Below are 56,531 nucleotides of genomic sequence, written 5' to 3'. Positions count from 1 at the left end.
AAGTCCGCCGTGCGCCGTTGCCACGTTGTGGATCAGCTCCATGATAAGGACTGTTTTTCCAACGCCGGCACCGCCGAACAGACCGATTTTTCCGCCCTTGGCATACGGGCAGATCAGGTCAACGACCTTGATTCCGGTTTCGAGGATCTCCGTTGCCGGAACCTGTTCCTCATAGGACGGCGGATCGCGGTGGATCGGCCATTTTTCTGCTGTTTCCGGTGCCGGCTTATTGTCTACGGTCTCACCGAGCAGGTTGAACACGCGGCCTAAGCACTCCTCTCCGACCGGAACGGCGATCGGGCCGCCCGTGTCAACTGCTTTTGTTCCGCGGACAAGTCCGTCTGTGGACTTCATGGCAATGCAGCGGACCATGTTGTCGCCCGTCTGCTGCGCCACTTCCACAACCAGCTTCTCGCCGTGGTTGTCTATCTCGATGGCATTCAGAAGTGCCGGCAGCTCTCCTTCCGGAAAACGGATGTCCAGAACAGGACCCGTTACCTGCACAACCTCGCCAATGTGTTTTTCACTCATTTAACGACTTCTCCTCACTTTTCTTGTTTCCACTCTTACACGCCTTCCGCACCGCCGACAATCTCCGTGATCTCCTGCGTAATGCTTGCCTGACGGGCACGGTTGTAATACAGATTGAGCTGTTCAATCATCTCCTCTGCATTTCCCGTTGCCGCCTCCATTGCGGTACGGCGTGCCGCAAGCTCACTTGCCACACTCTCACAGATACCGCCGTAGATCAGGCCGCCTAAGTATTCCGGCACAATCGCTTCGAATACCTCGACACCGTTTGGCTCATACAGGATCAGATTCCGGATTTTTTTCGCTTCCGGATCCTCTCCGTCCTCTTTTGCAATGTCAATCAGAGGCAGGATCGGCACGGAAACCGGCATCTGCGACAGCATCGACACGAATTTTGTGTAACAAAGCTCCACATGTCCGAAGGTCCCTTTCCGGAACTCACGGCACAGTGCGCGCGCGATCTCAAAGCTGTCTGCCACAGAAAGATTTGCGATCTCGGCAAAGCTGTCCGTCAGAATGTCCAGCTTCCGGGATTTTGCATACTCCACTGCCTTTTTGCCGACCGGAACCACACAGATCTCTTTTCCTTTGGCATCTGCCTCAAAGCATCGGAACAGATTCGCGTTGTATCCGCCCGCAAGGCCGCGGTCTCCGGCAACCAGCACGTAGCAGCATTTCTCGTTTTTTGCCTCTTTTGCATAAATGGAATAAAATTCCGTGTTTCCTTTTGCAATATCCTGCAAAGTGCGGTACAGCTCCTGAAAATACGGACGGCAGGTATCAGCCCGCTCCTTCGCTTTTCGCAGCTTGGAGGACGCTACAAGTTCCATCGCCTTGGTAATCTGCATCGTGCTTTCGACACTTTTGATCCGCAGCTTTACGGCTTTCATGTTTGCAGCCATAGGCTCCTCCTTCTTTCCTTATTTTGCAGGTCTTGTATTGATAAAGTTTTCGGTGTACGATTCGAGCGCACTTTTCAGCTTCTCTTCGGTATCTGCCTCGAGTTTTCCGGTTGCGGAAATCTCCTGCATCACGGCAGCACCCTCTGCATCGGTATCAAGCCAGGTATACAGTCCGTCCTCATAGGCGCGGACATCCTCAGCTGCAACCTTTGACAGAATTCCTTTCGTTACCGCATAAAGAATGGCCACCTGTTTTTCTACCGGAACCGGTGCATTCTGGTTCTGTTTTAATACTTCCACGATACGCACACCCTGCTCCAGACGCGCCTTTGTATCGGCATCCAGATCGGATCCGAACTGTGCAAAACTTGCCAGCTCGCGGTACTGGGAATAGATCAGTTTCAGAGTTCCGGCTACCTTCTTCATCGCCTTAATCTGCGCATTTCCACCGACACGGGATACGGATACGCCAGGGTTTACCGCCGGCATAACGCCCGAGTGGAACAGCTCTGTCTCAAGGAAAATCTGTCCGTCTGTGATGGAGATGACATTCGTCGGAATATAGGCGGAAATATCGCCTGCCTGGGTCTCAATGATCGGCAGGGCCGTCATGGATCCGCCGCCGTGTTCATCGTCCAGCTTTGCGGCACGCTCCAGAAGTCTGGAATGGAGATAGAAAACATCTCCCGGATAAGCCTCACGTCCCGGCGGACGGCGGATCAGCAGGGAGAGTGCACGGTATGCAACCGCGTGCTTACTTAAGTCATCATAAATGATCAGCACATCTTTTCCCTGATACATAAAGTACTCGCCCATGGCACAGCCGGAATACGGTACGATATACTGCAGCGGGCTCGCTTCGGATGCCGTCGCTGCCACGACGATGGTGTACGCCATTGCGCCGTTCTTCTCAAGATTTTCTACTAAGGACGCTACTGTCGAACGTTTCTGTCCGATGGCAACGTAGATACAGATCACATCCTTGCCTTTCTGGTTCAGAATGGTATCGGTTGCAATCGTTGTCTTTCCGGTCTGACGGTCTCCGATGATCAGCTCTCGCTGACCTCTTCCGATCGGAACCATGGAATCGATCGCTTTAATACCGGTCTGCAGCGGCTGATTAACACCTTTTCTCTCACAGATGCCCGGTGCCGGGCTTTCAATCGGACGGTACTCTGCTGCCGTAATCGGGCCTGCGCCGTCGATTGGCTGGCCGAGCGCGTTGACAACGCGTCCGATCATGCCTTCTCCGACCGGAACCGAAACGACCTTTCCCGTTCTTTTTACAAGCTGTCCCTCGCTGATGTTCTCGCCGGAACCGAATAAAACGACAGATACGCTGTTTTCCTCGAGGTTCTGTGCCATTCCATAGCTTCCATCCTCAAATTCCAGCAGCTCGCCTGCCATGCAGTTCGAAAGACCGCTGGCTCTTGCGATTCCGTCTCCGACCATCAGAACGGTGCCTGTCTCATCCTGCCGGATCGCATTTTCATAATATTTGATCTGGCTGCGGATGACCTTGGATATTTCTTCTGGTTTCAGTTGCATGTTTTCCTCCTACACCACTGTATTGCTGATTCTTCTGGAAAGCTCGGCCAAACGTCCCTTTACGGTTCCGTCAAACAGCTTTCCGTCGAGTTCTACGCGGACACCCGCCAGAACGGACGGATCGGTTTTCAGTTCCATCACGACCGTTTTTCCACTCATCGTTTCCAGTTTTTTCTTCAGAAGCTCTTCCTGTTCCTTCGACAGGGATGCTGCGCTCGTCACAACTGCCTCGGCAATGTTGTGGGCTGCGTAGTATCTGCGCTGAAATGCTTCCTGGCATCCGCCGAATTCACGGAGAAGATTTTTTTCACACAGCAGTTTGATAAAATTGACCAAATACGGTTCCGCCTGGCTGCCAAATGCCGCGTCGATCAGCCCGATCCGCTCTTTTCGCGGAATCGAAGGCTCCGATAAAAGGCGCGGATACTCCGGGTTTTCCCGGAACAGAGCTCGGATCTCCTTCATCTCAGAAAGGATTTCCTCTTCGAGATGCTCCTCTGCGGCCAGCTCATACAGGCTCCCACCGTATACTCTGGCAGTTTCTGTCATGATGCTTCACCTACATTCGATATAAATTCATCTATCAGCTTCTCATGGTCTTTTTCATTAATCTCACGTTCAATGACCTTTCCGGCAATATCCATGGCAATGCCGCCGATCTCGCCTTTGACTTCATTGACCGCTTTCTTTTTCTCCTGGGCAATCTCTTTTTCTGCCTTGTTTTTCAGGGCAGCTGCCTGTTCGGAAGCCTCTTTTACGATTTTCTCGCTCTGCAGCGTCGCTGTCTTTCTGGCGCTTTCGAGAATCTCGTTGGCCTTTGCCTTGGCCTCCTGCATATTCTGCTCATATTCCTCTTTGATGGCGTTGGCTTCTTTTTTTGCCGCCTCTGCGTCTGTGATCTCCGCATCGGCTGCCGCACGCCGTTTTTCCAGCATCTCATTGATCGGTTTGAAAAGGAACCGTTTGATCAGATACATCTGGATGAAGAGGTTGCAGATCTGTGCGATAAAAGTCCAGGGGACAATTCCTACCAGTTCCTGAACCTGCATAGTTTCTTTCCTCCTAGCAATCATTTACTCCTTGCAACTATTTCAGGAAGTTCATGAACATTCCCGGTGCTACGAAGATCAGAAGCAGGCCGGTTACGAAACCGTAAATACCTGTGGTCTCTGCGATCGCACAGCCAAGAAGCATCGTACTTGTTACATCACCTTTGCATTCCGGCTGACGTCCGATTGCCTCAAGTGCCTTTGCTACGGCGTTACCTTCACCGATACCAGGTCCGATACCTGCGATCAGGGAGCATCCTGCGCCGATTGCGCATCCTGCGAGAGCGATACCTTTTGCTAAAATCTGAAAATCCATCTTGTTTTCCTCCTGTATTTTCTTTTTGTAAACCTCATTTTTTAATCTCTTTAGCCTTCCTCTGCTGCATTCGCAATGTACATGACAGTCAGCATACAGAAAATAAAGGCCTGCATCACGCCGGAGAACCAGTCAAAGTAAACCGACAGAACCGCCGGAACACCGACGTCCAGAATCGGGATCTGTGAAAGGGTTCTTCCGAGCACGCCGGGAAGCAGTCCCAGCAGCTTTCCGCTTGCCAGTGCCAGCGATCCGTAGATCAGGGCATTGATGACAACGCCGGAAAGGATGTTTCCAAAGTGACGGCACGCCATACTGATCGGCGTTGCGAGCTCCGACAAAACATTAAACGGTGTCATAACCGCAATCGGAGTCGTAAAGCCTTTCAGATATCCGCCAAAACCATTCGTTTTGATCTTCTGTGTTGTGATCATGATAAAGACCACAACAGCCCAGGCCGCCTCTGTGGAAAGATCCGCTGTCGGACTTCGAAGTCCGATCAGGCTGATCAGGTTTGAGACAACGCTGGTCGCGAAAAGCGCCGACACAAAAGGAATCAGATAGCGGAATTTTTCTCCCATGTTGCCGATGACAAATTTGTTTGCGGTTTCCACAATCATTTCTGCCACCGCCTGGCGTTTGGAGATGTTCCGCACCTTCAAATCTCTTGTGAGCCAGATGCAAAGTCCGGTAATGAGTGCCATTACAATCCAGCTTACCACCAGCGTTTCGCTGATCTGAATTTTCCCGAACAGCGGGAAATCGATAGGGATCGTAAAAAAGACTTTTGCACCGGAGATATCAACCTCCATTCTCTTTTCTCACCTCCTCTGTATGAGATAAAATAAAAAATTTGAACCTTTTGTCAAAGCGGATCTTCACAATCCGCTTCGCTGCTTGCTCATAACCGAATCGCTGCTTCGCTGTTTCGGTTTCAAAACGCCGTCCCGTCTTTGCGGCTTTCGCCAAAGATCAGGTTCAGCGCTTTATGCTGTTTTTTATGCCCTTCAGCTTGATGGCCGTTCCCGGAATTAAAAGCGGCAGGATTCCTGCGGCAAACTGAAAGCATGGAAGCACAATCGCCAGAATTGCCCAGAGCATCTGCATCAGGTTTCTCTGCGAATAGCTTGCCTGCATCCGCCGTTTTGCTCCCGCCTCGTCTGTCTCGGACACTGCTTTTTGTACTGCCATGCCCATCAGGAAAAAGTTCAGCACCGCAACGGCACCGCCTCCGATTCCCCCGAGGATCACCCGATAGTCAAATGGGATTTTTTCCGGCCAGATCAGGTGCAGGATCAGAAACCCGACCCACATCACAACCACGCCGACAACAGTATAGATGGCAACATTTTTCGTCTCCTTTTTTACGGCCGGCTGGACCTTGTCTCCGAAATTGCTCATATCGCCTTGTTTCCTTTCTAAGGGATTTTCCCCTTAAAATCAGTCTGAAATCTTTTCTCTGCCACTTGATCTTCGTCAACTGTGAAAACTTTTTCAGACACGTTCTAAATATGTCGGTTGAAAGACACCCGCTTTTTCTTCTTTTTTCCGTCCGGCTCCGTCTCGATACGTTTCTGATGCCGCAGAACGCTCTGCCCGAATTTCCAGGCTGTCACGGCACCGCCTCCGATCCCAAAGAAAAAGCCGAGCAGATAAATCCATGTTCCAACCGAAAAGCGGTCGCAAAGCCACCAGCAAAGTGCCAGACAAAGAAAAAGAGGCGTCACAAGGGACAGTCCGAATTGTGTCAACATTGTGAGATTGGTAATCATCCCCGTCCACTTCTTCATATCCTGTCCCTTTCTGCCGCCTCTTTTTTGTCAGACTTTCGGGTCTGTGTTCTGTCTTCCATTTTTGTAACCGCTTAGTCAGATTGTACCATAAACGTTTTCATAAGACAAATGAATTTGTATATTTTCCAAATTATTTGTTTTTATTTACATTCTTTTCATAATAATTGGAACAATTTTCTCATTTTGTCCCATTGCAAAATTGCAGCGTTCACCTCGCTTCTTATTTTTTGAAAAAAACTGCGGTTTTATTCCACACATACTGCTGTTTTTTCTTTCCAACCGGAAAGCTGATAGCTTACCTCATAGTGTCCCGGCTCCAGCAGGTATCTGCCGTTTTCTTCTGATCCGAGCACTTCTGCAACCGCTTCTTTTTCACTTTTGGCAACCATTGGAAGTATGGCCTCTGCGGTACAGTCGAACGGAACATCCATGGTGATGGTCACGTGCTCTTTGTCGGAAAGCTCCCAGCGAATGCCGTACGTTCCCGATGCAGAATCATATTTTGCCTCTGCATACCGCAGATGCCAGTTCAGCGTCGGTGCAAACTGTACAGTTTTGACACCCGGATGGGAATCCATCGTGTTAATGCCGGCGACGTGGCGGAACATCCATTCCTGGATGGAGCCGTAAGCATAATGGTTCATACTGTTCATGCTGATGCCGGAAATCGTGCCGTCTGCAAGAAGGGAATTCCATCGCTCCCAGACAGTAGTTGCACCAAGCTTAACCTCATAAAGCCATCCCGGAAATTCCTCGTTCAGCAGCAGTTCGTAGGCAAGATCATTCATGCCGTTGTCGGTGAGCACATTGTTCAGCAATGGTGTTCCGACAAATCCCGTCTTCAGTTTGTGGTTACTCTGCTCAAACAGCTTCAGAAGCTGCCGTTTTGTCAGCTCTTCGTTCTTTGACAGATGGTATTTCAGCGTCAGCAGCAGCGCCGTCTGTGTTTTGATGCAGCAGCGGCCTGTTGCGCTGTAATATTCTTCCTGTACCACGGCAAACTGCTCCTCGGACAGCTTCTGATACTTCTCCTGCTCCTCGCGGTATCCCAGCACACCGGCCGCTTTTGCCACGATTCCTGCGCTGATCGCATAATACAGGTTTGCAATAAACTCCTCGTCCGTTGCACCCATGACCTGCTCCGCTCCCTGTACCGGATTGTCCAGTGCCAGCCAGTCGCCGAAGTGGAAAATATACCGCCAGCCGTGGTTATCCCCATCCACTTTCGTGATGTAATCCACCCACGATTTCATGCTCACAAACTGATCTTCCAGAATGCTCTTATCCCCGTAAAACAGATACAGATTCCACGGAATGATGCACGCCGCATCGCCCCAGACACATGCCGCGTCTTCCACGCCGCACGACGGCACCACATGCGGAACCTTTCCACCAAGCACGCTCTGCTCTTTTGCCATGTCGTACAGGTATTTTGCATAGAATGCATACGTATCTTCGAGATACATTGCCGTCGGCGAGAACACCTGTGCATCACCCGTCCATCCCATGCGCTCATCACGCTGCGGGCAGTCGGTCGGAACATCCACAAAATTGCACTTTAAGCCCCAGCGCACATTGCTGATGAGCTGATTGACCAAATCACTTCCTGTTTTCATCCAGCCTGTCGCTGTGATGTTGCTGTAATAAGAAAGACCCGTGAAATCCTCTTTTTTCAGATCCGGAATGCCTTCGATCTTCACGTAACGGTAGCCGTAGAACGTAAAATGCGGCACAAGATCCATTTCGGTTCCATCGGAAATATAGATGTATTCGGATTTTGCACTCCGCAGATTGTCATTGTAGAAATTGCCGCGCTGCAAAATCTCACCTGTCTGAACATGAACTTTGGTTCCTGCCGGCACGTTGACATGCAGCTTGAAAATTCCCGTAAACTCCTGCCCCATATCGAAGACCAGCTCGCCGGCCGGAGTATGAAGCAGTTCTTTAGGTTCAAACGTCTCATGAATCATCACCGGAAGGCTCATGCGTTCCGTCAGTTCTCCTTTTGGTGCCTCACAAAAAACCGCCTTCTCCAATGGCAGTTCCGACAGCGTGTCGTCCCGGTGCTCACCGTCGTAAAGATTCGAGAATGCAATTTTACTGCGCCGCACCTGCCACGATTCATCCGTGTCAATCACCTCTTCCGAACCGTCCGCATACGTCAGATGCAGCTCCGCAATCAGCTTCCACTCATTGCCGTAAAATCCCTTGTCCTCAAACGCACTGAATCCAAACCGCGCCTTGTACCAGCCGTTTCCAAGCAGCACACGGAGCATTCCCTGTTTTGAAACCTCCTCTGTCACATCATACGTCTGATACTGTACCCATTCATTGTAATCATTGCTGTACGGCGTCAGGTACTCATCCCCGACACGCTTCTCATCCACATACACCTCATACAGTCCAAGTCCGCAGACATACAGCCTGGCCTTCGCTACCTCTTTTGCCGGAACAATTTCTTTTTCAAAATATGGATGACGGTTCTCCTTACTGTCACAGGAAATCCATTTTCCTGTCCATGCTTCATTCCGTTTTCCGGTCTCAAAAAACTGTACCTCACTCACCGCCGTCTCCCCGGCATCACTGCCCGCTTCCACGTTCCAGTAATACCGCGTTCTCGGCTCCAGATCCAGCTTCACCGGATAGAAAAGACTGCTCGCCTTATCATCCTCTCCGGAATCAAACAGCAGATTCTCCATCGCTGCATCCGATGCTACACGGATTCTCGCATAGCTCTGTTTTTTTCCTTCCGCGTCTTTCACTTTCCAGGAAAAGACCGTTCTCTCCATTCGGAACCCCATTGGATTTTCCAGATGATTCACCTGTGCGTGATAAATTTTCATTTCAATATCCTCCTCCATCTTATTTTTGAAAATTCCCCCATTTTTTCTCATTTTATCATGATCCCTTTCGAGAAAAAAGGTTCTGTTTTGCAGGAAAAAACATCTTTATTTGCACCATTTCCTGCCCACCAGACATCTCCCCGGATTGCCAGAAAGTATGGGACATTTTCTCTTTTTCGGGCCACACCGAAACTAATAAGAGCCTGTGCTTTCCTTTCCCCTCAGCCGCAGTGCGATCCTGCCCGGAGGGCTTTTTACTTTACAGGAAAATTCAACGAAGTTTCCTGTAAAGTAAAAAAATGCCGGATTCTTTGAACCGCCCCAAGAAATCAGATTTTTTAGATCTAACTTTTTAGGACGGTTCATCCGACATTTTTCCGGAATTTTCCGGCTCTATCTTCAGTTTCTATCTTCAGTTCAGCAATTCATCCGCCAGCGTTCTCTTCGGCACATAGTGCACATCATTTTCATCCCGGTAATAATTCGTATTCCCATCCTCCGGCACATCTACCAGATGAATCTCCTCCGCCGGTTTTCCAAACGCCACAATCAAAAGCGGCCGGATCTCCTCTGGCAGTCCAAGCACTTCCATCACCTCGCCCGCCTGAAAATTCCCGATCATGCAGCCGCCAAGCCCCTGCTCCACAGCCGCAAGCAGCATCGTCTGCGCCACAATCCCGACATCCTTCTGATACCGGTTCAGATTCTCATCAATCCTCTTATCCTGGCAGATCACAACAAAACCCGTCGGCCGTTTTCCCGGATGCGGCAGTACCATATCCGGCAGCGCCCGCGCCCACTTCGTCAGACCCTGCACCTTCTCCACTTCGTCCGGCTCCCACGCCAGAAAATACTTCAACGGCTGCTTATTCACACTCGAAGGACAAAGCCGCGCGCAATCCACAAACCCTTCCAACGTCTCCCGCGAAATCCTCACCGACTCATCAAAACCACGATAACTCCTGTTTTTTAATACCAGATCCTTTAACATCATTCTTCATCCTCCTGTCTTAACTTTTCTTTCTATCTCCCACTCTACCACACCTCCCACCCCCTATCAATCACCTTTTTCTCATTTTCCCTCTTGACATACTTTGATATTCAAAGTATTATATATCTAGTTTTCAAAACTATATAGTAAGGTTTTTAACATTACATTTTTACCAATACCAGATCCCGTGCCCGCCGCCGTGTCGGGGATGTTCCTCCAGGATGGCGCATTTGCAGGAGGCCTGCAAACTCTTAGGCTATGGAATTTTGCGTTGCTTGAAAAAACGGCACTGTCTGAGCGCAGCGAGTTCGCCGTTTTTTCAAGCGCCCTTAGCAAAATCCCAAAGCCTTAGAGTTTCCTGGCCTCCGAAACCGCGCCATCCTGGAGGAACATCCCCGGCGCGGCGGCGGGCACGGGATCGTCCATTTATCAAAAAGGAGAATTCATATGTTACCAAATTTAAAAATAGGAAATCTCACCGCCAAATACCCCATCATCCAAGGCGGAATGGGCGTCGGCATCAGCCTCTCATCCCTCGCCGGTGCCGTTGCCAAAGCCGGCGGAATCGGCATCATCTCCGCCGCCCAGCCCGGCTGGCGCGATCCGGAATTCGCGCGTGATCCCTTAAGTGCCAATCTCCGCGCACTCGCCTTCCACATCCGCCGCGCCAAAGAAATTTCAAACGGCGGCATCATCGGCGTCAATATCATGTGCGCCCTGACCCACTACGAGGAATACGTCCGCTGCTGCATCGAAAACGGAGCCGATCTCATCATCTCCGGGGCCGGTCTCCCGACTGATCTGCCAAAATACACAGCGGGAAGCTCCATCAAGCTCGCGCCTATCGTTTCCCCGCCCCGGACCGCCAAGGTTCTTCTGAAGCTTTGGGACAATCACTATCACCGCGTCCCTGATCTCGTTGTCATCGAAGGTCCTGCAGCCGGAGGCCATCTCGGCTACTCCGCCGAAACCGTGGAAGAAACAGCACGGCGCGGCTACGATGACGAAATCCGGGAAATTCTGCAGATTGTACATGGCTACGAAGAAAAATATGCCTGTACCATCCCCGTCGTCTTTGCCGGAGGCGTCTACACCCATGAGGATATCCTTCACTATCTGTCGCTTGGCTGCGCAGGCGTCCAGATGGCTACCCGTTTCGTTGTCACGGAAGAATGCGATGCCGATCCCCGCTACAAACAGGCATACCTGAATGCAAAAAAAGAAGATATCACGATCATGCACAGTCCGGTCGGCATGCCGGGCCGCGCAATCCGCAATCCGTTTCTGACGGAACGCGAACAGGAACGGGAAAAAATCTCACACTGCTACCAGTGCCTCAAAAAATGCGACAAAGCCTCCATTCCCTACTGTATTACCACTGCCCTGACCCGCGCTGCCGATGGCGATACCGACAACGCTCTCCTTTTCTGCGGGGAAAACGCATGGCGTCTCGATCACATGACCACTGTGCCGGAGCTGATGGCGGAACTGGCCGGGGAATCCCTGCCGGACAGCAAAAAATAAAAAATTTAGTAGTGACTTTCCTTCCCAATAATGTTACAATCTTCTTTATGGTGTCAGCATAAAAAATCTTCAAGAACTGACCATAAACCCAAAATTTTTGTAACACACAAAAGGAAGGAACTCTATGAACAAACACAACAAATCCCGCAGCTCGTTTTCCGGCAAAATCGGTTACGTGCTGGCTGCAGCAGGCGCTTCCGTCGGACTTGGAAATATCTGGCGTTTTCCCTACCTCGCAGCAAAATACGGCGGAGGAATTTTCCTCCTCATTTATATCCTGCTGGCGCTCACCTTCGGCTACTCCATGATCGTTGCCGAGTCCGCCATCGGACGCATGACACGAAAAAGCCCGGTCGGCGCTTTCCAGTCGTTCGGCAAATCGAAATGGCTTTCCGCCGGGGGCTGGATCAACGCCATTATCCCGATTCTGATCGTTCCATACTACTCTGTCATCGGAGGATGGGTCATCAAATATCTGATCGAATACGTGAAGGGCAACAGTACCCTGCTCGCAGAGGACGGCTATTTTTCCGGCTTCATCTCAAACGGAGTTTCCACAGAGCTCTGTTTTGCCGTTTTCTGCCTTATTACGGTCGCCATCATCTACGCCGGTGTGCGAAACGGCATTGAACGCGTTTCCAAGGTGATGATGCCGATTCTGATCGTCCTTTCCGTTATCATTGCCGTTTATTCCGTAACAAGACCGGGCGCACTGGCAGGCGTGAAGTATTTCCTTGTTCCGAACCTCAAAAACTTTTCATGGATGTCCGTTGTTGCCGCCATGGGACAGATGTTCTACTCCCTCTCGATTGCGATGGGTATTCTGATCACCTTTGGCTCCTACATGAAAAAAGACACCTCGATCGAGGATTCCACACGCAACGTCGAAATCTTTGACACTGCCATTGCGATCATGGCAGGCCTGATGATCATTCCTGCCGTCTTTGCCTTCTCCGGCGGAAATCCGGATACCCTGCAGGCAGGACCTTCCCTGATGTTTATCACCATCCCGAAGGTATTCGCCAATATGGGCTTTGGCACTGTGATCGGTATTCTGTTTTTCCTTCTGGTGCTGTTTGCCGCACTGACCAGCTCCATTGCACTGACAGAAAGCGCCGTTTCCACCTTTGAGGATGAGCTCGGCTGGGGCCGTAAAAAATCGACCGTTCTGATCGGCGTTATCATGATTGCGCTCGGAACGCTCTCCTGCCTTGGCTACGGACCGCTTTCCTCCGTCACCATTCTTGGCATGCAGTTCCTGGATTTCTTCGACTTCCTGACAAACTCCGTAATGATGCCAATTGCTGCCATTGCCACCTGTCTTCTCGTTTCGAGAGTCATCGGTGTGGCAAAAATCGAGGAAGAAATCATCCACGGTGAGAGCCGCTTCCGCAGAAAGAAAATCTTTCTTGTCATGATCCAGTATCTCTGCCCGGTGTTTGCACTGATCATTCTGTTCAGTTCCGTGGCAAATGCATTCGGCTGGATCACCATGTAATGAATCTGTAAACGATGAAAAAAGATTGTTTTCGAAACACGATCACGATTTCGAAAACAATCTTTTTTTATCCAAATCTGTCACACCAACATCAGGAATCCGTCAGCAGCAGAATATCTTCCTCCTTCAGATACAGCTCCTTTGGAATCCCCATTTCCGGGCTCCAGTCTGTTTTTGCGATCTTCCACTGCAGCCAGCTGCATTCTTCATTCTTCCGGAACGAAATGTTCCATTCAAACGGATCTTCCCAGATTTCGGATTCGTTGACCGGAAATACATTTTCCTCACCCGGCCTTTCTACTGTGGCCAGAAAATGTGCCCGGATGCCGACTGCGCGGATATCGTCTGCAATTTCCCGCTCCTTTACGTGCAGCGTCACGCCCCAGTCCACGGCCCGCAGCGTGTGCGCATCCACCCGCTCGGCCGCCGAAATGTTCTTGCAGCCCGACAAAATTGCCGCTGTGCGCGTCTTCGGATTCTGGAAAAATTCCTTCAGCGGTTCCATGACTTCCATCTTTCCCCGGTTCATACAGCTGACCGTATCGCAGAGGCAGTACACCTCATCGCGGTTGTGTGATACGAAGATGACCGGTTTTCCGGCCTCCTTCAGATGTTTGTACATCTCCTGCTCCAACTGCCATTTCAGATAGGTATCGAGCGCTGAAAACGGCTCGTCGAGCAGAATCAGCTCCGGCTCTGCTGCGAGCATCCGTGCCATCGCGACGCGCTGTTTCTGTCCGCCGGAAAGCTGTCCCGGGATCTTTTTCTCCAGCCCTTCCAGCTGAAACTGGCGGATTAACGATTCCGTCCGGCTCCGGTCCGGCCGTTTTCCCATGCCTGCCTCAATATTCTGCACAACATTCATATGCGGAAACAGGGCGTAATCCTGGAACATATAACCGACTTTCCGCTTCTGCGGCGGCAGATTGATTTTTTTCTCCGAATCAAACAGCACCTTGCCGTCAAGGACAATCCGCCCCTCATCCGGCTTTTCGATTCCGGCGATGCACTTTAAGGTCATGCTTTTTCCACAGCCCGACGCGCCGAGAATCGCAAAAATCTCCTGCTCCGCCCGGAACTGCATATGCATAAAAAAGCCGTCCAGCTTTTTCGTAATATCTACTTCAAGCGCCATTCTTTATCCTCTACCACTGTTTCTGATTTTTCTTTCTCCGGTTACCGAGAAGGTTCATTGCCGTCATCGCAAGGAATCCGACGAGCAGTACGACAACAGACCAAAAACCCGCCGTTTTATAATCCCCGTCCTGAATCACCATTGCGATTTTCTGGGAAACGGTACCCGTCTTTCCCGGAATATTTCCGGCCAGCATCGACGTCGCACCGTACTCACCGAGCGCCCTTGCAAATGCCAGTACCGTACCGGAGAGCACGCCGGGACCTGCCGATGGGATGACCACTTTCCAGAAAATCTTCCACTCCGACATACCAAGCGTCCGCGCCGCATAGATCAGGTTCGTATCCACCTGCTCAAATGCCGCTCTCGTATTGCGGTACATCAGCGGAAACGCGATAATCGTTGCCGCCAGAATACAGCCAAGCCATGTCTGTACTGCCTTGATACTGAAATTCTCATACAGTGCAGCACCAAACGGACGGCGGAGGCTGAAAATCAGAAGCAGGAAAAAGCCTGCAACGGTCGGCGGCAGAATCATCGGAAGTGTCAGAAAGCCGTCAATTACGGCACGCGCGCCGGGACGCAGCTTCATCACCGCACGCGCGGCAAAAATACCAAAGAAAAAGGACAGAATCGTCGCCACAATACCGGTCTTGATCGAAATGACAAGCGGGCTCCAGTCCAGTAACTGTAAAAAATCCAGTATTTCCTGCATAACATTTCCTTTCTATCCACGGCAGCCCTGCATACCTGCATCACGCATCCTGCCCGGATTTTCTCTGATGCAAAACCACCGTCCGTAGAAACGAAATCTTTCTTTTTCGGACGGTGATTCCAAATCCCTGCTGTTTTTTGTGGGATCTTCTTTTTATTCTACCTCTGTATCAAAGTAATAATTCCGGAAGATGGCGGCTGCCTCATCGGAAGTCAGAAACTCTACAAAGTCTTTCGCTGCTGCCTGCTCGGTCTCATCTGCCTCTTTGTTGACAACCTGTGCTGCCGTGTAGATGACATTTCCGGTCAGATCGTACGGAACGACCTGCAGAACCTTCAGACGGTCCTCCAGACCGTAGGTATCGGAATAATAAACCGTACCAACCTCGTTGGATCCCTCTGCAACTGCGGAAGTAACGGCTCCTACGTTTGCACACTCATTGATTTCCACGCCGCCGAGCGCTTCGGAAACCTGCTGGGTTGTGATGGCCGATACGTCGTCTGCTTTCTCCAGAATGCCTGCATTGACCAGTGCTTCTCTTGTGTATTTTCCAACCGGAACGGAACCGTCTGCCAGTGCGATGCTGGATGCCTTGTTCAGATCCTCCAGGCCCGTAACTTCTGTATTGCTTCCCTCATAGGTTACAACGCAGACCTGATTGTTTACGATATTGTGGCGGGTTCCCTCAACCAGAAGATTCTCTTCCTCAAGCTGCTCCATCTGTTTTGCTGCTGCGGAGAAGAATACGTCGCAGGATGCACCCTCTTCGATTTGTGTCATCAGAGTTCCTGAACTGTCATAGCTTCCAACCAGTTTGACATTCGGCTGGGTCTTATTGTACTCGCTGATCAGCGTCTCCATTACGGAGTTCAGGCTCTTTGCGGCAAATACGGTGACAGTGGTATCGTCAAATACTTCGCCGTCTGCTGTGCTCTTGGCACTGGATGCGCTCTCTGCTTCCGAAGAAGCGCTGGATGCAGATGTGCTCTCTGCCTTGGAGCTGCTCTTACTGGAAGAATCTGTGGAATTGGAAAATCCGCATGCGGCAAGAGAAAGTGCCATAGCTGCCATCAGAAGAATGGATACGGTTTTCTTTTTCATGATAATTGACTCCTCATTTTGTATATTTACGTATGAAGCGCCGGATGTGCACCTTTTCGTTTTCCGGTTTTTGCTGACCGGATCTGAATGAGCTGTGCGGCAATGCTGATTGCAATCTCCGCCGGCGTCTCGCTTCCGATCTCGATTCCGATCGGGGCATAGACACTGTCGAGCTGTTCTCCGGTAAAACCCTGCGCTTCCAGTTTTTCGCGCACATACTTTGTCTTTCTGCGGCTTCCCACCACACCGATGTACGACGCGCCGGTGCGAAGTGCAAACGCCTCGGCATCCGCATCGCACCGGTGGCCGCGTGTCACAATCACGAGATAATCATTTTTCCGGATCGAAAGAATCTCGTCCAGTTTCGTAAAATCCACCAGCATGGTCTGCCCGGCGTCCGGGAACAATGCTTTGTCCACATATTCCTCCCGGTCATCGAGTACGATACAGCAGAAATCCAGATGATGCAGCACCGGAACGAGTTCCTGGGCCAGATGGCCGCCGCCGAACAGATAAACCTTTCCGTCGTAGCAGAATTCCTCGGCGTAATACGTTTTCCCGTCCAGTTCCAGAATCCGGCAGTGGCCCGCTTTTTCCTGTGCCGCCGGAAGCATTTCCCACGCTTCTTTTTTCAGCACGCGGATGCCGGTTCCGTCCAGCGCAAAAAAAATCCAGTAACTGCGGTACTGCTCCTGCGCCGCAAGCGCCTGCGCCAGACTTTCTGCTTCGCCGTGCGCTCCATTCATAAAATAGAAGCACACCTTCACTCTGCCGCCGCAGACCATGCCAAGCCCCTTCCCCTCTCCAGTTCCGAGATCGTATTCTCTGTATTCACTTTTCTTCTCCTGCACCAGCTCCTGCGCATGCAGAACCGCCTGATATTCCAGGTTTCCGCCGCCGATAGTTCCGAAAATCCGTCCTTCCCGGCCGACCAGCATATAGGCGCCCGTCGTGCGCGGAATGGAGCCGTCCCCTTCGGTGATAAAGGCAAGAACCGTGTCCTGTCCCTCTTCCAGCTGTGCAAGCAGTTTCCGGTAAAGTTCGTCCATGTTTCCTCTCCTTGTGTCTGATCTCTGGTCTACTTTTCCGTCACCAGTTCGATGGTGTCACCCTTTTGAATCGTGCCGCCGCGCAGCACCACCGCGAAAACGCCCTCCCGCGGCATGATGCATTCACCCATGCGTTTGAAAATCTCGCAGTGGCTGTGGCACTCCTTTCCGATCTGCGTCATCTCAAGCAGCGCATCCCCGCAGGAAAACCGCGTGCCGACCGGCAGATTCCGGAAATCATATCCTTCCACGATCAGGTTTTCCCCGAAGGCGCCGAGCGGAATATCCGCCCCCTTTGCACGGAAGGCTTCTATTTTTTCATACGACAAAAGGCTCACCTGGCGGTGCCAGTGCCCGGCGTGTGCATCGCCCTCGATGCCCCAGTCTTCCACCAGCTTCGCCGTTTCCACCTCGTACTTTGCCGTTCCCCGTTTTTCACTGATACAGATTCCTATGATTTTTCCCATTTCTTTTGTTTCCTCTTCTTTTCGAACCGCCGTCATTTCATCCGCCGATACCGGACATCAGGTGGTGCTCTGTCATATCCTTCGGCCGCTCAAAGCAGTGTTCCATCGGCTTTTTTAAGATTGCCTGTGCCATCACATCCCGCAGATCCGCCGCCGTTCCGTTCTGCAGAACCTCCCGCAGATCCACGCCGTTCTCATAGCAGAGACAGAGCTTTAAAAAGCCGCGGCTTGTCAGCCGTACGCGGTTGCAGCTTCCGCAGAACTTTCCGTGGATCGCGCTGATAAAGCCGACGGGCATCGACAGCTTTTCGTACCGCACATAAGCCGCAGGACCGTTTCCTTCTTTTTCCTGGTCCGGCGTACATGCCCCATACCACTGTTCCAGCTCTGTTTTCAGCGCCTCATTCGACGGACCCACGTACGATTTTCCGGCGCCCACCGGCATCACCTCGATGAACCGCACCGGGACTTTTTCCTGCTCTGCAAATTCAAGCAGTTCCTGCGCATGCAGTTCTTTTCGATGCACCGCATTCAGCTTCACTAAAAGACCCGCCTCTTTGGCCGCGCAGATGCCCTGCTTTACCTGCTCCAGCGCATCGCGTCCGGTAAGCGCCGCAAACTCTGCCGCATCCACTGTATCCAGGCTCACATTCACACTGTCACAGCCGGCCGCCTTCAGATCCCTCGCACACGATGCCAGGCGTACGCCATTCGTCGTGATCCCAACGGATGCGGTGCCCGGCACTGCTTTTATTTTCTGCACCAGCTCCACGCACTCTTTTCTTACCAGCGGTTCCCCTCCGGTAATCCGGTAATGCGTGATGCCAAGCCCAGCCGCGGCGTGCACAATCTTCAGCATCTCTTCGACGGTAAGCGGCGGATTCTGTTCCGCCTGCTCCAGTGCACAGCCCGCCGCACTCTCCGGCATACAGTACCGGCATCTCAAATTGCACGCGTCCGTGATGGAAATCCGCAGGTAATCTATCGTTCTGCCATACTGATCCTTCATCGTTTATCTGCCTTTTCCAAAACCGCAGTTCGGGAAGGTGCAGACCTTGCAGTTCAGGCAGAGACCGCCCTCGCCAAGACCGGCCAGTTCCTCCGCTGTCACCTCATCATCTGCAATGAGGCGCGGCAGGACAAGATCGAAAATCGTCCGTTTCGAATACATGACGCATCCCGGCAGGCCGACGATCGGTGTTCCGTTTTCGGCATACGCCAGAAGGAACATGGCTCCCGGCAGCACCGGCGCGCCGTAAGAAACGATGCGTGCTCCGGTATTTTTGATCGCCAGCGGCGTCTTGTCGTCCGGATCCACACTCATTCCTCCGGTGCAGAAGACAAGATCGGCACCCGCTTCCATCGCGCGTCGGCATCCGTCTGTGATCTTCGATGCATCATCATCGTAAACCTCATGAAAGATCATCTCCGCGCCGAATTCTGCCAGCTTTTCCTGGATAACCGGTGTGAAGGTGTCCTCGATCCGATGGTAATACACTTCATTTCCCGTTGTCAGAACCGCAAATTTTTTCTTGTGGAACGGCTTTAAGGTCAGGATCGGCCCGTCGGAACAGACTGCCTGTGCCGTCTCCATCTTCTCTTTTTTGATGACGAGCGGAATAATTCTCGTCCCCGCCAGTTTGTCGCCTTTTTTCACGTATGTATCACCGTGGCGCGTCGCAATCATCATCTCGCCGAGGCTGTTTACTTTTTTCAGCTTCTCGCGGTCCACTTTCAAAAGACCGTCGCAGTCCGCGATCAGTTCAATTTTTCCTTCTTTGACATCGGACGGATGCATGTGATCGTTTTTACACATATCGTAAAGAATCTGTGCCGCCTCATTTTCATGCAGCATTGTATCGTCCTTTTCCCAGATGTAAATGTTGTCCTTTCCGACACTTAACAGCACCGGAATATCTTCTTCTGTAATGATGTGGCCTTTGCGGAATACCGCATCTTTTGTCACACCTTTGATAATCTGTGTAATATCGTGGCAGAGCACCTGGCCTACCGCGTCTTCTGTTTTCATCAGTTTCATCTGAAACGCCTCACTTTTTCTATTTGAATCTATTCCAGTTCCCCGCAGATCACTTCCAGCACGCTTCCGGCGATGCACCGCGCCTTATCGGAAATCGTGAAGCAGTTCTGCAGTTCTTCTTTCCGCGGATCGATGTCCGCAATCTTAAATCCCTTCGTCACCGGATAGCCGTCGCGGATCAGCCCGCGCAGCAGACCGGAGAGAGATGCTTCCACAGGTACCGTCCCGTTTTCTGTCTCAATCTCTGCAATCACAGCCCTGGCTTCCACAATGTCTCCGATCGAAGCCACATTCCGCAGAATACCTTCCGCCTGTGCATGCATCACACGCTCTTTTCCGTACCCGCCGATGATGCCCGGAATGCCAGTGTTCGGAACCGCGCTTCCGCTTCGGATCACGCGTCCAAGATTATGACCGCGCTTCGTCTCAATTACAACATCCACATCTTCTCCTGCCGTAAAGCCCGGTCCGAGGGCAATCACAAGCGGCGCCATCTCTTTTGTCGTCCCGAGATTTTTCTTCGCCAGAATCGCATCGACCACGACGGCCGGGCGAAGTGCTGCAATGCTTAGTCCCGCCGGATCCACGAGCACCGGAACACCATCTTTCTTCCAGATCTGCTCCATTTCCTGTTCCAGAAGTTCTTTCCGGTTCTTTTTCTCTGCGAGATCCACGTCCATGCGCACGGCTTCCACGTCCTCTACCCTGGCGCTGCCGGCATATACCGCTTCGCTCAAAGCCACCTGCCGCCGGATCGCCGCCGGGTGCTCTGCTTCCAGAACCAGCAGACGAAAGCCCGCTTTTTTCAGACGATGGATCGTACCGGTTGCAAGATCTCCTGCTCCCCGTACCACGATCAGATCTTTCTTTTTCATCTTCGCTGTCTTCCTTCTTTCGTTTCAGCAGCCGCCGTTTTCTTCCGTCTTCCGCGGTCTGCCTCGTTATTCTCGTGCGAGAATAACGCTTTTTCCATTAATAAAAATACAGGAAAGGACCCGTTTTGTCAACGTGTCCCCGTAAAAAATGTTATTTTTCTTCTGTTCCAAACCACTTCTGAAACGACGCATCGGCGCCTGCGCGGACTTCTTGTTCAAACTTCCGGTACCGCTTCAGGAATTCTTTTCCCTCCGGGGTCAGTACCGTCTGGCCGCCGTTGCTGCCGCCCCGGTTGCCCTGTACCAGCGGGATGCCGAGATCCTCCTCGGCGCGCTTTAAGATTTTCCATCCCTTCGAGTACGCCATCTGCATGCATTTGCAGCCCTTCAAAAGGGAGCCGGTTGCTTCCACATGCTCCATCAGCTCCGCCACACCGGGACCGAAGGCATGATCCGTCCGGCTGACGCGCAGCCGCATGTCGTACCGCAGCTTCTGTCGTAATGTTTCTTCTTTTTCTTCCATCTCCACCTCACACCTCTACAGCAGCACACGGTACTCCGCCTCATAGGCAAGTCCCGCCGTCTGAAGTGCCGCAAGGATTTCTTTTCCCTCTTCCGGCGCTGCTTTCCAGGAAAGGCCGCAGCCCGCCGTAATTTCCCGCGGAACGGGGATCATCCTTCCCGGCAGGCCGTGCGCTCTCGCATACTGCTCCATCTGCATCGCCTGCGTTGTCCCCGCAAACGTCAGAATCCAGGTTTCTTTTCGCTGTCTCATATCGTTTCTTCCTTTTTCCAGCTTCTTTTGTATCCCGGATGCCGGCTGCCGCCTCTCTCACTGCTGCATTTCTTCTTCGGCAAACTCCCGCAGAGCCTGCGCGGCAATCCGGACTTCTTCTTCCGTCAGTACATGGGAAAAGCTGAACCGCACGGCTCCCTGCTCCCGTGTTCCGAGTGCTTCGTGCATCAACGGCGCGCAGTGTGCCCCGCTTCGGACTGCAATACCATAGTTCTCATACAGCCAGTCGCTGACATATCCCGAATCACAGGAGCCGATGTTTAATGCCGCCGTTGGTACCCGCTGCTGCAGATCGTCTGTTCCATATAAAGTAAGTCCCGGGATTCCCTGAATTTCCTCCAGAAAGAGGTGCATCAGCTCCCTCTCTCTTTTGTAAATCATTTCAATCCCCGTCTTCTCCAGATATTCCAGCGCTCCCAGAAGTCCCGCAATTCCGTGGACATTTAAAGTTCCCGCTTCCAGGTGCTCCGGCATCGCCGCAGGCTGTTCTTTTTCATAGCTTCGGATTCCGCTTCCGCCCATTTTGAGCGGCCGGATCGAAAGTTCGGGACGGACGTAGATTCCGCCGGTTCCCTGCGGCCCTAATAGTCCCTTGTGGCCGGAAAAACAGAGCACGTCGATCCCGCTTTTCTGTACATCGATCGGCAGAATCCCCGCTGTCTGCGCCGCATCGACGATCAGACGCAGGGAATGGCGTTCCGCAATTTCGCACACCCGCGCAAGATCCGTGATATTTCCGGTCAGGTTGGAGGCATGCGTAACGACAAACGCTTTCGTGTTTTTCCGCACTGCCGCTTCCATCTGATCGTAATCGATCCTTCCAGATACATCCGCCGGAATCACGGAAAGCTCCAGTCCCTGTTTTTCCAGTGCATACAGCGGGCGCAGAACGGAATTATGCTCGCAGACTGTCGTGATCACATGATCCCCCGGCCCGAAGAGTCCGAAAATTGCCGTGTTCAGTGCCTCCGTATCGTTGCACGTAAATGCAATCCGCTCCGGACTCTCCGCGTGAAACAACTCTGCCAGCCGCATTCTCGTCTCAAAGACGATGCGGCCCGCATCCAGTGTCGCATCGTGTGCACCGCGGCCTGCATTTCCACAGCCGTGCAGTGCCTGGATCATACGCTCCTCTGCTTCTTTTGGATGCCACAGCGACGTTGCCGCCGAATCGAGGTAAATCATGGCTTAATCACGCGATCTGCGCTGCTCATGCGCTCCACGATGTCATACATGTTGGTCACACTGCCGACCTGCAGCTTTTCGGTGATGCCGTAGAAGTTCAGGCATGTTCCACAGGTCAGAATTTCAACGCCGCGCGCTGCCAGATCTTTCAGATCCTCCAGGGACTCGGAACCCTCGCAGGTCAACTTTGCACCGCCGTTGTAGAACAGAATCGTATCCGGCAGCTCATCCTGCTGGGTCAGTGCATAAAGGAAGCTCTTCATCAGAATTTTACCCAGCTCCTCGGCTCCTTCGCCCATATGGTCTGCAGAAAGAACGACGAGTTTTGTTTTCTTTGCCGCCGGTACGAGGCATACGGTTTTCTCTTCTGTTTCAGCCGGCTCTGTTTCCGATACGGTGAACTCCACATGATACTCTTTTTCTTTCTTCTCTTTTACCAGAAAGCCATATCCTTTCTGCTGCGCCATTTTTTCCAGGTTCTGCACGGCGATTTCATTATCCACCAGAACCTCCACTTTTCCGCTTCCCGCAAGTTCTGCAATCGCATTTTTTGCCTTTACCAGCGGTACCGGGCACACATCACCCATTGCGTTTACTGTCTTTTTCTCCATCTCTGCCATTTTTCATCCTCCCTGCCTTACCATTTCCTGCTCTGTGTCACATAAATTTCGGTTCCTGCCGGCTCTGTGATTTTTCCAACGATTGCTGCCGGAATCCCCTGCTCCAGCAGTTTTCTCTGCATTTTTTCTGCATCCACGGCATCCACGGCCATCAGAAGCCCTCCCGATGTCTGCGGGTCAAACAGCACCTCCTGCATGCCGAACGGTATATCCTTAAAGGTCACATGCTGCTCCAGATGATTCCGGTTCCGCTGGCCTGCCGCAGTGATCAGAAACTCCTCCGCCGCTTCCACAGCCCCCGGGAACACCGGAATCTGATCCGCCCAGATATGGCAGGACACGCCCGACTCCATCATCTCATGCAGATGTCCTAGGAAACTAAAGCCCGTTACATCGGTACAGGCATGAATGTGATACTTCCGTGCCGTCTCCGAGGCGTACTTATTCAGCGTCATCATCGATTCCACTGCCTTTTGAAATCCCCCCGGGTTTTCCTCCCCGACGCGGTGCGCCGCACAGAGAATGCCGGTTCCGAGCGGTTTCGTCAGAATGAGCAGATCACCCATGCGGCCCGTATTGTTCTGCCAGATCCGGTCCGGATGCACGGTTCCCGTGACAGAAAGGCCGTATTTTACACTGTCATCCGCAATCGAATGACCGCCGGAGAGCGATCCGCCCGCCTCCTGCACCTTTTCCGCGCCGCCGCGCATGATTTCTCCGAGGACATTCAGATCCATCTGTTCCGGAAAGCAGACAATATTCAGGGCTGTCCGCACCTCTCCGCCCATCGCATAGATGTCGCTTAAGGCATTCGCCGCCGCAATTTTTCCAAACGTGTACGGATCCTCCACCACCGGCGGAAAGAAATCCAGCGTCTGGACCATCGCAAGGTCGTCCGTCAGCCGGTAGACGGATGCATCGTCTTTGCTGTCATAGCCCACCAGCAGATTCGGATCCTTTTCCCCTTTCGGCAGCTTCTCCAGAATATGTTCTAGCACGCCTGCCCCGAGCTTTGCCGTACAGCCGCCGCTCTTACAGAAAATAATTTTTTCTTCTTCCATCGTTACCTGTTCCCTCTTTTTTCAGCTTCTTCCGCACTCTCCGTCCGTTCCGCGCAGAAGTCCCAACGCATGCGGCAGGGTATCAAGTACAAATCCAAGACTCTCTTCCACCGCCTTCGGGCTTCCCGGCAGATTGATAATCAGCGTCCGATGACGGATTGCACTCACTGCCCGGCTCAGCATCGCCCGTTTTGTGATCGCCATGCTGCCCGCGCGGATCGCCTCCGCGATGCCAGGTGCCACACGGCCGGATACCGCCAGAGTTGCCTCCGGTGTCACATCCCGCATGGAAAATCCCGTGCCGCCTGTCGTGAGGACAAGATCGCACTGCTCCAGATCGGCAAGCCGGATCAGTTCCTCCTCGATCATCGCCCGCTCATCCGGCAGAAGACGCATCGAAACGACCTCATACTGCTCCGCCGGAAGCAGCTCTTTGATCCTTGGGCCGCTCTTATCCTCGCGCTCGCCCTGATATCCTTTGTCACTTAACGTTACAATTCCCACCCGGAAAACCGGGAAATCTTTCTTTTCTGTCATGCTTTATTTTTCCTCTTTCTGATAGATATAATGACCGCTCTTTCCGCCGTCCTTTTCCAGAATGTGGATATCACGAATCACCATGCCGCGGTCCATCGCCTTGCACATATCGTAGATCGTGAGCAGCGCTGTGGAAACGCCAGTCAGCGCCTCCATCTCCACGCCGGTCTTTCCGACACATGATGTGGTGCACACGGCCGTAATAGAATTTGTATTCTCGTCCGTGGTAAATGTCACTTCGCAGTTCGTCAGCGGCACAATGTGGCACAGCGGAATCAACTCCGCATTCTTTTTCGCCCCCATGATACCTGCCAGCCGTGCAACGCCGAGCACATCGCCTTTTTTCGCCGTATGGTCCCGCACGGCTGCAAATACCTCCGGGCTTACCTGTATGGTTCCCGTCGCCGATGCTGCCCGGTACGTGTCCGGCTTCTCATGGACATCGACCATGACGGCGCTGCCGTCTTTCTTAAAATGGGTAAATTCCGCCATCTGTCTCCTCCGTTCTATTTCCGTTTTATTCTCCGGGTTCCCACTCTTCTTCCGCTTCACGCACGGGAAGCTCTGCTCTCCCATACCAGGGATTCGTGTTCTCACCGCTTTGTCTTCTGTTTCCTGTCGCGCACGTAACCAGAACATGCTCGATCCCCTGCCTGCGCAGCAGCTCCACAAGTTTCTCTGCGGCCGCCCGGTGTTCTTTTTCCTCATACTGGTGCAGTACCGCATAAAACGTTCTGCCTTTCAAATCCTTCTGCTGTCCCTGTTCCGATGCGATCAGCCGTGCCAGATCTTCTTCCGTGATATGGTGTTCCATCGTACAGTCAAGCAGTTCCGCCGCCCGTTCTGCCCGAAAGCAGCCCTTGCCAAGCGGCTGTCCCAGTGCCGAAAGACCTGTCACACCAATCACAAGATCTGAAGAGGAAAGCAGCGCCGGTTCATGTTCCGCCGGTGCCTTGCACGGCAGGTGCCTTGCGCCGTCCGCCTCGATCAGCGTCAGATCGGCCTTTTTGCGTGCCTCTTCAAATAGTTCCGTTTCCGGCATGGAAAGCTTTTCCGGATCCCGGCAGGCACTCCCGATAATCGCTGCGCGGCCTGTGCAAAATTTTCTTTCGACCGCTTCCAGACTCTGGTCATGCCATTCCTTCGGCGGACGATAAATGTGCGTCGAAGTTGTCACCAGTACCTTCTGATCGTTTTTTACACAAAAGCCTGCCATCTCGTACAGCAGCGTCGTTTTTCCGCCGCCGCCGATGATAGAAACTACATGGTTCTTTTCCTTTAAAAAGGGGAACGCCGTTCCCATCCCTACCGGCTCCAGCTTCTGTTTTTCTGTTTTCTGCCAGATTCGAAGCATCTCCTCTGCCCCCTTCTGCCGTCTTTCTTTCTCACTCTACCATACTCATTTTGGGCTGTCAAATTTTACTCGCGCCGTAAAAACTTGAAAAAAGAACTGCCCCGATCGGGCATCCCCATCAGAGCAGTTCTTCTATTCTTACTGAACGTGTACGGTAAGCACCGCTGCATTTGATCTGTTTCCATCGCTGTCCGTCACATGATACGTCAGCGTGTAATCTCCCGCCACTGCAGTATCCACATCGCCGTCGATCTCAATCTGGTTAAAGAGTGACTCCTGGCTGTCTGCATCATCGGTCATCTCTTTGATATAGCTGGTTTTGTCCAGATCGTTCCCGGCTTCCACTGTTACTTCATACGTATTCAGGTACAGTTTTGGGCTTTCCGCCGGCAGTGCTTCGATTTCCATCTGCGCATCTGTCTCATTTTTTGTGCCCTCTGTGTCATTCTGCTGCGGCTCCTCTGCTGCCGGTGCAGACTCATCTGCCGCCCCACTGTTATCCGTTTCCTGCGTAGCCTCATTTTCCGCCGGGGTATCTTCCGCTGCAGCTTTATAATTCACGCGGCGTGTTGCTTTTGATACATTATTGTGACTGTCCTTTGCCGCATAGACAACCGATGCACTGGTATGGTCATCGTTCGGGAAAATGTTTTCAATCACCAGCGAATCTGTCACATCTCCGTCTTTCTCATCCGTTGCAGTAACGCCTTCCAGCAAAGGCGCTGTATCACTGCCTTCCGCATACGTTACATCCCCATCAGCTGGAAGCTCGATTTCCGGGCCTTTTCGGTCGTCCGTCACTACGACAGCTGCTGTACCGGCTCCTAGCGCCACGCACAGGACAATCAAACCTGCAACAATCCCTTTTTTCATGGCAGTTAATCGTCCTCCTCCTGGCCGTAATCTCCATATTTGTACTGACCGTATTTTCCGTATTTACCATACGCCTGTTTCTGCATATCCACCTTGTTCAGGACAACGCCAAGCAGCGGGCAGTTACTTCTCTCGAGCTGGCTCTTTACTTCCTGTGCAAAACGATAGCTGATCACACCGGACTCAATGACCATGATTGAACCATCACAGATTTCTGCAACGATTGCACTGTCGATAACGCTTCCAAGCGGAGGAGTATCCACAATCACATAATCGTAAACTTTACGAAGTGCATTTAAAAGACTTCGGAAGTTCTTTCCCCCCAGAAGCTCTGCCGGATTCGGCGGAAACGGGCCGGAATAAATCATGTAAAAGTTCTTTACATTGGTAGAACAGATGACATCCTCCAGAGTTGCCTGACCGGACAGGAAGTGTGCCAGTCCGCGAACAGATTTCTGTGTTTTCGTTCTTCCAAGAAGAACCGATTTCCGAAGATCGGCATCGATCAAAATCACTCTTTTTCCGCTCTCTGCAAGAGAAATGCCGAGCTGCATAGAAACACTGCTCTTTCCCTCATTTGGTGTACAGCTTGTAACCGCGATTACTTTCTTATCTTCTCCGCAGAACTGAAGGTTGGTCCGAAGAGATTTGTAGGCTTCCACAATCTGATAGCCTGATTTTTCCTGTTTTACTACTACCTGATTCACGTTCCGTATCCTCCCTTATTTCTTTCTTCCACGGCCGTTTTTGTTTTTCTTCTTGCTCTTTTTCTGTCCTTCTGCAAGAGGAATTATGCCGAGTGTACTGACACCCAGATAACGTTCTACATCTTCGGAGGTCTGGATGGTGTCATTTGTCAGATAAACAATAATGATGATGACAATCGCGATAAATGCACCTGCTATTGCACCGATCAGCCCGTTTTTCTTAATACTTGGGCTTACCGGCTCATCTGGAATATTCGCCTCATCTACCACATTTACAGCTTCTGTGTTCATAACGTTCTGAATATGATCTGATGCTGCTACACGGATTGCATCCGCCATCTGGCTTGCTACATACGGATCTTCGTCTTTTACTGTAATCGAAAGGATACGCGTATCGTTCTGTGTAGTAACAGTAATTTTGTTCAAAAACTCCTCATAGGTAAGATCCAGATTTAACTGTGCAATAACGGTTTCAACAACCTGACGGCTCTGAATCAGCTCCGCATAGTCTTTGGTTAAAAGAGAACTTGCCTGCAGATCTCCACTTGTTACAGTACTGCTACTGTCCTGTTTTGACAGTACATACATTTTTGTCGTCGATTCATACTGCGGCTTCATAAATACTTTGCTGACCAGTACCATCAGAAGGCCAAGTGCCAATGCAGCTAAAATCACATAGCCAATTTTGCTCCAGAGCACACGAAGCAGTTCCAGTAAATCGATTTCAATTTCATCCTGATTCTGTTGATTCGTTTCCATCTTCTTCTCCTGACTTTTTTTAGATTTCTCCGGCATCCCTTAAGATTTCCATCGGATTATCGTGGAAAATCCTTTCGGCATATGCCTCTCCCATTTTTTTTGAAACATAGGCAGCGCCTGCTCCTATGTTGGGAATACGTGTTTTTGTGTTGTGGGAATCGCTGCCGACAAAACCGAGCAGATCTTCCTTCATCAGTTTTCTGCAGTAGCGTTTTGCCCCCCACGTATACTTTCCAAGTATACTTTCCACATTCACCTGCAGTCTTGCGCCCATATCCACCAGATCGCTGGAAAATCCGACGCTCTTTACCGTTGCCTGATAGCGCTCCACATGCGCGATAATCGGTTCATAACCGCAGGACAGTACATTGTAGACTCTCTCACGGATATGCTGTGCGGAATCTCCCTCGGAAAATTCCAACAGAACATAGGATGAACCGGCCATGGTCACATATTTCCGTTTTTCCAGGATATCCTGAAGATCCATGTTCGAGTGAAGTTCACACCCGAGATAAAGCGACATATCCGGATATTCCTTTTTTGCCGCTTCCTGCAGTTTCAGAAACTGCTCATGTACCTTTTTTGCCGGTGTTTCAAACATCCGCCGCCGATAATGCGGTGTGATGATAATCTTCCTGACCCCGTCCTCGTGCTGCATTTTCAGCATCGCCAGCGACTCTTCCAGGTCAGCTGCACCGTCGTCTACCCCCGGGACCATATGGCAGTGTACATCAAATAATTCCTTCATACCTTATCCCTCTTTTTGTGTTCTTTCTTCAAGTCACGCATACTTAGACATTCTACTTTAGTATACATCCTTTTGTGATCTCTGGCAATACAAAAAACATACTCTGTATTTATTTTTTAACATTTTTGTCAAACTTGCCTAAAATGAGGGATAAAAAAGAGACCCCCATTTTCATGTCGGCCTCTCCCGTTATTTTCTGCAGATGAAAACCCCTGCCTCTTTTGTGATCGCAATTCCGCCGTGTTTCTGAATTTTCTTTTCCAGAAATTCTTTGAATTCCCGCTGTCTCGGATACAGATACTCATTCTGATTTCCATGGCAGGAAAGGATATAGTCCAGAAGCGGCTCCGGCCGGTCGACCCAGAGACTGTCCTCGTAGATTCTTTTCTCTACGCTGCCAAAATAAGGCTTTAACTGCTTTTCTCCGTGATCCAGACCAAAAATAGTATACAGCGCCACCTCCGAAAGATTGATCTGCGGATCAAACTCCTGTACCAGATCGGTAATCTCTTTCATATGGCCTTTTCCATACGTACTGCAGTAGAACACGCCGTCATCTGAAAGCACACGGCTGATTTCCTGCAGACCGCGGGACAGATTCTGGACATAGAACAAAACATGATTTGCAATAATCCGGTCGTATTCCGCATCCGGAAACGGAAGCTTCTGGCAGTCCAGTGTCCGGAAATCAAAACAGAATGCCTTTTCTTCTCCCAGATTTTCCGCCGCATCCCGGATCATGCCGTCCGACAGGTCAGACAGACAGATATACTTTCCTTTCAGCACGGATGGCTCCGCTTTTTTCCAGAGCTGCCCGTTTCCGCAGCCGATCTCCAGAATCCGGCGCGCACCGTCAAAATCCATCTGTTCCAGAAGCCACGGGAACCATCCCTTTTTATTTTGGGAATACTGCTCGTGCAGCGAAATACGGATATTCAGGTTTTCCCCGTTTTTGTACTGCTCCACCAGCATCTTTTCCATATCGGTCAGATGAATCAGGTTCAGAATGCCGGTCCAGTCGATCTGGTTCGTCTCCTCCAGAATCTGTGTCGTATTCTGCAGCGCCTTTTCCATCTGCTCCAGATTTTCCATCTTCTTGTGCACAAGTCCGATCTGCATTTTCAATGATTTCAGAATATCCGCACTCGTATCGTGAATCGTCATATTTCCGATCTCATTCAGGGAAAATCCGAGATATTTCAGCGATAAAATTTTCTGCAGCTTCAGAAAATCCTCATCCGAATACATCCGATAACCGGATTCGTTAATAAAGCTCGGCTTCAGCAGCCCTTTTTTGTCGTAATAGCGAATTGTCCGAATGGTCACATGGGCCATCCGGGCAAATTCACCAGTGGTATAATATTGATCCATATCCACCACTCCTTCGCAAAAGCCGCTTTTTTGCGGCCTTTGCATTTCACTTTTCTCTCTTACAGACGGTCTTTATACATCTCAGCGAAGTAGTTCTGATACTCACCGCTGATGATGTGTTTCCACCAGTCTTCATTGTCCAGATACCACTGGATTGTCTGTGCAATTCCGGTATCGAAATTGTATTTTGGTTTCCATCCAAGCTCAGTCTCGATCTTGGTCGGGTCGATTGCATATCTTCTGTCATGGCCCGGGCGGTCTTTTACGTATTTGATCAGAGATTCCGGTTTGTCCAGAGCTTTCAGGATGGTCTGTACTACCTGAAGGTTTGTTCTCTCGTTGTGTCCGCCAATGTTGTAAACCTCGCCTACTTTACCTTTATGGATAATCAGGTCGATTGCTTCGCAATGGTCGGATACGTGCAGCCAGTCTCTGACATTCTCACCGTTTCCGTATACCGGAAGCTCTTCGTCTGCCAGTGCGCGGCTGATCATAAGCGGAATCAGCTTCTCCGGGAAGTGATACGGGCCGTAGTTGTTAGAGCATCTGGAAACGGTAACCGGGGTACCGAAGGTTCTGTGGTAAGCCAGTACAAACAGGTCTGCGCTTGCTTTGGATGCAGAGTACGGGCTGGAGGTGTGGATCGGGGTATTCTCTGTAAAGAACAGGTCCGGGCGATCCAGCGGAAGGTCTCCGTAAACCTCATCGGTAGATACCTGATGATATCTCTTTACGCCGAATTTTCTGGAAGCATCCAGCAGTACACGGGTTCCCATTACGTTGGTCTGAACAAAGATGCCAGGATCCTCAATGGAACGGTCTACATGGCTCTCTGCTGCGAAGTTGACAACAACGTCAAATTTCTCTTTTTCAAACAGATCCATGATGAAAGCTTCGTCTGCGATATCACCTTTTACAAATTTGTAGTTTGGTTTGTCCTCAACCGGTTTCAGAGTCTCCAGGTTTCCCGCATAGGTCAGCAGGTCCAGGTTTACGATCTGATAATCCGGGTATTTGTTTACCATATGATGTACGAAGTTTCCGCCGATAAATCCGGCTCCGCCTGTTACTAATACTTTCATGCTTTTTCTCCTTTTTGGTGTGTTTATCTTCTCAGTTTTATGTCAATTCAACTTGTTGTACTCTCACTATAATGGGTGACGTTGCGTCATGGTCAAGAGGAGAATGAAAAAAGTTTGTGAAAATCTTGTTTTTTCCCCTCCTCCCTGTCTATCTTAGAATTTTTACGGCGATTCTCGTAATATACTGTTCCATTTCCTGACTGGTCAGCGCGTCCACCATATATTCCTCATAAAAGCGGTCGTCCAGCAAAAGTCTCTGTTCCGTGGCATACCGGAACAGCTTCCGGTACGCCGCTTCAATTCCCTGCCATGGTCCTTTATAATAATAGCAAAGATACTCTCCCTCCGGCCGAACCGTGTATCGCACTTTCGCCGGCACACGATCAAAAATCAGATAGAAATCACGGTAATCCAGAAAATTCCCCGTTTCCAGTGTTTCCCGTTTCTGAACAAACCCCACATTATACGAACTTCGATTTCCGTATTGCCCGCAGTAAGCATAGAGCTCTCCGATTTTCTGATTGACTGCCAGATTATCCGCTGATTCGCTGTGATTTGTGACAAGATACTGCAATGGCAGGGTATGAATCCCTACAGGACAGAAGGGATCTTTTTCAAACGCCTCACGGCATTCCGCCGATGCCTGTGCCAGAAACCGCTTCTTTTCCCCAATCCAGCGCTGCATCTCGCGGAGCCGCTGCATTTTTTCACGCACCACCTTCTCCTCCTGTTCCAGCAGTACTCCGAATTTTTCAGGACTTCGCTGTTCCAGATAATTTCGAATCTCTGCCAGCGGCATGCCCAGCTCCCGCAGCATTCCGATCACATCAAACGTTTCCATCTGATCCATCGCATAATACCGGTAGCCGTTTGTCCCTCTTCTTTTTGGTACGAACAGCCCAATCTCATCATAATGGAAGAGCGTTTCCTTTGTCGTACCTACCAGCGCTGCAAATCGCCCTGCGCTTAAATACTCCTGTTTTCCCATTTCTTACTCCTTTTCCTAAACATTTGCTCTCGGAATTTTTCCTGTTTTTCACCTTTTTTGCACTTGACTATAGGGTTACCCTATCCTTTATAATAGCAAACGATTCAAATTTTCACAAGAAATCTTTCCCATCTAAAGCGTGTCTGAAAAAGGCTTTTCACACATAAAAAGGAGGTTTTCGATTATGAGTCAGTCACTCGCCAAAGATTTCAACTTCCGCTCTCTGCTGAAGTTTGCGTTTCCATCGATCATCATGATGATCTTTATGTCTCTCTACAGTATTGTGGATGGCTTTTTCATCGCACAGTACGTGGACAGCATGGCGCTTTCCGCCGCCAATATCGTCTATCCTGCCGTCAGCATTCTTCTTGCCGTCGGCATCATGTTCGGTACCGGAGGCAGCGCCGTCGTCGCTGCAAAGATCGGACAGGGAAAACAGGAGGAAGCCAACCGTAACTTTTCTGCCCTTACCCTTACCACACTGATCATCGGTATTCTGGGTGCAGTGCTCGGCAACCTGTTTTGCCGTCAGATCTGCAGTCTGCTCGGTGCAACGCCGGTGCTGATGGATTACGGTATCGCCTATCTGCGGACGATCCTTTCCTTTGCCCCTGTCTGTCTTCTCCAGGCGCTGTTCCAGTCCTTCTTTGTAACGGCAGGACGCCCGGGACTCGGACTTTCCCTTACGGTGTCCGCCGGCATTACCAACATGCTTCTGGACTATCTGTTTGTCGTTCCGCTCCATCTTGGTGTTGCCGGAGCTGCCCTTGCCACCGGCCTTGGCCAGTGCATTCCGGCCGTTGCCGGCATTTTATACTTTACCTTCGCCCGCAAAGGCCTTCGCTTCACCCGTCCGGAATTTTCCAAAGGCCTGCTCTCCACAAGCTGCTTCAACGGTTCCTCCGAGATGGTCAGCAATCTTTCTGCAGCCGTTGTCACTTACCTTTTCAACATGCTGATGCTGAAATTTGAGGGCGAAATCGGTGTTGCCGCCATCACGGCGATTCTGTACGGACAGTTTCTCTTTGTTGCGCTGTACCTCGGCTACAGTATCGGCGTTGCACCTGTGTTCAGCTTCAACTACGGCAGCCGGAACAAACAGCGGCTGATCCGGCTTTACCGCATCAGTATCCGCTTCGTTGTGGTAAGCTCTGTGATCATCGCACTTGTGGCCGCCTTCGGCTCTCCGGTCATTTCCGCCGTTTTCATGCAGAAAGGCACGTACGGCTTTGAACTGACACGCCACGGCGGATATCTGTTCTCCATCGCTTACCTGTTCTGCGGTACGAATATCGTCGCCTCCGGCATTTTTACGGCACTGTCAGACGGAAAGACCTCTGCTTTGATTTCTTTTTTGCGAACCTTCGTCTTTATCGTTCTCTCCGCGCTGCTTCTGCCGCTCGTGCTTGGCACCAACGGTGTGTGGCTGTCGATTCCGGTCGCCGAATTTCTGACGCTGTTCATCTCCGTGCCGAAGCTGTCCCGCTATTTCAAGGATCCGAAAGTCGCAACGGAGACGCAAACAAGTCCCAACTGATCTTACCGACTTCGCTGATTCTCAAAACCCCGCACAGGGATCCGTTGTTTTCACAGGATCCGCTGTGCGGGGTTTCTCTTTTGCTACCACTTTTTCCCCGGGCAGTCCCGCAGTGCAATCGCTGCCCGCATCTCCACGTAGCAGCCGCACATGCGGCACATGCCGGACAGCAGCTTTTCACACTCCTTACAGATGGAAAGCCGCCGCTCGTATTCCTCCTCCGGCGTTTTATCGTCCGCCGGAATTCTTGCAATATAATCATACATATTCTGAAAAAAGCCTGCCTCGTCCATCTCACGAAGCAGGCATTTTTTACAGATCCTGGTATTTCCGTCCATCAAACTCCTCCGGAACCGAATCTTTTTTCATCCCAGATATCTTCTGGTTTTTATGGTTTTCCTATTTTACGGCGATATGAAGCACACTGCACGCCGGAATGGTAAAGGAAATTCCCTCTTTTGTTGCCTGCACACCGTCAAAGCCCTGAACGCCAACCGTCTCCGGCTCTTCAAAGGTGTTTTTATCCTGCATATGGCCGGTTACGATCTCGGCTTTGATCTCGCCGGCTTCTTTTCCGAGAAGTACCGCCTCTACCGGATATGCTTTCTCCAGATCCACATTCGTCATCGTGATATGAAGTACACCGTTGGCATCTACCGAAACAGATTCCGTCAGATTCGGAACCATGTATTCGTCTTCCAGACCAACCTGCTCCGTTTCCAGAGAGCTTGCCAGAAGATCATTTTCCTGATGTACCTGATACAGATCGAAAACATGATACGTCGGAGTTTTGACCATTTTTTCACCCTCTGTCAGGATCATCGACTGCAGAACATTGACCATCTGTGCGATATTTGCCATCTTGACACGGTCGCTGTGTTTGTTGAAGAGATTCAGGTTGATCCCTGCGACCAGTGCGTCACGCATGGTATTCTGCTGATACAGAAATCCCGGATTTGTTCCAGGCTCTACATCATACCAGGTACCCCACTCATCCACGATCATACCGACCTTTTTGTCCGGGTCATACTGATCCATAATGGCGCTGTGGCGGCGGATCAGCTCTTCCATGTACATCGTCTTTTTCATGGTCTTATACCAGTCTTTTTCCGCAAACTCCGTTGCACTTCCCTTGTGATCCCAGGTTTCCGGCACCGTATAGTAATGAAGCGACAGGCCATCCATCATGCCATGCTGCTGTGGGGAGATTCTGCGGAAGCATGCTTTCATCACTTCCTGCGTCCACTCATAATCATCCGAATTGGCGCCGCAGGCAATCTTCCGGATCTTTTTGTTTCCATCGTAATCACGCACAAAGGTCTGATATCTGCGGTACATATTTCCGTAGAATTCCGGATTCATATTTCCGCCGCAGCCCCAGTTCTCATTGCCGATGCCGAAGAAATCGACGGTCCACGGCTTTTCGTGGCCATTTTCCGCACGAAGGTCTGCCATCGGAGATACCCCGTCAAATGTCATATATTCAACCCACTCCGACATCTCCTGTACAGTACCGCTTCCCATATTTCCGTTGATATAGGTTTCACATCCGATCTGACGGCAGAGTTCAAAAAACTCGTGGGTACCGAAGCTGTTGTCCTCGACAACACCGCCCCAGTTGGTGTTGATCATTTTTTTGCGGCTTTCTTTCGGTCCGATACCGTCTTTCCAGTGATATTCATCTGCAAAACATCCGCCCGGCCAGCGCAATACCGGAACTTTGATATTTTTCAGTGCTTCAACAACATCGGTACGCATTCCGTTCACGTTCGGAATATCGGAATTTTCTCCTACATAGAGTCCTTCATAAATACATCTTCCCAGATGCTCCGAAAACTGTCCCTGGATTTCCTTATTGATTTTTGAAAGCTTTCTGTTCGCATCAATTACTAACTTAGCCATAACTTGTCCCCTTTCGAGATCTTAAATTTGGCTTTATTATAGGAGATGTATCTCACTTGTGTCAATGAGCGTACAAGTTGTTTCCCCATGATTTTTTCAAAAAGTGCGGCCGTCTGGCTGCTGACCAAAAGGCCGCTTGTTTTATTTTTCATTCTGCATACAAAAAAACCGCCCTGGTTTTCACCAGGACGGTTACCGTCCGTGCGTTAGAGGATTCGAACCCCCGACCTTTTGGTCCGTAGCCAAACGCTCTATCCAGCTGAGCTAAACGCACATTTCTTTGTCGCTTTAGAACTCTTTGTTTATCACTCGTTCCCGCTGACATCATGTATATTACACTATCCTAAGAGAAAAGTCAACACCTTTTTGAAAAAAATTTAAAATTTTTTCGAATAACAGTTTTTTGTGAAAATAAGGGCTTTTTCCCCTATTTCACAGTCCGCACCAGGTAGTCTTTCTTTCGCAGTTCCTCTTCAATCAGATCCAGGGTCTGCGCAGAGTCTGCCGATACGGTATGAAAATGTTCCCCTGATGTGATATTCTTCAGCGGCCGTGATTTTCCCTGCCGGATTTCTTCCATAAACAGTGCCACCTTATTTCGTGAACTGATATTAAGTTCCGCCCGCAGTTCTCCGTAAACCTCGTGACGCACAATCACATCCAGCACAACGCCGCCGAAATCCACAATTGTATTCAGCTCGTCCTGCATCTGCTCATCCGTGTGATTCACCTCAAAGACCCGCGTCTCTCTCACCGGGCTGCTGCAGATGTAGCCGCGGTTTGTCGCAATCACATCGTATCCGGCAGCGCGGATCAGGGCAATGTCCTGGACAATCACCTGACGGCTGACTTCACAGCTCTTCGCCAGCGCTGCACCGGAGACCGGCGTCTTACTGTTTGTTATTCTTTGAAGAATCTCTTCTCTTCGTTCCTTTCCACTCATCATAAAACAAGACCTCGCATTTCGTACACTTCCCTTATCTTATCACACTTTCCGCCGTTTCTACAATAGCAGGAAATCATTTTCCAAAAGCTTTGTCAAGGACTAAAACTTTATGAAATTTTCCGGGCTCTCGTATATTCGTCCCGCCAACTGCCAATCATGAACGTATAACAGTAACGAACGGTAACCATACGTTCCATGTTTCAGGAGGATGCATACCATGGCGATCAATAAAGTTGAACTGTGCGGAGTCAATACATCACGCCTTCCCGTACTGAATGCCGAAGAAAAAGAGACTCTGCTGAAAAAGGCCCGCGAAGGAGATGCTGCTGCCCGCGAACGCTACATTCAGGGCAATCTGCGCCTTGTCTTAAGCGTGATCAAGCGCTTCTCCAACAGCAGTGAAAACGCCGACGATCTCTTTCAGATCGGCTGTATCGGCCTGATTAAGGCGATTGATAACTTCGACACGACCTTAAACGTCCGTTTCTCCACCTATGCCGTGCCGATGATCATCGGTGAAATCCGGCGGTATCTGCGTGACAACAATGCGATCCGCGTCAGCCGTTCCCTCAGGGATACTGCCTACCGCGCCATCTGCGCCCGCGAACTTTATCTCAAGCAGAACCAGAAAGAGCCTTCGATCGAGGAAATCGCCGCTGAAATCGGCATTGGAAAAGAGGATATCGTCTATGCCCTCGATGCAATCCAAAGCCCAATGAGTCTGTATGAGCCCGTCTACACGGAAGGCGGCGATACCCTGTATGTCATGGATCAGTTAAGTGATAAGAAAAATAAAGAAGAAAACTGGGTGCAGAACCTCGCCCTGCAGGACGCGGTCGCCCGTCTCAATGAGCGCGAACGCCAGATCATCCGCATGCGTTTCTATGAGGGGCAGACCCAGATGGAGGTTGCCCGGGAAATCGGCATCTCGCAGGCGCAGGTCAGCCGGCTGGAAAAGTCCGCCCTGCGCTCTATGCGGAATTATCTCTCCGACGAGCGGTAACGCCCGCCGTTCACTGAATTTCTGCAAACTCCAGCCGGTAATCCGACGGCGGCATTCCATAGTGTTTCCGGAACACACGGGAATAGTAAAAGGGATCTTCAAATCCGCACGACAGCGCCGTCTGTTTGACCGTCATCCCCATCTGCAGCAGCTTTTCTGACTGCTGCAGCCGATATTCCAGCAGATACTGTCCTGGTGACCAGCCGATTTTCTTCTGAAACAGACGGTTCAGCGTTGTGCGGCTGACCGCCATTTTCCGCGCAATTGTCTCCGCGCAGAACTCACTCCTGTGATACCCTGCGGCAATCAGAGCCATCGCTTCCATGATCCGCGGATCTTCCTTCTTTCTCTCCTCCCGCTGCGGCTCCGCCAGATCCTGGTACACGCCCAGAAGCGCAAGCAGCACACCGACGGCCTCCTGGCTGTTCCGGCGATAGAGTTCCATCTGGCAGAGACGCTCAAAATACGGCAGAAGCCTTTCCTGACGGAGAGGCGGCGCCGCCGGCTGCTGTGGGTTCAGTACCGACCGTGCCAGAATCTGCCGGCATTGTTCCCCGACAAAATCAACCCACACATATTCCCACGGCTCGTTCTCATCCGGCGCGTACTGCACCACCTGCTCTGGACAGATTAAAAAGCTCTGTCCGGCGGTAAGTGTGTACGTCTTTTTCCCGCAGGTAAACGTTCCCTTTCCGCTTATAATATAATGTATAATATAGCACTGCCGTACACCCGGCCCCCAGGAATGCAGATCATGGCAGTCCTGCCGCCCGGCATCGACAGGCCGGATCCCGTTCATTTCTGATACAAGCATATTCTTTCCTTTTCCCGTATTTTATTCTTTATGAAGCAAAAATCCATGCTTTTGTCTTAAAATTCCATGGTTTCGCTCTGGAAATCCATCTATACTCAAAGTACATCAAAACTTACGGGAGGTCAATACTATGATCAAACTTACACCGCCGATGGGCTGGAATTCCTGGAACACCTTCGGAGAAAATATCAATGAAAAAATGATTTTTGAAACTGCTGATGTCATGGCCGAGAGCGGCCTGCGCGATAAAGGATACGAATATCTTGTCATCGACGACTGCTGGTCTTTACGTGAACGCGATGAAAACGGCCGTCTTGTGCCGGATCCGGAAAAATTTCCGCATGGTATGAAAGCCGTTGCCGATTACGTTCATTCCAAAGGGCTGAAATTCGGTATGTATTCCTGCGCCGGAAACATGACGTGTGCCGGCTACCCTGGCAGCTATGAGCACGAATTTGTCGATGCGGAAACTTTCGCATCCTGGGATGTTGATTTCTTAAAATACGACTACTGCTACCACAGCCCGATCCTGCACGGAAAATATCTGTACCGCCGCATGGGACTGGCACTCGAGAACTGCGGCCGCGACATTCTCTTCTCTGCCTGCTCCTGGGGTGCTGATGAAACGCATGAGTGGATCAAAGAAACCGGCGCTTCCATGTGGCGTTCCACCGGCGACATCTTTGATACCTGGGATTCTGTCAAAGATCTCGTGGCACAGCAGGAAAAACTGCATCCGTACAACGGCGTCGGCTGCTTCAACGATATGGACATGCTGATCGTCGGCATGCATGGAAAAGGAAATGTTGGACTGGCCGGCTGCAGCGATGTCCAGTATCAGACACACTATGCACTGTGGGCATTCCTTGGCTCCCCGCTGATGATCGGCTGCGACATCCGCGAGATGAGCGACGAAACCCGCCGCATTCTCATGAATGACGAAATGATCCGCATCAACCAGGATCCGCTCTGCCGTCAGCCGTATAAAGTGAAAAACCATGCATGGAATGACAACGTTCTGATCTATGTGAAGGCACTCGCAGACGGAGATCTCGCCATCGGTATGTTCAATCTCAGTGATGAAAAATCACGTGCAGCCATGAATCTCGATGAAATCGGCCTTCCGTTCTCCACCGGCCGTACTCTGGAACTTACTGAGGTCTGGACCTGCGAGAACCTGTGTGCAAACAATGCATCCCTTGTCACAGAACTCGAGCCGTTTGCATCAAAAGTATACCGTGCAAAGGTCGTAAAACTCTGATGGCACGCTGTATGCAGTGCGGCAAAGAACTCACACATAACGAGATCGGCGCCCACCGTAAATTTATCAACCGCGGCGCAGAACAGTTTTTCTGCAAGCAGTGTCTTGCCGAGCATCTCGGTGTAACGCCGGAGCTCATTGACGAAAAGATCGAACAGTTCAAGCGACAGGGGTGTACACTGTTTGTATAGACCTACACTGTCTGAAATGCACACAGCCGGATTTCCGCCAAATAGAAATCCGGCTCTATTTTCATGCTGCATAAAAAATCATTTCTTCTTTATTTCTTTCAGATATGCTCCGGCATCCTTTAGGAATCCCGCCACAATCAGAAGAATTACCATTCCGATCGGAAACGCTGCCACGATACTGACCGACTGCAGATTGCTCATAGAGCTTTCGGAAAAGACCAGTGCAATCGGAAGCAGAATCAGCAGAAGGCACCACATAAGCTGAATCGCTTTCGATGGCTGCTGTCCCTCTTCCAGACGGCGGTAGCTGTAGCAGGAAACCGTCAGCGCAATCGAATCAAACGAGGTCGCATAAAAGGCAATCATCGTGAGCAGCAGAACGACAAGAACCAGCGATGCACACGGGATCTTCTGGATCATGGCGATAATCATTCCATAGAGATCACCGTCTTTGGCATACCGCGCGATAAAATCCGCTTTTCCCGCCATCTGCATCCCCATCGATTCATTTCCCAGGATGATAAAGCTTAAAATCGTGGAGCCAACGCCGAATCCATATCCGCCAAGGATTGTCTGCCGCACCGTTCTTCCCCGGGAAATACTTCCGATAAAAAATGGCGCCGCCACGCACCATACCATCCAGTATGCCCAGTAATAAATAGTCCAGTTCTGCGGAAAATGCGTCTCGCGCAGCGGATCGGTATCGGTCGCCAACGTCGGGAAATACTGAATCATCCGTCCCAGCGATGAAAATCCCGTCTCGATAATATACCGCGTCTGTCCGCCGAACAGCAGCACGTACGCCAGTAGCCCGAAAAACAGATAGATGCAGAGCTTTGCCAGAAAACCGATTCCGCGGAAGCCGTGAAGCAGCGAATACGTGTACACAAAACACGTAATCAGCAGAATCACAATTGTCACTGCGTTCCGGTCCAGATTGATATGAAACAATGCATTGATTGCACTTGCCATCAGCGGCGTTGCCACGCTGAATGTCGTTGCCGTTCCTGCAAGGAGTGCAAATACCGCCAGCAGATCAATCAGCCGTCCGCCGATGCCGTCCGTCTGTTTTCCCATAATCGGACGGCAGGCTTCTGAATACCGCTGCCGGTTCCGTTTCCGCACGTGCAGCATAAACCCAAATGCGGCAGCGAGAACGAGATAAAAGCCCCACGGAATCAGACTCCAGTGAAACAGCGGGTACACGCCCGCCCACTCCTGGATTCCGCCCATCTTTTCAATCTGCGGATCAGCAGCATACATCACCCATTCTGCAAAAGAATAAAACAGAATGTCTGCCGCAAGGCCGCACGTAAACATCATGGATCCCCAGGCAAAAAAAGAATATTTCGGTTTCTCATCCTGCTCTCCTAACACAATATCGCCATATTTTGAAAATGCCAGATACAAAGAGAGCAGAAAAACGCCAAGGCCAATTGCAAGATAATAGACTCCAAAGGTATCTCCCAAGAAGAAGCGTACCTTCGCAAGAACTGTGTTGGACTGTTCCGGCAGGAGGAAAAACAAAATGCTGAGCGCTGCAATCAGTCCCAGCGGCAGCAGCGTGATCATCCAGTCAATCTGACCTTTTTTCCGTATTTTTCCGCTCTGTTTCTTTTTCGCCACTCTGTTTTCATCAACTGTATTCATGTTTTCTGTTCCTTTCTGCTATACTGCCCGATCCAGCTTATTTTTCTTCTGATTTTTCCTGCCCCTGTGCCTCATATCCGCAGTAAGACGGATCCAGATCGCAGAGTTCCGAGAAATCATCAATCTCAATCAGATCTTTGCCACATTGTCAAGTGATGAATTCAAGAAAACGGCAGCCGCAAAGAAAAATCTTTGTGGCTGCCGTTCTAATTGGCGGCTTGAAGCAAAAAAATCCCCGGTTGTACCAGGGAAATAAAAACTTTAGTATAGCCTAAAAGAGAAAGCTAGCGCCTTGAGGCGCGGCCAAGTAGAGTGGGCTTAAAGCCTGCGTCCCGAGCCACCCGTTTTACGGGTGGCAGCGACTCCTTGTCTGTTTATCTTATACTTGTCAATTTATATTATCCAATAATGTGAATTATAATATGACAGTACGGATGCATATTATAGAAACATAACTTTGAAAGAATCAAGCATAACCTGTGGAGTGACTCTTCAACGGATAAACTATTTTCACTTCATACAGTTCCGACATATGGAATAAGGAACACCAATCGCCCTCAATACAACTTTCTTTCTATTAGTTAAAAATGCACATAATCAAAAAAGAAAATCGACTTATTTTAGACAAATTCATTGACAAGTTCTGCTTTAGGTGATAAAATAAAAGTGAAAAGTCGAAATTTATATTGTTGGGAGGTAAGACCGATGATTTGTTTTAAGGTTAAGTTGCCTAACTTAATAATGGAGCATTTTTACCGACGCTGCCAGCTTTGGAGGCTTAGAATTAAAATTGTTTCTATTTGCGCATAAGTTAGGCATGATTATTTGTCTACTTATGCGCTTTTTTATTTGAATTTTCAGTATTAGCAGAAAGGAAGTGTTATACATAGATAACATATGGCTTATCCTTTTGCTTCTATTAAGTTTTTTTATGATTTTTAAGCCGGAACTTTTATGGAAAATTGAACACTTCTTTTCTGTAAAAGGCGGTGAACCTACAGATTTATATCTTGGTTTGATGCGGGTTGCTGGAGTATTCTTTTTTATTGCATCCATCATTTGCATTATTGTTTTGGTTTTATAAGAGAAGGGGGGCTTTTAATGAAAAAGCTAACACGTAAGATTGTTGCACTTACTCTTTCCTTGGTTATGTGCATAAGTTTTTCTAACACTACTTTTGCTTATGCCGACAACGAGAATATCAGTTCTTCTGCTGAAGCAAGCAAAGTGAATTGGTGGAAGATTGGCTGGATTATCCTTTCAGATTATGTGGAAAAGCTTATCGATCTCGATGGACAGAGTGAAAAGGATAGTAGTTGGGCCTATCTTGTTTCACCTAGCATAGAATATAACACGGGTGATATGGGGCCTGAGGTTTATTTTCGTCCAGAAGTAGATAACAGCGTTGGTTCTATCCGTATGCATGGACATAGGATTATCTTTGTCGATATTTTTACACAGATTGCACTCATCTTGTCAGATGCCTCTGGTGATACGGTAAGTCAAGCAACTACTGGTACAAATCAGTATATGTTTTATACAAAGAAAGCAGGAGACAGTTCTGGTACATGGAAAGCACAGTTTGTTTCAACTGAGACATACAAATGGCAGTTGTATTATGCCCATTATTACAATGCCAATGCTCGTTCAAGTGTTCCTATGACGGAAGATGGATTTTACTTTGGGGATAATAACAGAGTTTATCAATTCTCTGTTGCAGAATCTTACAGACTTAATTCTCTTCCTCCAGAGGTTGTTGATATGACACAACTTAATGCTCAATTTATTAATCCTGCTGATGGAAAAACTGTAGATTATCTCAAAGACTTTAATGCTGGAGATCAAGTTCATTTCTCTGATATAATTATTGACATTAGTTATGATGCGACTGAGGATGCGACTACATTTTATTTTACCGAGGATACTTATGAGGAAAACATAGGATGGAAATTTGCAGGAAATCTTCTTGACCAATATTCCGCTGGTGATGTTCTGAATCTAACTTTTGATGTGTTGAATGTCGGAAACTATCAGGGCATTACTTTTGAAAGCCTCGACTACTTTGAAGCAGCTTACGCGCATAATAACGGTGCCGCTTATCCCAATATTCAAGATTACCAATAATTTGATTTTGACATAAGGACTTATAGAAGAGGGCGTGTTGCGGATAATTTTCTGCAACGCGCCCTTTTTAGTATGCTTTAGCAAAATAAAGTTATCCCTTTTACTCTGGCCAAAGGAATAACTTTATTGCCTGATAGCATTAAAAGAAAATTGTTGTATCACTTTTGATATAAATTAAAAGTATTTAGCGTCTAAATTCTACCTTGACATTTCCCCAACAAAATTGTAAATAATCTTAACCTCCTGTGTCCTCTGACCATCAATCTTCTTGATTTCTCCAATCAGAATCCGGCTAATGAGCCGGTTCAGCACCGCCTCGTCCAGTTCCTCGATGGCGGCATAGCGCCGGATTTCCTTGATAAAAGTGCGGACTTCGCTTTCTTGCGCATCGGCACGACCTTGCATCATTGCCAGGTCATGCAGGCGTTTCTGGTTGGATTCCTGCTCCTGTTCCAGCGCCGCCGTCAGCTTCACAAACCGCTGCTCGGTCAGGATGCCTTTGGCCTTATCGGTGTACAGGCTCAGGAACATCCCGTCAATTTCCTGATTTCGGGCTTCCAGCCGCAGGCGTTCCTTTTCTGTCTGGGAGGCGTCCACCAGATACCGGTGCTCCATCCGGCGGCTGAGCCGCTGGTAGAACGCATCGGCATCCTTCATAGCCTGCGCCGCCAGTTCCTGAATGTCTTTCAGCACCAGATTGTATAAATCCCTGGCCTCGATCTTGTGGCTGGAACAGACCTTGCAGCCCATGCGGTTGTAGGTCTGGCAGATATAGTACGCCTTGTCAATCGGCTCCCGCATTTCGCCGGTGAAGCGGTTCTTCCCGGTTCGGCCCACTTTCTCATACCGCACCTGCATGGACTTCCCGCAGGTGGCGCAGTAGACCAGACCGTGGAACAGATTATAAAAGGGGCAGGAATTCCCCTGAATGGTCGGCCTGCGGTCAATGAGTTCCTGCACCTGTTCCCATTCCTCCGGCGTCACAATGGCCTCATGGCAGCCCTCGATCACTTCCCACTGGTCACGGGGAATAATGTCATAGGTGTTGGAGCGGATGCCTTTCTGATGCGTCCGAAAGACCAAATGTGCGCCCTTATAGAATGGATTTCTCAGGATGTGACTGATTCTGGCTCCGCCCCAGAAATAATAGTTGGCGTCAAACTCCGTGTTGGCTTTGACATGGGTGATTGGGATTTTTTCTTCCATCAGACGTTTGGAAATCCTCATGCAGCCCAGCCCGTCAAGGGCATAGTCATAGATTTTGCGGATGATTGGCGCTGTCTCAGGGTCAATGATGAGATGCCCCTTGTCCTCCGGGTCACGCATCAGGCCGAAGGGCGGCGTCCCTCCGCAGAACTTCCCCTGCCGGGAGCGGGTGGTGATGCCTGCCAGCACCTTTTTAGAAATATCCCGGCTGTACATATCGTTCAGGATATTCTTAAAGGGCGTAATGTCCATCTCCTGACGGGTCAGGCTGTCCACGCCGTCCGTGATGGCGATATAGCGTACATTGTGTTTGGGGAAAAAGATTTCGATATAGCTGCCAGCTTCAATATAGTTCCTACCAAGCCTGGATAGGTCTTTGGTGATGACGCAGCCGATCTTCCCCGCCTCAATGTCAGCGATCATGCGCTGGAAGGCAGGGCGGTTGAAATTGCGGCCCGTATAGCCGTCATCCACATAATATTCATACTGGAACATTCCATGCTTTTCAGCAAAGTCCCGAAGCATGATTTTCTGGTTGCTGATGCTCATACTCTCGTTGTCGCCGCCGTCATCCAGAGAGATGCGGCAGTAGAGAGCGGTGATTTTCTCATAGACTTGTTTTTTCCTGCTCATAGCGTTCTCCTTCTATGAACAGGGACACGATACCATTATAGTACCATGTCCCTGCCCCTGAATCAACCGTTTTTACGCAGCGTTTTCGGCCATTTCCCGCTGTTCCAGCCATTCCTCGAAGTGTTCGCAGGTCTGGCGCTCGATCAGCTGCTCAAAGGCTTCCCGCATGGACTTCTCCCCGGAGAACTCCCGCACCACCACAAAACGGACTTTATTTTTCTGCTGTTTGCTTTTTTCCATAGGCTACCTCCATAGAGTAGCAGGCCAGACGGCAGCACTGGCAACGAAGTCCGGCAACGAACCTCTGAAAACCTGTAAACTACCGTCTGACCTGCAAATCTTACTTTATCAATTTTCTTGAAAAATCTCGTTGTTTTCGTTGCCGGAGATAGAGATAGATATTAGAAAATACCTTATTTACAGGCTTTTTCCGTATCCAGACCGGAGAATCCCCGGCAACAAACCCGGCAACCAAGTGGCAACCATCCCGGCAACAGACCGCTAATTTTATGCGATCCACTCCTTCGGCAGTTCCAGCTGGCAGCATTCTTCCTCGGTCAGCTCCACAAATCCATCTTCGTTGCCGGGCAGTTCGTTGCCGGAAACGTCCCGTTCCCAGCCCCTCTGCCTGCCATATCCGGTGAACATCCGGGGATTGGAGAATGGTTTCCAGCCCGTCACCACCGTGTTCATGATCTCGTTGATATTGTGCAGCTGCCACCGCTTCGGCTCATCGTAGGTGTGGCCCAGCGCCTCCTTGAACAGCTGTTTGGAGCAGACCATGCTGCCGGTGTAGTGTTCCAGAAAGCCCTGTATCTGTCCGGCCTCGGTGTCCTCCGGCATGAAATCCTTCTGCACCTCCACCAGCTGGCGCTGGATGGACTTGCTGAACTTCATAGAGTAGTGGCCGCTGCGGTAAATCGTCATGGCCTCCGCCCAGACCTGTAAAAGATAGGCTCTGGAGGCGTCCTCGTCCTCCAAAATGTGAACCTCTGCATTCTCCGGGTAAATCATGATCGGCAAAAAGCGCCGATTTCCGGCCCGGTCAAGGGGCAGGAAGTCCAGTGTGTTGGACGAACCGCCGAACACACACTGCCGCAGCCGGTCTTTGGGCTGGGCCTCGTAGGGCGTCCGGTAGGTTTCCTTCTGGCGGCTGATAAAGGAGCGGATTTCTTCAATGCTTTTGGCGCTGCTGGTAGCCAGCATCTCCGACATTTCGATAATCCAGTGTCCTTGCAGCTTCAGATACACCCTGTCATCGTCCAGTTTTTTCAGGTCGTCACTGAACCACTCGTCCCGGATCGCCAGCAAGCGGAAGAAGCTGGACTTGCCAGCCCCCTGACCGCCCACCAGACAGAGCATTTCCTCATATTTGGAGCCGGGGCGGAATACCCGCCGGATAGCCCCCAGCAAAAAGTGTTTCAGCATTTCCTCCACATAGTCGCTCTCGTCCGCACCTAAGAAATGATGGAGACAGGAGCGGATGCGGGGCGTCCCGTCCCAGACAAGGCCGTTTAGCACGTCCTGTATGGGATGGTAGCAGTTCTCATTCGCCACGATGGAGAGCGCCGCCGTCATCTTTTTCTCACTGGTCAGGCCATAGGTCTGCTCAAAATAGAGAAGCAGATATTTCACGTCCGTATCCGTCAGGGCACTGGTATTCCTGCGCCAGCCTAAATCCTGTACAATGTCCACCCGGTCAGTCAAAAGGTTCAGGCGGATCGCCCCACGCAGGAGAGGGTCATGGCAGAACACCGTCCGGCAGTTGCCGATGGTGTTGGCGGGCTGGCCCTTCTCGGTGACGGACAGGCTTTCCCGCACCTCATCAACGCTCCGCTCCGGCGCTAAGGCTTCGGCTGCGCTCATGGCGGCCTGCCGGGTGGCTAGCGGTAAACTCTGATATTCGCTGCTCAATCTTCCTCACCTCTTTTCCATACTCAGCGACCACGGAAGCACGTTCCTCCATGCTGCCGGACAAGAGAATATCCAGCAGATATTCCGTGTACGGTTTCTTTTGCAGGGCCTCCACGAACAGCGGATTCCACGCTTCATCCGGCGTCTGCGGGGCGTATTCCTTCTCCCAGCGTTCCAGCAGATGCAGGTAATTGCACAGCACCCGGAAACATTTCTGCTCCGCCTGCCGGTAACGCAGTTCCTCGCTGATTTTTCGCTTGACCGGCCTCCTGCGGGGCGGGTCATGGCCTTTGGCGTCATAGTGGACAGAGAAATCCTCCGCCAGCTTCAGCGCCGCCTCCTTACTGCTCAGACTAAACAGACGGGCGGTAAAATCAATCACATCCCCATCTGCCTGACAGCCAAAGCAGTGGAACCGATGGTCAATCTTCATACTGGGATGTTTGTCATCATGGAAGGGACAGCAGGCCATGCCATTCCTGCCAACCTGCACCCCGTAATATTCCGCAGCCTGCCTTGTGGTGACAGACTCCTTCACCGCTTCAAATATATTCGATTTTCTCACCTCCAGGCAGAGAAAAAAGCACCCGTTTCCGCAGAAAATCAGGTGCCTCATAACTCCATATCGTGTTTCTTTTTCGGAGCAATCCGCCCCTCACGTTCCCAGCGTTCCCGGTTATCTCGGTCAGCGTTCAGCCTGCCTTTCGCCAGCTTCTCCCGGATGGATTCTCTGGCCTTCTCCTTAATCTGCTCCTTACCGGCCTTCTTGACCTCCGGCTGCATGAGAGTTTTCTGGATTTTTGCCAGGGCGTTCTGCATGACCCGTTTGATTTTGGTAATCACTCCATCCAGACGGGCGGCAGCGTAGTCACGCTCCTTCTTCGGGGCCTTCCGCTCCGGCGAAAGCACCCACTTTTTCGTTTCCTCGATCAGACGAATATCTTCTTTGTGTGTCTCCTGCCGGACGGTATCGGTCACCACCTCCACCGCCTTGTCATAGGCCGCATCGGAAACATCATCTAACAGCGTCTCCACGTCCTCGATTTTGAGCGTCAGTTCTTCCAGCTTCTGCTCCTGCGCCGCAAGCTGCTCCTTCTGCTTCATCAGGATATAATCCTGTTTTTCCAGATAGTCCCGCCCGCCGTAGGACGGCTCCTGATCCAGATGCAGCCCATGCCGTCTGGCGATGTCAAACAGGATCGTCCGGCAGACCGCATCAAAGGTCTGCTTGCGGTTGTTGTTCCGGCCTTTGGGCTTCTCCGGGTTGGGGAGAGGGATGCCAAGTTCTTCCAGCGCCTTTTCCTGCTGGGGGCACAGTTCCCCATAGCGGTTCTCACAGTCAAAGACGTGCCGCTCATGGATGTGGGGCGTCCCCTCGTCCAGATGGAGCGCCCAGTCCAGGATGTGGATATGGGAACCGAAGCGGCGCTCAAATTCCTGATAAAACTCATTGACGATGGAAAAGAGCGTATCCGGCGAGACGGATTCTCCCATCGTGCCGATCTGGTAGATACTTTCCTCCGGGCAGGTCTTGTTGTTTTTCAGCAAGTCCTCCACAGTGCGGTTGCGCTCGGTGTGCCGGGTTTTCTCATTCCGGGCGTTCTGAGCTTCCACATAGCCGCCGTAATGCTCGTAGTAATACATCCGCTCGATTTCCTCAAAGCTGAAATCCGGCTGCTCCGGGTTCTCCCGGAACTCATGGGTGGTAAAGCCCCGGTAGCAGTCCCAGTAGACATTTTGCCTTGCCCGTTCTGCGTCAATGTGTTCGCTGTTCTCCACATCGAACCGGCGGTCATTGTGGCGGGGATTATAGGTGCCATGCTTGCCGGAGCGTCCATTGTGTCGTGTCAGTTTCAAACAGATTTCCTCCTTCCTGCGAAGATGTTCTGGGGCCGGGGAAGGGGCGGCGAAGCCGCAAATCCTGCGAATTTTGCGTCAGGTAATACCCAATACAAGTTGACGCAGGCATCAACTTTCCCTGGGCAAGGCGTTTCACCCTTGACCCGATGGGGCGGCTGCCCTCAACCTGCCAAGGCACTTCGTCCTTGACCCGATAATGGCTGCCGCCCTTAACCTGCCAATGGGCGTTGCCCCTTGACCCCAGCAGTGCGCTGCCGCCCCTGCACCCCGCCACAAAGGGCTGGCCGCCCTCTGTACTTCCGCACCGGCGAAGCTGGCTTCCACCGCAGGAACGGTGTTTGCCAGTTTCACCGGCTCCGTATCCACACATTTGCGCCCATAGGCGGGGAGTGGATACGGAATACGCCTGCGGGGATTGCCGGTCAAAACATCGGGTGCAGACCCGTCATTTTTCCCGTAAACACCCCGATTTTAGGCGATTTTTTCTTCCGTTACCACCACCTGAAAGCCATGCTCCTTTGCGTACTCCCTTGCGGCGGCTTTCCGTTCTTCGCTGTACGGAGGCACCAGCCGGATCGACAGCCGGGACTTGTCCAGCACATAGGTCACGCTGCCCTCCGGCGTGCTGCGCTCCAACCGGCACAACAGTGGGTACTTCCGGCTGAAATCAGCCAGCCTGCGCTTCAAGCTGGCGTTGAAGGTGTAGACGCTGGCAAGGTTCTCCGCCTCGTTCCAGTTGATGATGGTTTCTTTCTCATACTTAGACAGCTTCTTCATACAGATCCTCCTCATAATCGGTGTAAGATTTCAGCACACGCAGGTTGCGCTTGAGACGGCGGTACTCGTCCATCTCCATGCGCAGATGGTGATAAAAATCCTCGTACCAGCTTTCGTTCATCTCCGTCTCCACCTTCCGGGCCAGCCCCAGCATCCGGCGTTTGGCCTCCGGGTCAACCGTCAGAGCCGTCAGCCATTTCAGCCGTGTCACCGTATTGTGGTGGCTGAGACAGCCGTAAGCGTAGAGAATCTTCTTTTCTTTCATACTCAGTGTCATAATGATTTCCTCCATTTCTTTGCTGCGGAGCCATGCGCCCCGCATGATAAACTTGTTTCCTGTCCGCCGGTCTGCCTGCAAGCCGCTCCTGCCCGGAATTTCTCCCGGCGTATCGGCCTCTTTGGTGTGCTCGATTTCTGTCCTGGCGTCACTTCCCCGGAGGCCATACCCCTTGCAGCCGGTCATTCGATTTTCAAGGTTCTGTGCCTGTCTGCAAGAACCAGTTTACCGAAAAAAGAGGCCCTTTCCCGTATATCCAAAACGTCGGAAAAACGCTCGAAATCCGCATATTTCCACGCTTATGGAATCGTGCTATAATGGGTGTAATCACTGAAAAAGATAACGAGAGAGGGGGCTTTGGATGTACGCAAAGCTGACAATCCCGGAGCGGCTCAAAGACCTGCGGGTGGTGGACAAGCACCTGACGCTGGAACAACTGGCGGAGCAGACCGGCCTGTCTAAATCCGCGCTGGGAAAATACGAAACCGATGACTACAAGGACATCAGCCCGTTTGCGATTGCAACGCTGGCGGACTTTTACGGCGTGTCCACCGACTATCTGATGGGGCTGACGGAAAATAAAAATCACCCAAACACAGAACTTCAATCTCTGCATCTGAGTGATGATATGGTGGAACTTTTGAGCAGCGGCAAAATCAACAACCGGCTTCTCTGCGAACTGGCTGCCCACCCGAATTTCCGGCGGCTGATGATAGATATGGAAATCTGCATCGACCAGATCGCCAATATGCGGGTGGAGCAGATGAATCTGGTGTTGGAGGCCACCCGGCAGACCGTCATGAGCAAGTATGCGCCCGGAGAAGATGACCTCTATATGCGGACGCTGGAACTGGGGCAGGTGCAGGAAAGCGATTTTTACAGCCATGTCATGCACGATGATCTGGACAGCATCGTCCGGGACATCCGGGAAGCACACCGCAAGGACAAGACCACCGCCGACCCGCAGCCCACGCTGGATGACGTCAAGGAAAAGTTTGAACAGGCGCTCGAACAGGGCAGCCAAGAGGAAGTGGTAATCCACGAATTTTGCGACAGAATGCAGATACCCTTCGAGAAGATTTCCTCAGAGGACTTCTCTGCATTTTTGCGGATACTGAGCCTGTCCAAAATGCTCAAAAATCCCAACAACATGAGAGGAAAGGCCAAGCCGCAGCCGTACTATGCGCCCAAGCGGAAGAAACGCAGATAACAGGAAAGCCGCCCAATCTGTACCGTTGGACGGCTTTCGACCCGTTTGTGGGCGGAATAAAATATGTGGTTATACATCCGTTAGCTGACCGTTTTCATCAGCTTTTTCATAAACTTCCAGAGACGGATGCCATCTTTGAGGCCCAGCCGGTAAAAGAAGCACTCGCTTTCTGCACCAGAATCGAAAATAGAATCACAGTAGTGTCTTACAGCGTCCTTCTGTTCCTCAGACAATGCGCTGATTGCTTTTTCATACTCGTTTTCCAAGCGAAGGCAGTCCTCTTTTTTCTCCGTGCCGGTTTCTGCCTCCCGCCACTTAGCAAACTGGCTCTGCATCCGCTCCTGAATCATCAAATCAACCAATTTTTCTATATCTGTACCCATAAGCGCCCCTCCTTATGCTGGGCGGATATAATTCCGGTATGTTTCCAGGACGGAATCTGACACACCGCTTTTATATACTTTGCGGATGTCGGAGATTTCCTCTTGCTTCAGCAGTTTCAGCCATTTCAGCAGCTCAGCCCTGCCGTTGGCAAAGTTACAATAACGCCCATCGGCGTATTCGATACGGTATCTCATAGACAGGCACCTCCTTAAACAAAAATCATCTCAGAGAGGATGATTTCCTCTGCTCGGCTGCGAATGCTGTTCATGCCCCCGACCCACGCAAGCTGGTCACGGGCTTTCAGTTCCTCGGTGACACCCTCCGCCTCCTGCATCTGCGAGACGATACACGCCAGCCGGTCAGCGGCCTGTTCGTTCAGGTCAGCAAGATATGTCCAGAGTTTTCCCGACAGAAGCAGGGCATTGTACTGGCCGGGCCGGTGTTCTTGCAGAAACGCTTTGTGCATCCGGCCCCACCGCCCAATGGGGCGGCTTTCCTCCGGTAGCTCCAGATCGGGGATGTAGTAGTCTCCCACCAGCGTGTAGCTGATTCCGTTTTGATGGATTTTCTTTGGTAAATGCTCCATGTTCGACCTCCTGTATTCAGTTATTTCAGAATCCAGTTGATCGTGTCCCTGTTCATGATAAATTCAAGGCAACTGAACTCTTCACGAACAAGTATGGCATATCGCCTTCCTGCATAGGATAAATGCCAAGCTCATATTCTTCAAAATGACAGAACATCGCCACATCATCCCAGTAAATCTGGCGGTTCTGTTTTTTTTCAAATTCCAGTTCCAGGTGGCGTTTCAGCCGCTTTCCGTCCTCCCGGTTCCAACGTGATACACTGAAGAGCTGCCAGCCGCCCTTACCGCCGGTCCGGCTACAGGAACACACGATTCCATCCTTCACCTGCATCAGCCATTCATCCGTCTTTTCGTCCGTCCAGACAGCATTGTAGCCAGAATGCGTAAATTCCGGTGCAAGAATTTCTTTTTTGTATATAATCTGATCCCCATCCAGAATCATTGCATTTTCCAACTGTTCCCGCGCCACATAGAGCGATGCAATATTATTGCAGGAATCCCAGTATGGATTTTCGATCAGTGTCACACCTTTATATTCTGCGGTAAGGCACGCAAACTGCTCTTTCCGATATCCCACTACTACATAAATCTCATAAATTCCATTTTCATGCAGCGCCTGAATCACCGTATCAATCATGCGGACACCCTTCACACGGATCAGCGGTTTCGGCGTAGTAAGCGTTACCGGCCGCATCCGCGTTCCCGTTCCCGCCGCCATGATAATTGCACGTTCTACATGATTTTTCTGCTGAATTTCACTTCCCGGTCTCTGCCCCACATCCATCGCTTTCATTCTTCCACCCTCTTATTCTTCCTGACCTTTGCTTTTGGCAAGCTCCTGCTTAACAAGTTTATAGTAATCCTTAGCATATCGGTACTGTTTCAGCGAATACTCGCCAAACTCCACGCCTAACCGGCTCTTATACTCACACCAGTTGCTCCATAAAAGCCCGCACACCGCAATGTATGCATAAATTTTCGTGCGCACCTCCTGCGGACAGCCTTCCGTAAAATAACTGTCGATCAGCGCATCCACCTGCGGACGGTCATACATGGCGTAAATGCAGAACATCGCCAGATCCACATGTGCATCCTGCATGCCCGCATATTCCCAGTCAATCAGACGAATTTCCGTTCCGCCGTTTTTCTCCACAAACAGAAAATTGTCCGGCACCGCATCAATATGCGTCAGCGTCCACACCTTCGGCTGCGCTTCCAGATAAGCCTCAAGCTCCAGCACATGCGCTTTCGTCGTGCTGTAATCCCGATAAACAGACGGTTCTCCCTCCCACAGACTTTCATAGTATGCGATCTGGTCAAACAGCGAAAACGTATGCTCCACGCTCAGATGCTCCTCATGGAAGGAACGGAGCTTTTTCATACAGGCCTGCACATCCTCAGGGTTTTCCGGATCGCAGACACGCGCACCCTCCAGGTATTTCGTAATCTTATAGCCGTTTTCCGGATTGATCGACACGATTTCATCGCAGATGCCCTTTCCGTCCAGTGTCCGATATACCGTCGCCTCCTGCCTGCGGTTGATCAGAAGACTCGTGCCTTCCCCCGGAATTCTCATAATATACCGCCCGCCGCGACAGCGGAATAAAAACGAACGGTTTGTCATTCCCTTTTTCAGGACCTCAATTCCCGTAATCTCCTCACCGGAAACCGAAAGCACCCGTTCAATTTCTGCCATCGCATCCGACTTCAGCTGATCCGAATTTTCATCCAGTTCCCGCAGCTGCTCGTAGGTATTGATCTCCACCACAGCTCCTTCCGGGACAAGCTTTGCCTGCACCGGCATTCCGTTTTCCGCAAAAAGGGCATCCTCCCAGAAAACATGGTCATACCGGCGATCCTGTACCATCGTTTCGATTCGCCGCGCCATCGACTGTGCCACAGAATCCGTCAGATAGCTGATGCCGATCATATGATTTCCTTCTTTTTCCCCGCCTGAGGGCACAAGCTCCCACTTCCGGCTCACACGAACCGTACTGTCTGGATCTTTTGCATCGCTCACCAGATACCAGGAATACCACTCATACTCCGAAAACGGATTTTCCCGGCACCAGAGGTCGCACGGCATAAGATACGTTTCACCAAGCTGCGGCAATACCTTTGCCAGGGAATGCAGGTTGTTTTTCTCTGCATACTCCATATTGACAACCAGCTTCACGCCATACCGGTCAACCAGATAATCGTACTGTTCCTTTTTAAAACCAACGACAACATAAATTTCCTTCACCTTTACCGCATGAAGCTGACGGATCAGCCGCTCGATCAGCGGTTCCCCCTCTACTTCCAAAAGTCCTTTCGGCGTTTCCATATTAATCGGCACCATCCGCATTCCATATCCGGCAGCCAGAATCACCGCGTTTTTCGGGCGATGCTTTGCCATCTCAAGCCTGGCTTTTTCCGTCAGCTCCATATCTGTTGTTAAAAAACCCTGCCCCTGCAGCGCTTTCACCGAACGGTTTACCATTCCCAGTGAAAACCCACACCGCTCCGCCAGCGCACGCTGGTTCCGGCAGTGGTATTGCAGGATCACGTTCAAAATATCAGATTCTTGTTTGTTCATGTACATCTATCCTTTCATTTTCGTGAACATCGTTATTATAATACAGGACCGGCGACATGTCAAGCTGCCAGCCGATCCTGTGAAACAATATGCCCAGATTAAGTTACGGTTCACTGGTTCCCAGCGAACCGTAACATTCGCAGCCCTAATCCATGTGCAAGTTTTTTCACCATCCTCCTTCCGGTACAAGATCCACGCAGACAATCTCCGGAATATTGTTGAACCGCGGAATCACCTCCGTATTTCCAAGCCCCGCAGACAAAACCAGATGCCGTTTTCCATCCTTTGAATCAAAAACACCCTTCAGCCGTCCCGGAAACCAGCCCATATCCGGCGCATATACGCCGCCGATTCCAGGCAAAATGACCTGCCCTCCGTGAAGATGACCAGAAAACACGCAGTCCATGTTCCATTCCTCCAGGGCATCATTTTTCAGCCAGGCAATCGGAAGATGACTAAGCAGGATCTTGTAACGGTCGGTATTCTCAAAATCCCACAGAAACATGCATTCGCTAAGATCAGCTTCTTCCGTTTCCAGGTATTTGTCCGGCAGGCAGTAACCGTAAATGCCGCCGATGCGAAGAGACTGGCCTTTTACAGTAATATCCCGGTATTGGTGCTCCAGAACGATTGCACCGGCGTCCTGATACAATTGTGTGATGTCTGTGCCAAAATTGTCCCGGTATTCTATCTCATGATTTCCCAGGGACAGATAGACGGGAGCAATCTCACATAGAGAAGAAATTAAATTGGTAGCAATCTCTGTGACGGGCTCTCCGGAATTTAACAGATCCCCTGTAAGCAGAATCAGATCGGGCGACTGACTTGCTATCCGGTCAATCAGCTCCTGATTGTCTTCTCCAAACTCGCTGTTGTGCAGATCCGTCAGCTGCACAATCCGGATTGGGGTATCGATTTTGTCGGAGGGGATCTGATAGGAAGAGTAACTTAGGGAGTGTTTCGATTGGTCGAGGTTTTGGCAGGTTGTGATTCCGAGGAATAGAAGTATAATAATGACGAGCACCCATTTATGCTGCCTTGATATTTGCATTGATTTATCCTCCATGGTATTTTCCATTAAAGACTGCTATCACACAATAGCCCTTCAATCAAATATATCTCCTTCTTACGCTTTGCAACATATAATATCATCATAATCAATCCGTTACAACGTAAGCGATGAATAATCACCCGTTCACGACCTCCAGGGAACCTCAAATGT

61 protein-coding genes and 1 tRNA gene (1 of these 62 running past the window's edge) are annotated in these 56,531 nt (G+C 50.7%); 9 read left to right on the top strand and 53 right to left on the bottom strand.

What is annotated here, in order from left to right:
• From atpD to DW769_RS08155, 11 genes are all read right to left on the bottom strand, one after another.
• Window positions 1-531, bottom strand: partial view of a F0F1 ATP synthase subunit beta gene (gene atpD / locus DW769_RS08205; protein WP_022462236.1) — the beginning only. The gene continues 870 nt to the left of window position 1, outside the view; only the first 531 of its 1,401 coding nucleotides appear in the window; it begins with the start codon at window positions 529-531; its stop codon lies beyond the left edge, outside the window.
• A 35-nt stretch (window positions 532-566) separates the two neighbouring features.
• Entirely contained in the window at window positions 567-1,433 is an 867-nt protein-coding gene (atpG, locus tag DW769_RS08200; protein ID WP_055220552.1) for an ATP synthase F1 subunit gamma, read from the bottom strand.
• Window positions 1,434-1,451: 18 nt separating this feature from the next.
• A complete protein-coding gene (gene atpA, locus DW769_RS08195) occupies window positions 1,452-2,981 on the bottom strand; it encodes a F0F1 ATP synthase subunit alpha (RefSeq protein ID WP_055220549.1) in 1,530 nt (509 codons plus the stop codon).
• Window positions 2,982-2,990: 9 nt separating this feature from the next.
• A complete protein-coding gene (atpH, locus tag DW769_RS08190) occupies window positions 2,991-3,530 on the bottom strand; it encodes an ATP synthase F1 subunit delta (protein ID WP_118750230.1) in 540 nt (179 codons plus the stop codon).
• Window positions 3,527-4,030 (bottom strand): F0F1 ATP synthase subunit B, encoded by a 504-nt coding sequence (gene atpF / locus DW769_RS08185; protein WP_022462448.1) that lies wholly within the window; start codon window positions 4,028-4,030, stop codon window positions 3,527-3,529. Before atpF ends, atpH begins: the two co-directional genes overlap by 4 nt.
• 37 nt (window positions 4,031-4,067) lie before the next feature.
• A complete protein-coding gene (gene atpE, locus DW769_RS08180) occupies window positions 4,068-4,346 on the bottom strand; it encodes an ATP synthase F0 subunit C (RefSeq protein WP_022462449.1) in 279 nt (92 codons plus the stop codon).
• Window positions 4,347-4,396: 50 nt separating this feature from the next.
• Window positions 4,397-5,158 (bottom strand): F0F1 ATP synthase subunit A, encoded by a 762-nt coding sequence (locus DW769_RS08175; RefSeq protein WP_055220541.1) that lies wholly within the window; start codon window positions 5,156-5,158, stop codon window positions 4,397-4,399.
• A gap of 166 nt (window positions 5,159-5,324) precedes the next feature.
• Complete coding sequence (locus DW769_RS08170; RefSeq protein ID WP_055227959.1) at window positions 5,325-5,747, bottom strand: hypothetical protein; 423 nt, start codon at window positions 5,745-5,747, stop codon at window positions 5,325-5,327.
• A gap of 104 nt (window positions 5,748-5,851) precedes the next feature.
• The gene (locus DW769_RS08165) at window positions 5,852-6,136 is read right to left on the bottom strand and encodes an AtpZ/AtpI family protein (RefSeq protein ID WP_055227958.1); all 285 of its coding nucleotides are present in this window, start codon (window positions 6,134-6,136) and stop codon (window positions 5,852-5,854) included.
• Window positions 6,137-6,384: 248 nt separating this feature from the next.
• The gene (locus DW769_RS08160) at window positions 6,385-8,982 is read right to left on the bottom strand and encodes an alpha-L-rhamnosidase (protein ID WP_118750259.1); all 2,598 of its coding nucleotides are present in this window, start codon (window positions 8,980-8,982) and stop codon (window positions 6,385-6,387) included.
• Between the two features lie 412 nt (window positions 8,983-9,394).
• Complete coding sequence (locus DW769_RS08155; protein WP_226906299.1) at window positions 9,395-9,976, bottom strand: nitroreductase family protein; 582 nt, start codon at window positions 9,974-9,976, stop codon at window positions 9,395-9,397.
• A gap of 444 nt (window positions 9,977-10,420) precedes the next feature.
• Between DW769_RS08155 and DW769_RS08150 the strand changes: the two genes are divergently transcribed.
• Together DW769_RS08150 and DW769_RS08145 are read left to right on the top strand one after the other, a co-directional pair.
• Window positions 10,421-11,497 carry an NAD(P)H-dependent flavin oxidoreductase gene (locus tag DW769_RS08150; protein WP_118750229.1) on the top strand — a complete coding sequence of 359 codons (1,077 nt, stop codon included), beginning with the start codon at window positions 10,421-10,423 and terminating at the stop codon, window positions 11,495-11,497.
• A gap of 124 nt (window positions 11,498-11,621) precedes the next feature.
• On the top strand, window positions 11,622-12,995 hold the full coding sequence (locus DW769_RS08145) for a sodium-dependent transporter (protein ID WP_117760655.1): 1,374 nt from the start codon (window positions 11,622-11,624) through the stop codon (window positions 12,993-12,995).
• A gap of 91 nt (window positions 12,996-13,086) precedes the next feature.
• On the opposite strand, the gene DW769_RS08140 is transcribed toward DW769_RS08145, so the two are convergent.
• From DW769_RS08140 to DW769_RS08030, 23 genes are all read right to left on the bottom strand, one after another.
• Complete coding sequence (locus DW769_RS08140) at window positions 13,087-14,130, bottom strand: sulfate/molybdate ABC transporter ATP-binding protein (protein ID WP_118750228.1); 1,044 nt, start codon at window positions 14,128-14,130, stop codon at window positions 13,087-13,089.
• Between the two features lie 10 nt (window positions 14,131-14,140).
• Entirely contained in the window at window positions 14,141-14,845 is a 705-nt protein-coding gene (modB, locus tag DW769_RS08135; RefSeq protein ID WP_117760651.1) for a molybdate ABC transporter permease subunit, read from the bottom strand.
• Window positions 14,846-14,998: 153 nt separating this feature from the next.
• Entirely contained in the window at window positions 14,999-15,946 is a 948-nt protein-coding gene (gene modA, locus DW769_RS08130) for a molybdate ABC transporter substrate-binding protein (RefSeq protein ID WP_118750227.1), read from the bottom strand.
• Window positions 15,947-15,972: 26 nt separating this feature from the next.
• Window positions 15,973-16,995: an XdhC family protein gene (locus tag DW769_RS08125; RefSeq protein ID WP_117804726.1), complete on the bottom strand. Its 1,023-nt coding sequence runs from the start codon at window positions 16,993-16,995 to the stop codon at window positions 15,973-15,975.
• Window positions 16,996-17,024: 29 nt separating this feature from the next.
• Complete coding sequence (locus tag DW769_RS08120; RefSeq protein WP_118750258.1) at window positions 17,025-17,462, bottom strand: MOSC domain-containing protein; 438 nt, start codon at window positions 17,460-17,462, stop codon at window positions 17,025-17,027.
• A 37-nt stretch (window positions 17,463-17,499) separates the two neighbouring features.
• A complete protein-coding gene (gene moaA / locus DW769_RS08115; protein WP_117802063.1) occupies window positions 17,500-18,471 on the bottom strand; it encodes a GTP 3',8-cyclase MoaA in 972 nt (323 codons plus the stop codon).
• A gap of 3 nt (window positions 18,472-18,474) precedes the next feature.
• Complete coding sequence (locus DW769_RS08110) at window positions 18,475-19,500, bottom strand: molybdopterin-binding protein (RefSeq protein ID WP_117802062.1); 1,026 nt, start codon at window positions 19,498-19,500, stop codon at window positions 18,475-18,477.
• Window positions 19,501-19,529: 29 nt separating this feature from the next.
• Window positions 19,530-20,375: a selenium-dependent molybdenum cofactor biosynthesis protein YqeB gene (yqeB, locus tag DW769_RS08105; RefSeq protein WP_118750226.1), complete on the bottom strand. Its 846-nt coding sequence runs from the start codon at window positions 20,373-20,375 to the stop codon at window positions 19,530-19,532.
• A gap of 151 nt (window positions 20,376-20,526) precedes the next feature.
• A complete protein-coding gene (locus tag DW769_RS08100; protein WP_055227948.1) occupies window positions 20,527-20,898 on the bottom strand; it encodes a winged helix-turn-helix domain-containing protein in 372 nt (123 codons plus the stop codon).
• Window positions 20,899-20,913: 15 nt separating this feature from the next.
• Window positions 20,914-21,150, bottom strand: a complete 237-nt coding sequence (locus tag DW769_RS08095; protein WP_022462466.1) for a DUF3343 domain-containing protein — start codon at window positions 21,148-21,150, stop codon at window positions 20,914-20,916.
• Between the two features lie 57 nt (window positions 21,151-21,207).
• On the bottom strand, window positions 21,208-22,356 hold the full coding sequence (locus DW769_RS08090) for an aminotransferase class V-fold PLP-dependent enzyme (protein ID WP_118750225.1): 1,149 nt from the start codon (window positions 22,354-22,356) through the stop codon (window positions 21,208-21,210).
• Window positions 22,353-22,967, bottom strand: a complete 615-nt coding sequence (gene yedF, locus DW769_RS08085) for a sulfurtransferase-like selenium metabolism protein YedF (RefSeq protein ID WP_334294816.1) — start codon at window positions 22,965-22,967, stop codon at window positions 22,353-22,355. Before yedF ends, DW769_RS08090 begins: the two co-directional genes overlap by 4 nt.
• 26 nt (window positions 22,968-22,993) lie before the next feature.
• Window positions 22,994-24,037, bottom strand: a complete 1,044-nt coding sequence (selD, locus tag DW769_RS08080; RefSeq protein ID WP_118750224.1) for a selenide, water dikinase SelD — start codon at window positions 24,035-24,037, stop codon at window positions 22,994-22,996.
• Between the two features lie 21 nt (window positions 24,038-24,058).
• Window positions 24,059-24,574, bottom strand: a complete 516-nt coding sequence (locus DW769_RS08075; protein WP_117804729.1) for a MogA/MoaB family molybdenum cofactor biosynthesis protein — start codon at window positions 24,572-24,574, stop codon at window positions 24,059-24,061.
• Between the two features lie 3 nt (window positions 24,575-24,577).
• On the bottom strand, window positions 24,578-25,066 hold the full coding sequence (gene moaC, locus DW769_RS08070) for a cyclic pyranopterin monophosphate synthase MoaC (protein ID WP_022462471.1): 489 nt from the start codon (window positions 25,064-25,066) through the stop codon (window positions 24,578-24,580).
• Between the two features lie 25 nt (window positions 25,067-25,091).
• On the bottom strand, window positions 25,092-25,928 hold the full coding sequence (gene yqeC, locus DW769_RS08065; protein ID WP_118750223.1) for a selenium cofactor biosynthesis protein YqeC: 837 nt from the start codon (window positions 25,926-25,928) through the stop codon (window positions 25,092-25,094).
• Between the two features lie 138 nt (window positions 25,929-26,066).
• Complete coding sequence (locus DW769_RS08060) at window positions 26,067-26,801, bottom strand: immunoglobulin-like domain-containing protein (RefSeq protein ID WP_118750222.1); 735 nt, start codon at window positions 26,799-26,801, stop codon at window positions 26,067-26,069.
• A 5-nt stretch (window positions 26,802-26,806) separates the two neighbouring features.
• Complete coding sequence (locus DW769_RS08055) at window positions 26,807-27,508, bottom strand: polysaccharide biosynthesis tyrosine autokinase (RefSeq protein WP_055227943.1); 702 nt, start codon at window positions 27,506-27,508, stop codon at window positions 26,807-26,809.
• A gap of 15 nt (window positions 27,509-27,523) precedes the next feature.
• Window positions 27,524-28,267, bottom strand: a complete 744-nt coding sequence (locus tag DW769_RS08050) for a YveK family protein (RefSeq protein WP_055228010.1) — start codon at window positions 28,265-28,267, stop codon at window positions 27,524-27,526.
• Between the two features lie 19 nt (window positions 28,268-28,286).
• Window positions 28,287-29,015 carry a CpsB/CapC family capsule biosynthesis tyrosine phosphatase gene (locus DW769_RS08045; protein ID WP_055227942.1) on the bottom strand — a complete coding sequence of 243 codons (729 nt, stop codon included), beginning with the start codon at window positions 29,013-29,015 and terminating at the stop codon, window positions 28,287-28,289.
• 189 nt (window positions 29,016-29,204) lie between these two features.
• Complete coding sequence (locus DW769_RS08040) at window positions 29,205-30,386, bottom strand: MerR family transcriptional regulator (protein WP_055220499.1); 1,182 nt, start codon at window positions 30,384-30,386, stop codon at window positions 29,205-29,207.
• A gap of 59 nt (window positions 30,387-30,445) precedes the next feature.
• Entirely contained in the window at window positions 30,446-31,468 is a 1,023-nt protein-coding gene (gene rfbB, locus DW769_RS08035; protein ID WP_022461570.1) for a dTDP-glucose 4,6-dehydratase, read from the bottom strand.
• Window positions 31,469-31,616: 148 nt separating this feature from the next.
• Window positions 31,617-32,456, bottom strand: a complete 840-nt coding sequence (locus DW769_RS08030) for a MerR family transcriptional regulator (protein WP_118750221.1) — start codon at window positions 32,454-32,456, stop codon at window positions 31,617-31,619.
• A 184-nt stretch (window positions 32,457-32,640) separates the two neighbouring features.
• Here DW769_RS08030 and DW769_RS08025 point away from each other — a divergent pair, with 184 nt between their 5' ends.
• On the top strand, window positions 32,641-33,993 hold the full coding sequence (locus DW769_RS08025) for an MATE family efflux transporter (protein ID WP_118750220.1): 1,353 nt from the start codon (window positions 32,641-32,643) through the stop codon (window positions 33,991-33,993).
• An 83-nt stretch (window positions 33,994-34,076) separates the two neighbouring features.
• Here the strand turns inward: DW769_RS08025 and DW769_RS08020 are convergent, their stop codons facing one another.
• From DW769_RS08020 to DW769_RS08005, 4 genes are all read right to left on the bottom strand, one after another.
• A complete protein-coding gene (locus DW769_RS08020) occupies window positions 34,077-34,331 on the bottom strand; it encodes a DUF6171 family protein (RefSeq protein WP_055220495.1) in 255 nt (84 codons plus the stop codon).
• Window positions 34,332-34,392: 61 nt separating this feature from the next.
• Window positions 34,393-35,895: an alpha-N-arabinofuranosidase gene (locus DW769_RS08015; RefSeq protein WP_055227939.1), complete on the bottom strand. Its 1,503-nt coding sequence runs from the start codon at window positions 35,893-35,895 to the stop codon at window positions 34,393-34,395.
• Window positions 35,896-36,095: 200 nt separating this feature from the next.
• Window positions 36,096-36,169: transfer RNA gene (locus tag DW769_RS08010), tRNA-Arg, on the bottom strand.
• 153 nt (window positions 36,170-36,322) lie between these two features.
• On the bottom strand, window positions 36,323-36,838 hold the full coding sequence (locus DW769_RS08005) for a transcription repressor NadR (protein WP_055220692.1): 516 nt from the start codon (window positions 36,836-36,838) through the stop codon (window positions 36,323-36,325).
• Window positions 36,839-37,058: 220 nt separating this feature from the next.
• Here DW769_RS08005 and sigG point away from each other — a divergent pair, with 220 nt between their 5' ends.
• Window positions 37,059-37,844, top strand: a complete 786-nt coding sequence (gene sigG, locus DW769_RS08000; RefSeq protein ID WP_055220491.1) for an RNA polymerase sporulation sigma factor SigG — start codon at window positions 37,059-37,061, stop codon at window positions 37,842-37,844.
• A 10-nt stretch (window positions 37,845-37,854) separates the two neighbouring features.
• On the opposite strand, the gene DW769_RS07995 is transcribed toward sigG, so the two are convergent.
• The gene (locus DW769_RS07995; RefSeq protein WP_117509373.1) at window positions 37,855-38,658 is read right to left on the bottom strand and encodes an AraC family transcriptional regulator; all 804 of its coding nucleotides are present in this window, start codon (window positions 38,656-38,658) and stop codon (window positions 37,855-37,857) included.
• Between the two features lie 130 nt (window positions 38,659-38,788).
• Here DW769_RS07995 and DW769_RS07990 point away from each other — a divergent pair, with 130 nt between their 5' ends.
• Window positions 38,789-39,919 carry a glycoside hydrolase family 27 protein gene (locus tag DW769_RS07990; RefSeq protein WP_117813728.1) on the top strand — a complete coding sequence of 377 codons (1,131 nt, stop codon included), beginning with the start codon at window positions 38,789-38,791 and terminating at the stop codon, window positions 39,917-39,919.
• Window positions 39,919-40,110 carry a hypothetical protein gene (locus DW769_RS07985; protein ID WP_022461561.1) on the top strand — a complete coding sequence of 64 codons (192 nt, stop codon included), beginning with the start codon at window positions 39,919-39,921 and terminating at the stop codon, window positions 40,108-40,110. Before DW769_RS07990 ends, DW769_RS07985 begins: the two co-directional genes overlap by 1 nt.
• 78 nt (window positions 40,111-40,188) lie before the next feature.
• Here DW769_RS07985 and DW769_RS07980 read toward each other — a convergent pair whose 3' ends face one another.
• Window positions 40,189-41,760 carry a BCCT family transporter gene (locus tag DW769_RS07980; protein ID WP_022461560.1) on the bottom strand — a complete coding sequence of 524 codons (1,572 nt, stop codon included), beginning with the start codon at window positions 41,758-41,760 and terminating at the stop codon, window positions 40,189-40,191.
• An 877-nt stretch (window positions 41,761-42,637) separates the two neighbouring features.
• Here DW769_RS07980 and DW769_RS17280 point away from each other — a divergent pair.
• On the top strand, window positions 42,638-42,844 hold the full coding sequence (locus DW769_RS17280; protein WP_334291862.1) for a DUF6199 family natural product biosynthesis protein: 207 nt from the start codon (window positions 42,638-42,640) through the stop codon (window positions 42,842-42,844).
• A gap of 17 nt (window positions 42,845-42,861) precedes the next feature.
• Window positions 42,862-43,884, top strand: coding sequence for a hypothetical protein (locus tag DW769_RS07970; RefSeq protein WP_055221986.1), 1,023 nt, complete (start codon window positions 42,862-42,864; stop codon window positions 43,882-43,884).
• A gap of 198 nt (window positions 43,885-44,082) precedes the next feature.
• Here the strand turns inward: DW769_RS07970 and DW769_RS07965 are convergent, their stop codons facing one another.
• The 7 genes from DW769_RS07965 to DW769_RS16850 form a co-directional block, all read right to left on the bottom strand.
• A complete protein-coding gene (locus DW769_RS07965) occupies window positions 44,083-45,723 on the bottom strand; it encodes a recombinase family protein (RefSeq protein WP_055221983.1) in 1,641 nt (546 codons plus the stop codon).
• A 72-nt stretch (window positions 45,724-45,795) separates the two neighbouring features.
• The gene (locus DW769_RS16590; protein ID WP_164468434.1) at window positions 45,796-45,963 is read right to left on the bottom strand and encodes a hypothetical protein; all 168 of its coding nucleotides are present in this window, start codon (window positions 45,961-45,963) and stop codon (window positions 45,796-45,798) included.
• A gap of 267 nt (window positions 45,964-46,230) precedes the next feature.
• The gene (locus tag DW769_RS07955; protein ID WP_055221981.1) at window positions 46,231-47,589 is read right to left on the bottom strand and encodes a virulence-associated E family protein; all 1,359 of its coding nucleotides are present in this window, start codon (window positions 47,587-47,589) and stop codon (window positions 46,231-46,233) included.
• The gene (locus DW769_RS07950) at window positions 47,549-48,253 is read right to left on the bottom strand and encodes a CHC2 zinc finger domain-containing protein (RefSeq protein ID WP_055266766.1); all 705 of its coding nucleotides are present in this window, start codon (window positions 48,251-48,253) and stop codon (window positions 47,549-47,551) included. Before DW769_RS07950 ends, DW769_RS07955 begins: the two co-directional genes overlap by 41 nt.
• The gene (locus DW769_RS07945; protein ID WP_055266764.1) at window positions 48,250-49,494 is read right to left on the bottom strand and encodes a hypothetical protein; all 1,245 of its coding nucleotides are present in this window, start codon (window positions 49,492-49,494) and stop codon (window positions 48,250-48,252) included. The genes DW769_RS07950 and DW769_RS07945 overlap by 4 nt, the downstream gene beginning before the upstream one ends.
• A 474-nt stretch (window positions 49,495-49,968) precedes the next feature.
• Window positions 49,969-50,274: a hypothetical protein gene (locus tag DW769_RS07940; protein WP_055222220.1), complete on the bottom strand. Its 306-nt coding sequence runs from the start codon at window positions 50,272-50,274 to the stop codon at window positions 49,969-49,971.
• The gene (locus tag DW769_RS16850; protein WP_226906287.1) at window positions 50,258-50,737 is read right to left on the bottom strand and encodes a hypothetical protein; all 480 of its coding nucleotides are present in this window, start codon (window positions 50,735-50,737) and stop codon (window positions 50,258-50,260) included. Before DW769_RS16850 ends, DW769_RS07940 begins: the two co-directional genes overlap by 17 nt.
• A gap of 175 nt (window positions 50,738-50,912) precedes the next feature.
• On the opposite strand from DW769_RS16850, the gene DW769_RS07930 reads away from it, so the two are divergent.
• Window positions 50,913-51,761: a helix-turn-helix domain-containing protein gene (locus DW769_RS07930; RefSeq protein WP_055266762.1), complete on the top strand. Its 849-nt coding sequence runs from the start codon at window positions 50,913-50,915 to the stop codon at window positions 51,759-51,761.
• A gap of 80 nt (window positions 51,762-51,841) precedes the next feature.
• On the opposite strand, the gene DW769_RS16845 is transcribed toward DW769_RS07930, so the two are convergent.
• The 6 genes from DW769_RS16845 to DW769_RS07900 form a co-directional block, all read right to left on the bottom strand.
• Window positions 51,842-52,144 (bottom strand): hypothetical protein, encoded by a 303-nt coding sequence (locus tag DW769_RS16845; protein ID WP_055219875.1) that lies wholly within the window; start codon window positions 52,142-52,144, stop codon window positions 51,842-51,844.
• A 12-nt stretch (window positions 52,145-52,156) separates the two neighbouring features.
• Entirely contained in the window at window positions 52,157-52,339 is a 183-nt protein-coding gene (locus DW769_RS07920; protein WP_055219873.1) for a hypothetical protein, read from the bottom strand.
• 14 nt (window positions 52,340-52,353) lie between these two features.
• Entirely contained in the window at window positions 52,354-52,731 is a 378-nt protein-coding gene (locus DW769_RS07915) for a TnpV protein (RefSeq protein WP_055219871.1), read from the bottom strand.
• Window positions 52,732-52,783: 52 nt separating this feature from the next.
• Complete coding sequence (locus tag DW769_RS07910) at window positions 52,784-53,524, bottom strand: NTP transferase domain-containing protein (RefSeq protein WP_242998424.1); 741 nt, start codon at window positions 53,522-53,524, stop codon at window positions 52,784-52,786.
• Between the two features lie 12 nt (window positions 53,525-53,536).
• On the bottom strand, window positions 53,537-55,309 hold the full coding sequence (locus tag DW769_RS07905) for an NTP transferase domain-containing protein (protein WP_118750219.1): 1,773 nt from the start codon (window positions 55,307-55,309) through the stop codon (window positions 53,537-53,539).
• A gap of 166 nt (window positions 55,310-55,475) precedes the next feature.
• A complete protein-coding gene (locus DW769_RS07900; RefSeq protein ID WP_158579810.1) occupies window positions 55,476-56,360 on the bottom strand; it encodes a metallophosphoesterase in 885 nt (294 codons plus the stop codon).
• Between the last annotated feature and the right edge of the window lie 171 nt (window positions 56,361-56,531).

It is taken from the genome of Blautia sp. AM29-29 (genome assembly GCF_003480555.1).
Lineage (GTDB): Bacteria > Bacillota > Clostridia > Lachnospirales > Lachnospiraceae > Fusicatenibacter > Fusicatenibacter saccharivorans.
Note: the sequence above shows the minus strand (reverse complement) of the source record. Positions and strands in the feature narration are given on the sequence as shown.

Bases quoted from the DNA above. Each gene is read 5' to 3' on its own strand.
- atpG (WP_055220552.1), bottom strand. From the start codon at position 1,433: ATGGCTGCAAACATGAAAGCCGTAAAGCTGCGGATCAAAAGTGTCGAA.
- atpA (WP_055220549.1), bottom strand. From the start codon at position 2,981: ATGCAACTGAAACCAGAAGAAATATCCAAGGTCATCCGCAGCCAGATC.
- atpH (WP_118750230.1), bottom strand. From the start codon at position 3,530: ATGACAGAAACTGCCAGAGTATACGGTGGGAGCCTGTATGAGCTGGCC.
- atpF (WP_022462448.1), bottom strand. From the start codon at position 4,030: ATGCAGGTTCAGGAACTGGTAGGAATTGTCCCCTGGACTTTTATCGCA.
- atpE (WP_022462449.1), bottom strand. From the start codon at position 4,346: ATGGATTTTCAGATTTTAGCAAAAGGTATCGCTCTCGCAGGATGCGCA.
- DW769_RS08175 (WP_055220541.1), bottom strand. From the start codon at position 5,158: ATGGAGGTTGATATCTCCGGTGCAAAAGTCTTTTTTACGATCCCTATC.
- DW769_RS08170 (WP_055227959.1), bottom strand. From the start codon at position 5,747: ATGAGCAATTTCGGAGACAAGGTCCAGCCGGCCGTAAAAAAGGAGACG.
- DW769_RS08165 (WP_055227958.1), bottom strand. From the start codon at position 6,136: ATGAAGAAGTGGACGGGGATGATTACCAATCTCACAATGTTGACACAA.
- DW769_RS08160 (WP_118750259.1), bottom strand. From the start codon at position 8,982: ATGAAAATTTATCACGCACAGGTGAATCATCTGGAAAATCCAATGGGG.
- DW769_RS08155 (WP_226906299.1), bottom strand. From the start codon at position 9,976: ATGATGTTAAAGGATCTGGTATTAAAAAACAGGAGTTATCGTGGTTTT.
- DW769_RS08150 (WP_118750229.1), top strand. From the start codon at position 10,421: ATGTTACCAAATTTAAAAATAGGAAATCTCACCGCCAAATACCCCATC.
- DW769_RS08145 (WP_117760655.1), top strand. From the start codon at position 11,622: ATGAACAAACACAACAAATCCCGCAGCTCGTTTTCCGGCAAAATCGGT.
- DW769_RS08140 (WP_118750228.1), bottom strand. From the start codon at position 14,130: ATGGCGCTTGAAGTAGATATTACGAAAAAGCTGGACGGCTTTTTTATG.
- modB (WP_117760651.1), bottom strand. From the start codon at position 14,845: ATGCAGGAAATACTGGATTTTTTACAGTTACTGGACTGGAGCCCGCTT.
- modA (WP_118750227.1), bottom strand. From the start codon at position 15,946: ATGAAAAAGAAAACCGTATCCATTCTTCTGATGGCAGCTATGGCACTT.
- DW769_RS08125 (WP_117804726.1), bottom strand. From the start codon at position 16,995: ATGGACGAACTTTACCGGAAACTGCTTGCACAGCTGGAAGAGGGACAG.
- DW769_RS08120 (WP_118750258.1), bottom strand. From the start codon at position 17,462: ATGGGAAAAATCATAGGAATCTGTATCAGTGAAAAACGGGGAACGGCA.
- moaA (WP_117802063.1), bottom strand. From the start codon at position 18,471: ATGAAGGATCAGTATGGCAGAACGATAGATTACCTGCGGATTTCCATC.
- DW769_RS08110 (WP_117802062.1), bottom strand. From the start codon at position 19,500: ATGAAACTGATGAAAACAGAAGACGCGGTAGGCCAGGTGCTCTGCCAC.
- yqeB (WP_118750226.1), bottom strand. From the start codon at position 20,375: ATGAAAAAGAAAGATCTGATCGTGGTACGGGGAGCAGGAGATCTTGCA.
- DW769_RS08100 (WP_055227948.1), bottom strand. From the start codon at position 20,898: ATGGAAGAAAAAGAAGAAACATTACGACAGAAGCTGCGGTACGACATG.
- DW769_RS08095 (WP_022462466.1), bottom strand. From the start codon at position 21,150: ATGAGACAGCGAAAAGAAACCTGGATTCTGACGTTTGCGGGGACAACG.
- DW769_RS08090 (WP_118750225.1), bottom strand. From the start codon at position 22,356: ATGATTTACCTCGATTCGGCGGCAACGTCGCTGTGGCATCCAAAAGAA.
- yedF (WP_334294816.1), bottom strand. From the start codon at position 22,967: ATGGAGAAAAAGACAGTAAACGCAATGGGTGATGTGTGCCCGGTACCG.
- selD (WP_118750224.1), bottom strand. From the start codon at position 24,037: ATGGAAGAAGAAAAAATTATTTTCTGTAAGAGCGGCGGCTGTACGGCA.
- DW769_RS08075 (WP_117804729.1), bottom strand. From the start codon at position 24,574: ATGACAGAAAAGAAAGATTTCCCGGTTTTCCGGGTGGGAATTGTAACG.
- moaC (WP_022462471.1), bottom strand. From the start codon at position 25,066: ATGGCGGAATTTACCCATTTTAAGAAAGACGGCAGCGCCGTCATGGTC.
- yqeC (WP_118750223.1), bottom strand. From the start codon at position 25,928: ATGCTTCGAATCTGGCAGAAAACAGAAAAACAGAAGCTGGAGCCGGTA.
- DW769_RS08060 (WP_118750222.1), bottom strand. From the start codon at position 26,801: ATGAAAAAAGGGATTGTTGCAGGTTTGATTGTCCTGTGCGTGGCGCTA.
- DW769_RS08050 (WP_055228010.1), bottom strand. From the start codon at position 28,267: ATGGAAACGAATCAACAGAATCAGGATGAAATTGAAATCGATTTACTG.
- DW769_RS08045 (WP_055227942.1), bottom strand. From the start codon at position 29,015: ATGAAGGAATTATTTGATGTACACTGCCATATGGTCCCGGGGGTAGAC.
- DW769_RS08040 (WP_055220499.1), bottom strand. From the start codon at position 30,386: ATGGATCAATATTATACCACTGGTGAATTTGCCCGGATGGCCCATGTG.
- rfbB (WP_022461570.1), bottom strand. From the start codon at position 31,468: ATGAAAGTATTAGTAACAGGCGGAGCCGGATTTATCGGCGGAAACTTC.
- DW769_RS08030 (WP_118750221.1), bottom strand. From the start codon at position 32,456: ATGGGAAAACAGGAGTATTTAAGCGCAGGGCGATTTGCAGCGCTGGTA.
- DW769_RS08025 (WP_118750220.1), top strand. From the start codon at position 32,641: ATGAGTCAGTCACTCGCCAAAGATTTCAACTTCCGCTCTCTGCTGAAG.
- DW769_RS08020 (WP_055220495.1), bottom strand. From the start codon at position 34,331: ATGGACGGAAATACCAGGATCTGTAAAAAATGCCTGCTTCGTGAGATG.
- DW769_RS08015 (WP_055227939.1), bottom strand. From the start codon at position 35,895: ATGGCTAAGTTAGTAATTGATGCGAACAGAAAGCTTTCAAAAATCAAT.
- DW769_RS08005 (WP_055220692.1), bottom strand. From the start codon at position 36,838: ATGAGTGGAAAGGAACGAAGAGAAGAGATTCTTCAAAGAATAACAAAC.
- sigG (WP_055220491.1), top strand. From the start codon at position 37,059: ATGGCGATCAATAAAGTTGAACTGTGCGGAGTCAATACATCACGCCTT.
- DW769_RS07995 (WP_117509373.1), bottom strand. From the start codon at position 38,658: ATGCTTGTATCAGAAATGAACGGGATCCGGCCTGTCGATGCCGGGCGG.
- DW769_RS07990 (WP_117813728.1), top strand. From the start codon at position 38,789: ATGATCAAACTTACACCGCCGATGGGCTGGAATTCCTGGAACACCTTC.
- DW769_RS07985 (WP_022461561.1), top strand. From the start codon at position 39,919: ATGGCACGCTGTATGCAGTGCGGCAAAGAACTCACACATAACGAGATC.
- DW769_RS07980 (WP_022461560.1), bottom strand. From the start codon at position 41,760: ATGAATACAGTTGATGAAAACAGAGTGGCGAAAAAGAAACAGAGCGGA.
- DW769_RS07970 (WP_055221986.1), top strand. From the start codon at position 42,862: ATGAAAAAGCTAACACGTAAGATTGTTGCACTTACTCTTTCCTTGGTT.
- DW769_RS07965 (WP_055221983.1), bottom strand. From the start codon at position 45,723: ATGAGCAGGAAAAAACAAGTCTATGAGAAAATCACCGCTCTCTACTGC.
- DW769_RS16590 (WP_164468434.1), bottom strand. From the start codon at position 45,963: ATGGAAAAAAGCAAACAGCAGAAAAATAAAGTCCGTTTTGTGGTGGTG.
- DW769_RS07955 (WP_055221981.1), bottom strand. From the start codon at position 47,589: ATGAGCGCAGCCGAAGCCTTAGCGCCGGAGCGGAGCGTTGATGAGGTG.
- DW769_RS07950 (WP_055266766.1), bottom strand. From the start codon at position 48,253: ATGAGGCACCTGATTTTCTGCGGAAACGGGTGCTTTTTTCTCTGCCTG.
- DW769_RS07940 (WP_055222220.1), bottom strand. From the start codon at position 50,274: ATGAAGAAGCTGTCTAAGTATGAGAAAGAAACCATCATCAACTGGAAC.
- DW769_RS16850 (WP_226906287.1), bottom strand. From the start codon at position 50,737: ATGACCGGCTGCAAGGGGTATGGCCTCCGGGGAAGTGACGCCAGGACA.
- DW769_RS07930 (WP_055266762.1), top strand. From the start codon at position 50,913: ATGTACGCAAAGCTGACAATCCCGGAGCGGCTCAAAGACCTGCGGGTG.
- DW769_RS16845 (WP_055219875.1), bottom strand. From the start codon at position 52,144: ATGGGTACAGATATAGAAAAATTGGTTGATTTGATGATTCAGGAGCGG.
- DW769_RS07920 (WP_055219873.1), bottom strand. From the start codon at position 52,339: ATGAGATACCGTATCGAATACGCCGATGGGCGTTATTGTAACTTTGCC.
- DW769_RS07915 (WP_055219871.1), bottom strand. From the start codon at position 52,731: ATGGAGCATTTACCAAAGAAAATCCATCAAAACGGAATCAGCTACACG.
- DW769_RS07910 (WP_242998424.1), bottom strand. From the start codon at position 53,524: ATGAAAGCGATGGATGTGGGGCAGAGACCGGGAAGTGAAATTCAGCAG.
- DW769_RS07905 (WP_118750219.1), bottom strand. From the start codon at position 55,309: ATGAACAAACAAGAATCTGATATTTTGAACGTGATCCTGCAATACCAC.
- DW769_RS07900 (WP_158579810.1), bottom strand. From the start codon at position 56,360: ATGCAAATATCAAGGCAGCATAAATGGGTGCTCGTCATTATTATACTT.